Raw genomic sequence first — 43,649 nt, 5'->3', positions numbered from 1 at the left:
GCTTTTTTGTTAATCAACTAATTCAAATAATTTACACAATGAAAACAATGTTACTTGTTTACATAAATATTGTTTCCAATATCTGTGCCAAAATTAAAAAGAAAAAACGCACGTTAGTGCGTTTTTTAAATATTTGACATTTTTTTAACGTTGAAACGTTAAAAAGTTAAGGATTATTTAAAGTAAAAATTAGCTTGCGTGCTTGTGTGCTTTGTATGAAGAACGTACTAAAGCCCCGCTTTCTACGTACATAAAGCCCATTTCTAACCCTAAAGTTTCGTATTTCTTAAATTGTTCTGGTGTTATGAATTCCTTAACAGGTAGGTGTTTTTTACTAGGTTGTAAATATTGACCGATAGTAATAACATCTAACCCAACCCCACGTAAATCTTTCATAGTTTGAATTACTTCTTCTTCCGTTTCGCCTAAACCAAGCATAATTCCAGATTTAGTACGCATACCATTATCTTTTAAGTATTTTAAAACACCTAAACTACGGTCGTATTTTGCTTGAATACGAACTTCACGAGTTAAACGACGTACCGTTTCCATATTATGAGAAACTACTTCAGGAGCTACTTCAATAATACGATCTATTAATTTTTCATTTCCTTGAAAGTCAGGAATCAAAGTTTCTAAAGTAGTATTTGGATTTGCTCTACGGATAGCTTGTACAGTTTCAGCCCAAATAATAGAGCCTCCATCTTTTAAATCATCACGATCAACCGAAGTAATTACAGCATGCTTAATATCCATTAACTTGATAGAGCGCGCAACTTTTTCTGGTTCATCCCATTCAACAGTATCTGGTCTTCCTGTTTTTACACCACAAAATCCGCAAGAACGTGTACAAGTATTTCCTAAAATCATAAAGGTAGCAGTACCTTCTCCCCAGCATTCACCCATGTTAGGGCAGCTTCCGCTAGTACAAATTGTATTCAGTTTATATTTATCAACTAAACCTCTTAGTTCGGTATATTTTTTACCAACAGGTAATTTTACACGTAACCATTTTGGTTTTTTTGTTCTTTCTGGTGCTACTATAGATTCGTTTGCCATTCCATAAAAAATTGAACTGCAAATTTACAAAGAAAAGATTTATAAACTAAGCAAAAACCAAATACTAAACCCAATAAGAAAAGCAATGCCAACTAAGCTTAAAATACGCAAGCCTATTTGTGGTCTGTGCTTTTCAGGTGTATGTTTTCCTGTTATTAAAATGTAGTTTAAAATTGCGTAAAAAGGTGCTGTTAAAAACGATAAAACAGTAGCGATTCTTACAAGAAAAACCATATCACTTAAAAAATAACGAAGGATTATATAGGTACCAATTGTTAAAAGTATGATCCAAAACCAGTAGTTTAATTTTATCTTTTTGGAAAAAAGTAATGAAGAAGATTTTTCCATCGCTCTTGGTGAAGCATCCAAGGTAGTAATAGTGGTGCTAAACATAGTTGTAAATGCAGCAGCAGCTATAAATATTCCTGAGAACTCACCAAGGTTTTCAGTGTATAAATTAATAAGTTGCGAGGCAAAAGTAGCTCCTTTACTAGAAAAAGACTCTCCTGATTGATACATTACTAAAGCTCCTAACATCACAAAGCAAACTCCTAAAAATAAGGCTCCTATATATCCTATATTAAAATCAAAAATAGCTTGTTTAGGTTTAATCTTTTCAAAAGTGATTTTATCTTTTTCAACCGACCATAATGAATGCCAAATTGAAATATCTAACGGAGCAGGCATCCATCCTAAAAAGGCAATTAAAAAAGTTACTTGTGCTGTTCCACTAGGAATAATTTGTTGAAAGCTGAATCCTTTTTCAGTTTTAAATAAAGCGATAGCCACAGCAACAATAGTGCTTACAGTTAAAATGGCTATAATATACTTCATTAAATTGTCTAAAAAAGTATACTTACCAACTCCTAAAAAAAGAATACTAACTAGCATAATTGCTAATGACCATGCAACCAAATCGTGTGAAAAACCAAAGAGATTAGCTGCCAAACTAGCGGTAACAATCGTTACAGCAGCTTGAATGGTAAACATGGTAGCAAAATTTAAAATATAGTAACTTATTAAAACGCCTTTGCCTAGTTTTTTGTAACCATCTAACAGCGTTTCTCCTGTTGCAGCCGCATAGCGTGGTCCGAATTGAAAGAATGGATATTTAAAAATATGAACTAGGAGAAGCGCCCAAAGTAAACCAAAGCCAAAATCGGCACCAGCTCTGGTAGATTGTACTAAGTGCGAAACACCAATAGCTGCTCCAGCAAATAATAATCCAGGGCCTAATAAACTTAAGAGGGATTTTTTCATAAGAAAAGAGAAGGTTTAAAAGTTTAGGTAATCACTATTTCTTAGCTTTTTTAAAATAGCGCTTACATGCTCTTTTCTTTCTCTTTTTAATCGAAGCTCTTTATATAATTCTTTTTTGTATACGTTTTTTGCATTTGCATGAAACTGTAAAATCATAAGTTTTTGATTTTAATGTTCTTGCAATTTATGATTTCTTTATTATTTCAGCTAATAATTTTTTTGCACGCAATAATTTAACTTTAACATTGTTAATAGGTTCGTTAATTTGCTCAGAAATTTCTTTATAACTCAATTCCTGAAAATAACGAAGATTGATAACTTCTTGATATTTTGGTTTTAGTTTTTTGATATCTTTTAGAAGCTTAGCCAAGTTTTGTTCCGTAATAATTTTATCTTCTGGTGAGGGTGCATCATCAACAACAGCATACACCTCTTTTTCTTGTTCTTCAGTAGTTTGAGTATAAATAGAAGATTTTTTCTTACGAAGAAAATCGATATATACGTTTTTAGAAATTGTAATTAACCAAGTTTTGAATTGATAGTTTTCATCAAAAGTTTCAATTCTATCAAAGGCCTTAGAAAAAGTCTGAATAGTAATATCTTCAGCATCATTATCATTCTGAGTTTGTTTTAATTGAAAAGCGTATACGCTTCCCCAAAAAGTGTCTAACAAATAATTAAAAGCTATTTGATTTCCTTTTTTTGCTTGCTGAATATTGTGAAGTACTTTTTCTTGATTTATTTCCAATGTTTTGGTTTCGAAATTTGGTTTGATATAAATATACTAATTTGTACTAATACGAAACAAATATCTAAGAAAGGTAGTAATAGAATTACGTTTTTTTCTTGAAGTTTTGAAGCCGCTTTTCCTAAAGCTACATATTGTAAAATGAAATATCCTATTACAATTGGCAAGGCAATTACCCAATTAATTACCGCGATGTAAATAGCTAAAATGTAGAATACTACTTTAGAAATTTTGAATAAACGGAGTAAAAATTGATGTTTGGTTTTGTATAATGAATTTAGGATGGTTTCTTTTTTCTGAAGAGAAATCCATTCTTTAAAAGTGATTTTTTTTCTAGCGCTAACAAAACTGTTGACATTAGTAGTGTAGGTTGTATTGGTTTTGGTAGCAGCATCTTTTATGAATAAATCGGCTTCACCAATAAAAAGATTTACGTGATTGATGTATCCGTTAACTCTAAAAAACTCACTTTTTGTGTAAGCTAGATTATGGTTTGTAGCTTTGTACGGATTTCCAAATTTGGTAAAAGTAAAAGCTTGAATGCTGTTTAATAAATGATGAAATCGTATAAATAGATTACTGAACGAATTCTTTTTACGTTTTAACTTTCGATACCCAATAACTATTGATTTTTCTTGCGAAAAATTACTCGACATTTCACTAATCCAGTCTTCAGATAAAATTTTACTACTTATTTCGGTAAACAATAGGTGTTCATGTGTAGCAGCTTTCACACCAAGAGTAAGTGCATACTTTTTGTTTCCCCAAAAAGCCTCCGTATTTTTTACGTCTACAATTTTTAAGTTAACGTGTTTTTTTTGTAGTTCTTCTAAGGTATCTAAAGTGTTATCTGTAGAAGCGTTGTTAACAAGAACAATTTCAAAATTGTGGTATTTCTGTTTAACCAAATGTTGAATGTATTCAGTTAAAATATCAGCATTGTTTTTTATGTATACAATTACTGAAATAGGGGTATTTACGTCTTTGTTTTTTTCTTCACTTTTCTCAAAAGCAAAAGAACAGAAGAACAAATAATACACTACTTGTATAGCCGTAGCTACCACAAAAGTGTAGAACAGTATAGTAAATACCATAAAAATAAAAAGGTTAGTTGAGTAAGACTGTTAGTTGTGTTGAGGCTCGCTACAAGTATCGAACTGGTCTGGGGTTTTACCACAAAATCCGCAAGCTTCACCACTTTCGTTTAACATTGGATTTTGACTAGCACAAGTACCAGCAAACTCTCCGTCTTTTTTTGCCCAAATTTTAATGGCAATTCCAGCAAATGCTAACGCTAATAATCCTATGGTAACAAAAATTAATTTCATCTGTTCGTTTTTAATTATTTCTCAATGGTCAGATGTAACCTTAAATGTTTAAAATACTTATTTTAAACCTATAGGTTTCATGATGTATTGTTTTGCAAAGATACGAACTTCATGTTTCTCCTGTATGAATTTAAAAGAGATTTATACAAGTGAAATTAAAACAGAGGAGGAGTATTTCTATTATATGCTTATTGAATAATATTAACTTCTATTTCAAGATCAATATCAAATTTGTCTTTAATGGTATTTTGAATGTTTTGTGCTAACTCGTAAATCTCTTTTCCTGTTGCTCCACCGTAATTAACCAATACTAAAGCTTGTTTTTCGTGAACTCCGTAGTCGCCAAATCGTTTTCCTTTAAATCCGCTTTGTTCAATTAGCCAACCCGCAGGAACCTTAATTTCAGTATCAGAAACTACGTAACTTGGAATATTTGGAAATGCTGTTTGAAGTTTTTCAAAATGTTCTTTTGAAATCACAGGATTTTTAAAGAAACTTCCGCTATTACCAATTTCCTTCGGATCTGGTAATTTTGATTGACGAATAGCTATAACAGCATCAGAAATATCTTTAATAGTTGGATTTGTAATATCTTTTGAAGCTAATTCAGCTTCGATTGCTCCGTAAGAAGTATTGAGTTTGTGGTTGTTTTTTGTCAGTTGAAAACTAACAGAAGTCAATACATACTTTCCTTTCGCTTCGTTTTTAAAGATAGAATTACGATACCCGAACTGGCATTCTTCCGCAGAAAAAGAAACTAGTTTTCCTGTTTCAATTTCAATAGCTTCAACTTTTGATATGGTATCTTTCACTTCAACACCGTAAGCTCCAATATTTTGGATAGGACAGGTACCTACATTACCCGGAATTAATGATAAGTTTTCTAATCCACCATAACCTTGGGAAACACACCATAAGACAAACTCATGCCAGTTTTCGCCAGCATTTACTGTTAGGTGAATATTGTTAGGGTTTTCTCTATCAATAGAAATTCCTTTAATATCAATATGTACAACCAAGGTGTCAATGTCTTTGGTGAGTAGCATATTACTTCCTCCAGAAATTAAAAAGATGTCTTTTTCTTCTTTTAAAAGCTGTTGTAATTCGTATACAGAGGTGATAGAAACAAAACGTTTGGCATTAACATTAATACCAAACGTGTTGTACTCTTTTAAAGATATGTTTTCTTGAATATTCAATTAGCTATTGTATTTTTCTAAAGCAATTTTTAATATTTCAACCGAGCGTTTTAAGTCTGTTTTATTTAAAACGTACGCGATACGAACTTGGTTTTTTCCTTCACCTTCGGTAGAATAGAATCCACTTGCAGGAGCAACCATTACCGTTTCGTTGTTATCGTTGAAGCTTTCTAAAATCCACTGAGCAAAATCGTCGCTATCTTTTACTGGTAATTCAGCAACACAGTAAAATGCTCCTTTAGGATTCGCAACTTTTACACCTTCAATTTTTTGTAATTCTGTAATTAAGGTATTTCTACGATCTTCGTATTCTTCAATTACTTCATCAAAATAACTTTGAGGAGTTTCTAAAGCAGCTTCACTAGCAATTAAAGCGTAAGTTGGTGGACTTAAACGTGCTTGCGCAAATTTAAGAGCAGTATTAATAAATTCTTCGTTTTTAGAAACGATACAACCAATTCTTGCACCACACATACTATAACGCTTCGAAACAGAATCGATCATAATAGCATTTTGCTCTAATCCTTCTAAAGACATTACCGAATTGTGTTTTTCTCCGTCATAAGTAAACTCACGGTACACTTCATCAGCAATTAAAAATAAATCGTGTTTTAATACAATTTGTTTTAATTTTTCAATTTCTTCTTTACTGTATAAATAACCTGTAGGATTACCTGGGTTACAGATTAAGATTGCTTTGGTTTTAGGAGTAATTAATTTCTCAAAATCTTCAATTGCAGGTAACGCAAAGTTATCTTCAATTTTAGAAATTACAGGAACAACTTTTACACCTGAAGCAGTAGAGAATCCGTTGTAATTAGCATAAAAAGGCTCAGGAATAATGATTTCATCTCCTGGATCTGTAATACTACCAATGGTAAATAATAAAGCTTCTGAACCACCTGTAGTCGCAATAATATTATTAGCTGCTACATGAATATCATTTTTAGCATAGTAATTAGCTAATTTTGTTCTGTATTCTTCTGAACCTTCAGATCTAGCGTACGATAATACTTCAATCGTATTGTTTTTTACCGCATCTAAAGCAACTTGTGGAGTTTTGATGTCTGGTTGCCCAATGTTTAAGTGATAAACTTTTGTTCCGTTCTTTTTAGCAGCCTCTGCAAAAGGAACCAATTTACGTATTGGTGATTGAGGCATTGCATTTCCTTTACTAGAAATTGATGGCATTTTTAATTAAATTAGTCGTTTGAGTGGCAAATTTGCGAAATATATTTGATAAAATAAGAGTGTTCTTAAGGAAAAAGTGGGTTAAAAAAATCATAAAAACCAAAAAAAATGAGTAGAAGATTGTATCTTTAAGTACAGAACCCTAAAACAAGTTCTCTTGACTAAACTACTACTACATACGTTAGCACTATTTTTTAGTGTGTCTATTTTTGCACAGCAAAATTTTAATTTTTTTGGAAGTAATACAGATAAACAATCGGTTAATTTTCAATTAATAAACAACCTTATTGTTATTCCCTTAGAAATTAACGGACATCAATTGTCGTTTATTTTAGACACAGGGGTGAGTAAAACAATTTTATTCAATCTCACGTCAAAAGACAGTGTTGGGTTAAATGAAATAGAAAGAGTATTTATTCGTGGTTTAGGTGTTGGTGAACCTGTAGAAGCTTTAAGGTCTAAAAATAATACGTTCAGAATTAAAAATATTAAAAGTTCAAATGAAGAATTATACGTTATTTTAAAAGATGCTTTTGATATTTCTGCCAAAATGGGAACTACAATTCATGGTATAATAGGTTATGATTTATTGAAAGATGTTGTTGTAAAAATAAATTATAACAATAAAAGAATTGAATTTTACAATCCCAAAACTTATAAAAAGTCAATTTGTAGGACTTGTGAAAGTTTCCCTTTACAATTTTACCGAAACAAACCTTATATAGATACCTATGTGCAGTTAAATTCTCATTCAAGAACGATGACACCTGTGAAGTTGTTGATTGATACAGGTGGAAGCGATGCAATTTGGTTGTTTGAAGGAACGAAAGAAGAGTTACAAACTCCTGAAAAGTTTTTTAAAGATATTATAGGTGAAGGTTTTAGCGGAACGATTTATGGAAATAGAAGTAGAATACAAAAAATAAAAATAGGGAAATTTGAAATTGAAGAACCCACAGCGTCTTTTTTAGATTCCTCTTCAACATTTAACGCTCGGCAATTTAAAGAACGAAACGGAAGTATTGGAGGTGCTATTTTAAAACGATTTAAAGTTTGGATTGATTATCCTAACAAAAGGATTGTACTAAAAAAGAATGGTTCTTTAAAAGCAGGTTTTTACTATAATATGAGTGGTTTGCATATTGCTTATGACGGACAAGAATTAATAAAAGAACAAAAACCTATTAAATTCACTGATAGTTATAATCCAACCAATCAAACTCCGAAAAACAATGTAATATCGTTTGTTAGTAGCTATTTTTATCAGTTTAAGCCAAAGTATAAAATAGATAAGATTGTAGAAAATTCTCCTGCAGATAAAGCAGGACTTAAAGTAGATGATGTTATAAAAAAGATTAACGGTAAAGCAGCACACGAATATCAACTGAATGGGATCATTGAAATGTTTCATACCAAACCTGGCAGAAAAATAATAATAGAAGTTGAAAGGGCAGGAATAAAGCTAAAGTTTGAATTTAAATTAGAACAGCGTATATAAAAAAACTCAACTTGTTAAAGTTGAGCTTTTCCATATTTTATAAAGTGTAGTTTTTAGCTATCACTTACAGTGCTTTTTTCTTTCGCTGGTGTTGCATCTTTTGAGATAAATCCTTTAATTTTTACTAATTTTCTACTTTTCTTAGCGTTAGAAATAATGGTAATGGCTTTAGAAAAACCTCCTGGTTTTTTAGTATCGTAAGAAACTTCAATTTCTCCTTTTTCTCCTGGCATGATTGGTTTTTCAGGCTTAGATGGTACTGTACATCCACAAGTAGAAATAATATCTTTTATAATTAAAGGGGCATCTCCTACGTTAGTGAACTCAAATACACGTTTTCCTTCAGATCCAAGAGCTACTTTACCGTAGTCGATTGTTTCAGTTTCAAATTTAAATTCTTGAGCGCTTACTGTTAACGTAATAAAGAAAACAGCGACAAATGATAAAATTGTTTTCATAATGTTAAAAATTAATTTTAAGGTGTAAACCAGTACAAATTTAGTATTATTTATTTAAGTTCTTAAAAAAACAACTTCTAATTTTCTGTACCTCATAGATAGTTGTATTTTTGCTTATCAATTTTCAAAAACAATGCCAAAAGCTAATTTTATTAGCAAATAAGCAAAACAAGATATTTTAATACATATGAATATTCCATCAAAATACAATTCTAAAGAAGTAGAAGGTAAGTGGTACGATTACTGGATGAAACACAATTATTTTCATTCTGAAGTAGATGAAAGAGAACCATACACAATAGTAATACCTCCACCAAACGTCACAGGAGTGTTGCACATGGGACATATGTTAAATAATACCATTCAAGATGTATTAATTCGTAGAGCTCGTTTACAAGGAAAAAATGCATGTTGGGTTCCAGGTACTGATCATGCTTCGATTGCGACTGAGGCTAAAGTAGTAGCGAAGTTAAAAGAGCAAGGAATAGATAAAAACGATTTAACTCGTGAAGAGTTCCTAGAGCATGCTTGGGAATGGAAACATGAGTATGGAGGAATTATCCTTGATCAATTAAAAAAGTTAGGAGCTTCTTGTGATTGGGAACGTACTGCATTTACGATGGATCCTGCATTGTCAGAATCAGTAATTAAAGTATTTGTAGATTTATATAACAAAGGATTAATTTACCGCGGATTCCGTATGGTAAATTGGGATCCAGAAGCCAAAACTACACTTTCTGATGAAGAAGTAATTTACGAAGAGCGTCAAGGAAATTTATACTATTTACAGTATGATATTGTAGGTTCTGATGAAAAAGTAACCATTGCAACTACACGTCCTGAAACTATTTTAGGAGATACAGCTATTTGTATCAATCCGAATGATGAGCGTTTCACACATTTAAAAGGAAAGAAAGCAATTGTACCTTTGTGTAATCGTGAAATACCAATTATTGAAGATGAATATGTAGATGTTGAATTTGGTACAGGTTGTTTAAAGGTAACGCCTGCTCATGATGAAAACGATAAGGTTTTAGGAGATAAGCACAATTTAGAAGTAATTGATATTTTTAACGAAGATGCTAGCTTAAATTCTTTTGGATTACACTACGAAGGAAAAGATCGTTTTGTAGTTCGAAAAGAAATTACAAAAGAACTAGAAGAGAAGGGTTACTTAGTTAAAACAGAAGTTCATATAAATAAAGTAGGAACTTCAGAAAGAACTAAAGCTGTAATAGAACCAAGATTATCAGATCAATGGTTCTTAAAAATGGAAGAGTTGGTAAAGCCAGCTATCGAAGCTGTTTTAGGTGAAGATAGAGAGGTGAAGCTGTTTCCAAGAAAATTTGAAAACACATACCGTCACTGGATGGAAAACATTCGTGATTGGAATATTTCTCGTCAGTTATGGTGGGGACAACAAATTCCTGCTTTCTATTTTGGAGATGGAAAAGAAGACTTTGTAGTAGCCGAAAATATTGAAGATGCAGTAAAACTAGCACAAGAAAGAACAGGAAATACATCATTAACTGCTTCTGACTTAAAACAAGATCCAGATGCGTTAGACACGTGGTTTTCTTCTTGGTTATGGCCAATGTCAGTTTTCGATGGAATACGTAATCCTGAGAACGAAGAAATCAAGTATTACTACCCAACTAATGATTTAGTAACGGGTCCAGATATTTTATTCTTCTGGGTAGCTCGTATGATTATTGCTGGATATGAGTATAAAGATGCACGTCCGTTTGAAAATGTTTACTTAACAGGATTAGTTCGTGATAAGCAACGTAGAAAAATGAGTAAATCCTTAGGGAACTCACCTGATGCTTTAAAGTTAATTGAAGATTTTGGAGCTGATGGGGTACGTGTCGGATTGTTACTAAGTGCTGCAGCAGGAAACGATTTATTATTTGACGAAGATTTATGTCAACAAGGTAAAGGGTTTGCAAATAAAATATGGAACACCTTCCGCTTAATCAAAGGGTGGGAAATTGATGAAAACTTAGCTCAACCAGAAACAGCTAAAATAGGATTAGCTTGGTATGAAGCTAAATTCAATAAAGTAGTATTAGAAATTGAAGATCACTTTAGTAAGTATCGTTTATCAGACGCGTTGATGGCTATTTACAAATTAATTACTGATGATTTTTCGTCTTGGTTATTAGAAATTGTAAAACCAGGGTACCAACAACCGATAGATGCTAAAACATACAAAGCTGTAATAGAGGTGTTAGAAAACAACTTAAAAGTATTACACCCTTTTATGCCTTTCTTAACAGAAGAAATTTGGCAACACATCACAGAAAGAACTCCAGAAGATGCGTTAATTATAGCTAAATACCCTGTAGTTGGAGAAGTGAATGATGAATTGATTACCAATTTTGAATTTATGACCGATGTGGTTTCAGGAATTAGAACGATTAGAAAGGATAAAAATATTTCGTTTAAAGACGCTATTGAATTAGCTGTTGTAAATAACGAAAGCTATACTAAAGATTTTGATGCGGTAATTCAAAAGTTAACCAATGCTTCTCAAATTACTTATGTATCAGAAAAAGTAGAAGGAGCTGCTTCATTCCGTGTGAAGTCAAATGAATATTTTGTTCCAATTTCATTAGATACAATTGATGTAGAAGCTGAAATTGAAAAACTAAATGCAGAATTAAAACGTGCAGAAGGTTTCTTAACAGGAATTCAAAAGAAATTATCTAACGAACGCTTTGTAAGTAATGCACCTGAGCAGGTAATTACGTTAGAACGTAAAAAAGAATCGGATACCTTAGCTAAAATTGAAACGATTAAAGCGAGTTTAGCTTCGTTACAATAGATTAACAATTTAGAATAATAAAAAAATCCGCTGTTTGTAAACAGCGGATTTTTTATTGTAGTTAGTTTATACTGAGTTTAGTTTTTATCAACCACGTCTCCAGAACCTAAAGAGTTACTATCTATTTGGGTTGGATTTCCTTTGTAGTAAATATTTCCAGATCCAACGACAGTTGCTTTAATTTTATTTTTAACTGAAACTTGCACATCACCTGATCCTGCAATACTTGCTTTTAAAGAATTAGTGTCTAATTCGTACGCTTTCACATCTCCTGAACCTCCAATAGAACATTTTAAATAGTCAGTTTTTCCTTTTAATTTAATATTTCCAGAGCCTCCAATTGACGTCTTAACAGTGTTGGCATCTACATTGGCTACAATATTTCCAGAACCTCCAAGGACGAAATCTACTTCATCAGCTTTAATGCGCTTTTTGGTAATTATATTTCCTGAACCACCCAAAGAAACAGACTCAAGGTTTTCAAAAGGAACTGTAATTGTTAACTTCTTAGTCATGCGAATATTGGTGTTGTCTTTAAAACCAAGGTGAAGTTTTCCATTTTTAACTTCAGTTTCAACATGTTTTAAAACATTTTCTTCTCCTTCAATTGTTAATTCACCTTCAACACCATCAACTAAATAAACATCGAATGAACCCCCTAGACTTACTTTGTCAAAAGAACCGACATTTCGTGTTTCTGTAGTAACTTTTCCGTTTCCTCTTACTTTTTTAGTATTCCACCAACTTTGTGCTTGAGATTGTAAGCTGAAAGTAAGGGTAAGTAAGATAATTGCTAATTTTTTCATAATGATATAATTTTAAGTTGGTTAATCATTTAGTTTTAAAGAAACACCACCATAGTTAGATTTAATGGTGATCTTTGAATTCGAATTTCCTTTTCCAAAAGTACCTTCATAGTATTTTTTAGATGTTTTTTTGATGCTTTTGTATAGCTCTACATTGTTATCAGGATAGCCAAAACTAGCATACGACAAGTCGATGTTGAAATTAAAGTTATTATTGCTGTTGGTTCCTAATTTAATACTAGCATAGTTTCCGTCAATAGTAATGTTATCAAATCCTTTAGCAATGTTTTGAACTCTAATTCCGCCATAATCGCTATTAATTTTCAAGTTTTTTTTAAGTGTACCTACTTTAACACTAGCATAATCAGAATTTCCAGTTAAGTTAGAAATTTCTTCTACAGAAATACTTCCATAATCGCTATTAAATGTAACATCTGTAGCTTGGTCAATTTTTATGGTTGAATAGTCTGCACTTACTTTTAAGTTGTTAGATTTTCTAATGTTTAATTTTGAATAATCAACATTAAGGTTTCCTGATTTGATGTAGTTGATTTCAGAAGTACCGCAATAATCTAAGTTAATATTATTGTTGCTGTTTAATAATTGGTCGATTTGAATTTTACCATAATCACAGTTAATATTCGATTTTCCTTCAAGTTCATCTAATAAATAAATGTTTCCATACTTATTGTGTAAGTCAGCATTGTTAGTAATAGGCATTCTTACCGAATAATTAATTTTATAATTGGTGTTATTGCTACCCCACCAAGACCAAGAAGATTTACTTTTTTCTATAATCGTTCTAGCTTCTACTAAATTGGAAGTAGCTTCAAACTGAATGTCAATGTCTTTTAGTTTACGTTCAACACTTGAAAGATCATCACCTTTTACAGTTATTTTAACATTGATTTCAATACGGTTTTCATTCCATGTAGTTACGTTTACATTTCCATATTTGTTGTTAATGTATAGGGTAGCGTTTTTGTTAACGTTAAACGTTTTGCTAATGTTCTTACTTTTTTCGTGTTTTCTATCGTTAGCGATAAGAACGGTAGGAATAAGTAAGAAAAAGAAAAGTAGTTTATATAATTTCATCGTCTAATAATTCTAATTTTGCTGGGTTTTGTAATTGTTCTAATTGTAAAAGAAGCCTTTCTAACACATCTAATCGTTGCTGATAATTTTGTATCATTTCTCGGATGATTTGACGTTTGTTTTCTTTTTTAGAAAGCTCCTTTTCAAGAGAGTTGTATTGGTCTTCTAATTCTTCAATTTCATTTAAAGAGTCTTCAATAACTGTTTCGGTATCTAAATTTCTATATTGTTCAACTTCTCGTAACTCTTGATTTATAGTTGTAACAAAAAAGTTTTGAGCCTCAGCCATTTTGGGTGAAACATCGGCTAGTGTATACGTTTTTTGCTGTTGGTAATTACCAAGATAAAAACCTAGCATTAATACAATTGATGCCGCTATACTCATCCAGAAAATTGAAGGTTTTTTATTTCTCTTCGGATTTTCTAGTTTACGTTGAAAACGTTCTAAATGTCCTTGATGAGGTTCAAAAACATCGAAATCATTTTCTTTAAAAAATTGATGTAGTTTATCCTCCATATCCTTGTGTTTTATTAGTATCGTTAACCAATACTTGTTTTAATTTCTTTTTAGCTCTTGATATTGTTGTGCGCACATTTTCATTAGTATAATTCAATATTTGAGCTATTTCTTCATAATCATAGCCTTCAATTAAGTTCAAAGTCAATACAATTCTGTAATTATCTTTTAAACTTTGTAAGCAACTTAATACTCTTTGTACTTCAAGTGAGCTATAATTTATTTCAACTTCTTCGATTTCATAATTAGGAATCACATCCATTTTAACTTCATCATATCGCGTTACCTTTTTTAGTTGGGTTAAACTTTTATTAATAACGATTCGCTTTAACCAAGCACCAAAAGTAACTTCTCCCTTAAAAGAATTTAATTTTGTAAAAGCAGTTAAAAATGCTTCTTGAATTAAATCTTCAGCCTCGAATTCGTCTTTTAAAATACGATACGATGTGTTATACATAGCTTTATAATAGCTTTGATACACCTGCATTTGTGCAGTGCTATCGTTTTTCTTACAGCGTTCGATTAGTTGGTTGATATGTGTTTTCTGCGACTCCAATGAAATCATTCTATACTAGAGACAATTTAGCTTTTAAATTGTGACAGTTTGTTTCAATAAAAATAACTTTTTTTATAAAAAAGGGTGTTTTTTTATAAAGGTGATGTGTAAGTTACTGGTATTTAAATGCTTGTGAGGTGAGTTTTTTAGCGTGGGTTTGCAGTAGTCTTAACTAGAGAAAATGAACCAAAATTATGTATATTTGACACAATGGTTAACAGTGTTAAAATTATTGAGTGCCCAAGAGATGCAATGCAAGGAATTAAAAGTCATTTTATTCCTACAGAGGCCAAGGCAAAATACATCAACTCACTGTTAAAGGTGGGTTTTGATACGATAGATTTTGGAAGTTTTGTGTCACCAAAAGCAATACCTCAAATGAGAGATACCACAGAGGTTTTGTCAAAATTAGATTTATCATCTACTACAAGTAAACTTTTAGCTATTATAGCGAACGTACGTGGTGCAAATGATGCATCACAGTTTGAAGAAATTGATTATTTAGGATACCCTTTCTCAATTTCTGAAAACTTTCAAATGCGTAATACACATAAAACAATAGAACAATCTATTGATACGTTAAAAGAAGTTTTAACGATAGCTAATAGAACAAATAAAGAAGTAGTAGCGTATTTATCGATGGGGTTTGGGAATCCTTATGGTGACCCTTGGAACGTGGAGATTGTAGGTGAGTGGACAGAGAAACTTTCTAACTTAGGTGTTAAGATATTATCTTTGTCAGATACCATTGGAAGTTCAACACCTGAAGATATAGATTATTTATTTTCAAACTTAATACCTAGTTATCCTCAAATAGAATTTGGAGCGCATCTTCATACAACTCCAACAAAATGGCACGAAAAAGTAGATAGTGCTTTTAAAGCAGGTTGTAGACGTTTTGATGGAGCTATAAAAGGTTATGGAGGTTGCCCAATGGCAAAAGATGAATTGACAGGTAATATGCCTACAGAAAAATTACTGTCGTATTTTACCGCAAATAAAGTTGAAACCAATATAAAACCAATGAGTTTTGAAAGTGCCTACAATAAAGCACTTGAAGTTTTTTAAAAGATTATGAAATTAATACATATTATTTTTCTTTTTTTCTTTTTTTCAGCCTTTTCTCAAGCTACAGATAGTGAAAGAATAGGTACATGGAGTGTGAAAAATGGAGAGATAATACGAAATAGATCTAAAAACGATCAACTTGCAATTTATTATTGGAATGAATTTAATAGAATTTTTCCTCAAGAGTTAACCAAAAAATACATCAAGCGAATTGTTTTAATGACGGATGGACTTGATGAAAAGACAGGAGCGTTGGTGGCTTTGAGTTCAAAAAATGACAAATGGCAACTAGAAATAGATGTCAATGATGTAAATTTTTATTCTAAAGATAAAAAAAGACTTCACGAGTCTGTTTACACTTTAGTACACGAATTCGGACATTTACTTACCTTAAATAGAACACAAATACGCCCTACCGATAAAAAGCTACAAGACGAAGGTGAGTTGTATTTAACTCTAGAAGGAGAGGCGTATAAAAATAGTTACATAAATAGGTTTGTTAATTTGTTTTGGAAAGGTGCATTGTTAAATCGTTGGGATGTAATTCAGCGTAAGTATTGTTATACCGAAGCGAACTGTGTTGAAAAATTATATGACTTGTATTTAAACAATCGCACAGAATTTTTAACAGATTATGCAGCTGAAAGTCCAGAAGAAGATATTGTAGAAAGCTGGACGGCTTTTGTATTAAGACCAAAGATTAAAAAGCCTAGAACGATCGCACATAAGAAAATCAACTTCTTTTACCAATTTCCAGAACTGGTAGAATACAGAAGAATGATTCGACAAAATACGCGTCAATATCTTCATTAGAATTTGTAAATTTGGTTTCTTTTTAAAGTAAAATCAAATGAAACAGATTAGAATTTTTTTAGTACTTTTTATAACCTTATTTATAGTTAGTTGTAACATTAATAAAAAAACAGCTAACACTTCTACAAACAAATATCAGTTTACAAAGGATGCTGATAAAACGTATTTTACGATTCTTCAGTTAAACGATGTATATGAAATAGCTCCAATACAAGGAGGTAAATATGGCGGAATGGCTAGGGTAGAAACTGTACATCAAGATTTACTTAAAGAAAACGAGCAAACAATGCTAGTGTTGGCTGGAGACTTTTTATCGCCTTCTTTAATAGGAACCATGAGTCATAATGGAGAACGTGTTAGAGGTAAGCAAATGGTAGAAGTGATGAATGCAATGAATTTTGATGTGGTTGCTTTTGGTAATCATGAATTCGATTTAAGTTACACTCATTTACAAGCAAGATTGAACGAAAGTAATTTTGAGTGGATTTCTGCAAACGTTTTACATAATATAAATGGTGAACACTCATATTTTCATAAAACTATTGATGGAGAAAAGCAAAGTTTAAAAGATTCTTACACAAAAGAATTTGTAAATCCAGATGGTACAAAGTTAAAAGTAGGTTTTATCAGTGTTTGTATTCCTTCTAACCCTAAGAGTTATGTACACTATGGCGATATGTACGAAGAAATAAAACGTGCATATAATGAAATTAAAGACAATGTAGATATAGTTATCGGTTTAACTCATGCTTCGTTAACGCAAGACAAAGAAATAGCAAGATTATTACCTAATGTACCTTTAATAATGGGAGGACATGAACACACAAACAGCTACGATAAAGTAGGAGAGGTAGTAATTGCGAAAGCAGATGCAAATGCTAAAACGGCTTATATTCATAGGTTTGAATATGACCCAGCAACTAAGAAAACTCAATTTAAGTCAGAGTTAAAAGAGATTAACGATTCGATAGCTTCAAATGAAAAAGTAAAAGCTGTAGTTGATAAATGGCAGGTTGTTTTACAAAATAAAATTCAAGAAGTAGTTTCTAATCCTTATGAAGTTTTATATACCACTAAAGAACCTCTTGATGCAAGAGAAAGTACTATTAGAAGTGTACAAACAAATATGGGGAAGATTATTGCAGAGTCTATGAGTTTAGCTTACACTAATGAAGTTGATTGTGCATTAGTAAATGGAGGTTCTGTTAGAATAGACGATGTGTTGGCAGGAGAGGTCAATGCTGTAGATATTTTTAGAGTTTTGCCTTATGGAGGCGAGGTTTTAAAAGTAGAAATTAAAGGAAGTTTATTGAAAGAAGTATTAGACTTTGGAGAAGCAGCTTCAGGAACAGGAGCTTATTTACAACGATTCAATGCTAAGAAAGAAAATGAGGAATGGATACTTAAAAATGGTAAACTTCAAGAAGATAAAGTCTATACAGTTGCCTTTTCAGACTATTTGTTAAGAGGACTTGACATACCTATACTTTCAGACAAAAGCGAAGGTGTTATAAGTGTTTATACACCTAAAAAAGAAGAAATAGCATACGACATACGTAAAGCTGTTGTTAATCTTTTTAAAGGAGAGTAGGCTTAATTTATTGTATGTTAAGCGAATACTAAAAACTGTTAAGTTTTATTTAAAATAAATCTTAATAAAATTTGTTAGATTGATTATCTCTACTAATTTTGCGGTCGTAAAATAAAATTAGTTTAAAATTAATCTAAATAAAATGAAAAAAGTATTTTTCGGTTTATTAGCAGGAGTTTCATTATTTGCCTCAGCGCAAACAGCTCCAACAGATAGTATTCCAACTAACCCACAAAGTCAGCAAAATGCAGCGCAACGTCTTTTATCTTCAAACTTAAGTCAACAAGGACTTACGGTTGGGGGGTATGCAGAAGCACATTTAAACAGAGCAACTGGTGAAAACGCTAAACTTGATGTTCATAGATTAGTAATGCTTTTCGGATACAAGTTTAATGAAAGAACTCAATTCGTAACAGAAATTGAATTTGAACACGTAAAAGAAGTATATGTAGAGCAGGCTTTCTTACAATATACCATTGCTGATAACGTAAACTTACGCGCAGGTTTAATGTTAGTACCAATGGGTATTGTAAACGAATATCACGAACCAACTACTTTTAACGGAGTAGAAAGACCAAGTATGGATAAATCTATCGTTCCATCTACATGGAGAGAATTAGGTTTAGGGGTTTCTGGTAAGTGGGATGCAGCTTCTTTACGTTACCAAGCGTATATGTTTAACGGATTCAAATCTGAAAATGACGGTAAGTTTTTAGGTGGAAAAGACGGATTCCGTAGTGGACGTCAAAAAGGAGCAGAATCTATGATGAACAACATCAATGTTTCTGGTAAAGTAGATTATTACGGATTACCAGGCTTACGTTTAGGTTTATCAGGATACTTTGGAAGAACACAATCTGAAAACGATGTAGAAGATTTAGAAGGAGCTGATGTTGGAATTGCTATGGTTGGTTTAGATGCTCGTTATGCGTACCAACGTTTTACAGCACGTGGTCAGTTTATCCATGCAAGTATATCAGACGCTAAAGAGTACAACGACTTTTATGAGTACACTAATGGAGATGGAGAAATTGTTCGTCCAGATTTAGGAAGTGCATTACAAGGTTGGTATTTAGAAGCAGCATATAACTTATTACCACAAGATAAAAAGCAACAATTACATGCTTTTGCACGTTACGAAGATTATAACACACACGCTTCTGTAGCTGAAGGAACTGTTAAAAACTTAGCTTACGATCGTGATGAGTGGACGTTTGGTTTAACGTATAAAGTAGCACCAGGAGCTGCATTTAAAGCAGATTACCAGCTTAAAAATGATGCAGTAGCAGGTAGCCAAACAATTAAGCAATTAAACTTAGGTTTCGGAGTTTGGTTCTAATATAACCAGAAACATATCCTATAAAAAAACGAATCAAATTATGTTAATTTGGTTCGTTTTTTGTTTTTTATTTAGACTAATTCTAATATTTTTGTAACATGAGAAAACAACTATTATTTCCTTTTGTATTATTCGTAGCTTCTTTTAGCTTGCTGTCGTTTGTCATTCCTAAAAATGTACAAAAAAAAGTAACTAAAGAAATAACTAAAACCTTTGAGGTAGAGACATTCAATTTAGAGGAAATAAAGATTTCAAAAAATGTAAACGATTTATTAGTTCGAAAAATTGAAGAGGATAAGCTTTTTAAAATTCATGTAAAGAACGAACTAATAGGTTATGCTTATGTAGATAAAGCTCCGAGTAAAACAGATGAGTTTGATTATTTAATTTTATTAGATAAAAACTTAATCATAGTAAAAACTAAAATATTGATTTATCGCGAAGATTATGGCGGAGAAATAGGAAGTAAGCGTTGGTTAAAACAATTTAACGGAAAAACTTCTACAGATGTCTTACAATACGAAAAAGATATAATGGCAATTTCAGGAGCAACAATTTCAGCTTCTTCAATGACTATTGCGGTAAATACATTTCTTCAAAATTTAGCAGTTCTTCATCAAAATAAGGTATTATAAATGCAAGTACACGGAGTTATTCATCAGTTTCCTAGAGAAATAAAATTTTTAATAATTGTTTTTGTAGCCACGTTAAGTATAGGCTATTTTGGTGGACTTTCATTTGTAAATGATACCACCAATGCGAGTTCCAAAGGAATTCAAGAGCGTTATTTAGGAAACGAAGACGATGAAGAAGCTACCAAAATGATGTTTAAAAAATCTGAAGGAGAAATAAAAACATTGGTGCACAACCATATATTATCAATTTCAGTAATTTTCTTTTTATTGGCAATCATTTTATCTACAACAAGTATTGGAATGAAGCTTAAGTTATTTTTAATGATTGAGCCTTTCGTTTCGGTAGTTTGTACTTTCGGTGGTATTTATTTAATGTGGACAGGTATTACGTGGATGAAATACATAGTAATGGTTTCTGGCTTTTTTATGACAGCTACTTACATACTCTCTTCATTCTTTATTGTAAAGTCGATTTTAGTACCAAAAAAAGACTAACGTTAAATTAACCGATATTATATATTTTGTAGTATATTTGCATGCAATTAATTAACAACACACTAAATTGATTGCATATGCAAGCTCATCAAAATAAAATATTAGGTGAAGGATTAACGTACGACGACGTTTTATTAGTTCCTGCCTACTCAGAAGTACTTCCAAGAGAAGTTTCAATCCAAACAAAATTTACAAGAAACATAACAATCAATGTTCCTATAGTGTCTGCAGCAATGGATACTGTAACCGAATCTGCTATGGCAATTGCTATTGCAAGAGAAGGAGGAATAGGCGTGTTGCATAAAAACATGACAATAGAGCAACAAGCTCTTGAGGTTCGCAAAGTTAAACGTGCAGAAAGTGGTATGATTATCGATCCGATAACCTTATCATTAACTTCAATTGTGTTAGATGCAAAACAAGCAATGCGTGAGCATAAAATTGGAGGAATTCCTATTGTTGATGAAGGAGGAAAGTTAGTAGGAATCGTAACTAACCGTGATTTACGTTTTGAAAAAAATAACGAGCGTCCTATCGTAGAAGTAATGACTTCGGAAAATTTAGTAACTGTTGCTGAAGGAACTTCGTTAAAAGACGCAGAAGTAATTTTACAAGAAAATAAAATTGAAAAATTACCTGTTGTTAATGATGATGATAAATTAGTAGGGTTAATTACCTTTAGAGATATTACCAAATTAACACAAAAACCAATTGCTAATAAAGATTCTTACGGACGTTTACGTGTAGCTGCTGCATTAGGAGTAACACACGATGCTGTTGATAGAGCAGAAGCATTGGTAAAAGCAGGAGTTGATGCTGTAATTATTGATACTGCTCACGGACATACCAAAGGAGTGGTTTCTGTATTAAAAGAAGTAAAGGCTAAATTCCCAACATTAGATGTTGTTGTAGGTAACATTGCAACACCAGAAGCGGCTAAATATTTAGTTGAAGCAGGAGCAGATGCAGTAAAAGTAGGAATCGGACCAGGATCTATCTGTACTACTCGTGTAGTAGCAGGTGTTGGTTTTCCTCAGTTTTCAGCAGTGTTAGAAGTTGCAGAAGCTATTAAAGGAAGTGGAGTTCCTGTAATTGCAGATGGAGGTATTCGTTATACAGGTGATATCCCTAAAGCAATCGCAGCAGGTGCGGATAGTGTAATGTTAGGATCGTTATTAGCAGGAACTAAAGAATCTCCAGGAGAAACTATTATTTACGACGGAAGAAAATTCAAATCATATCGTGGAATGGGATCTGTTGAAGCAATGAAGCAAGGTTCAAAAGACCGTTATTTCCAAGATGTAGAAGATGATATCAAAAAATTAGTTCCAGAAGGAATTGTAGGGCGAGTACCTTACAAAGGTGAATTACAAGAAAGTATTCATCAATTCGTTGGAGGTTTACGTGCAGGAATGGGATACTGTGGAGCAAAAGATATTAATACGCTAAAAGAAACAGGAAGATTTGTTCGTATTACTGCAAGCGGTATCAACGAAAGTCACCCACACGACGTAGCAATTACTAAAGAAGCACCTAATTACAGTAGAAGATAATTCTGGCAAAATAATCGCAATAAAACTCAAACTCTGTTAATAATTAAATTAACAGAGTTTTTTGGTTTTTTGTTTTTACGTTGTAAACACTATTTTAGCAGAGACTTCAATTTCCTTTATTTTTATGACTCAAGAAACAAAATATACCGAAGATAATATTCGCTCGCTCGATTGGAAAGAACATATCCGTATGCGTCCTGGGATGTATATTGGTAAATTAGGAGACGGTTCTTCACCCGACGATGGTATTTATATTTTGGTTAAAGAAGTGCTCGATAACTCTATTGATGAGTTTGTTATGGGTACAGGAAAAACGATTGAAGTTTCGGTACAAGGCGATAAAGTAATCGTGCGCGATTACGGTCGGGGTATTCCGTTAGGAAAAGTTGTCGATGTAGTATCGAAAATGAATACTGGAGGTAAGTACGATTCACGTGCCTTTAAAAAATCGGTAGGATTAAACGGAGTAGGTACCAAAGCGGTAAATGCCTTATCTACTTACTTCAGAGTTGAGTCTACTCGTGATGGTAAATCAGCCGCAGCAGAGTTTGAAAAAGGAAATTTAACGAATGAAGAATTTCTTGAAGAAACATCGCGTCGTAGAGGTACCAAAGTAACCTTTATTGCAGACGAAACCATTTTTAAGAACTACAAGTATCGTCCAGAGTATATTATAAAATTACTGAAAAACTATGTATATCTAAATCCAGGACTAACCATCGTTTTTAACGGTGAAAAGTTTTATTCAGAAAACGGATTAAAAGATTTATTGGAAGACAACAACAATCAAGATGACATGTTGTATCCGATAATTCATTTACGCGGTGATGATATTGAAATTGCGATGACACACAGTAAAACGCAATATTCAGAAGAGTATCACTCGTTTGTAAATGGTCAAAACACCACACAAGGTGGTACACACTTAAATGCTTTTAGAGAAGCAGTAGTAAAAACAGTACGTGAGTTCTTCGGAAAGAATTTTGATGCATCTGATGTTCGTAAATCTATCATTGCAGCCATTTCTGTTAAAGTGATGGAGCCTGTTTTTGAAAGTCAGACCAAAACTAAATTAGGTTCTACTGAAATGGGAGGTGATTTACCAACCGTTCGTACCTATATAAACGATTTTGTAAAAACCCAGTTAGATAACTTTTTACATAAGAATACCGAGATAGCTGATAAACTTCAAAGAAAGATATTGCAAGCTGAAAAAGAGCGTAAAGAGCTATCAGGAATTCGAAAATTAGCTCGTGAACGTGCTAAAAAAGCAAGTTTACACAACAAAAAGCTACGTGATTGTCGTATTCATTTTGGAGATACTAAAAAAGATGGATATTTAGATACAACCCTATTTATTACCGAGGGAGATTCGGCAAGTGGATCGATTACCAAATCGCGAAATGTAAACACGCAAGCAGTATTCAGTTTAAAAGGAAAACCCTTAAACTCGTACGGATTGTCTAAAAAAATCGTGTACGAAAATGAAGAGTTTAACCTATTACAAGCAGCCTTAAATATTGAAGACGGACTAGAAGATTTACGATACAATAACATTGTAATTGCTACCGATGCCGATGTAGATGGTATGCACATTCGCTTGTTATTAATAACCTTCTTTTTACAGTTCTTCCCAGAAGTTATCAAAGAAGGACATCTCTATATTTTAGAAACGCCTCTTTTTAGAGTTCGAAATAAAAAGGAAACATTTTATTGTTATTCAGAAGAAGAAAAACAAGCAGCGATTAATAAGTTAAGAGGAAAACCAGAAATAACTCGATTTAAAGGATTAGGGGAGATTTCTCCTAACGAATTTGTTCATTTTATTGGTGATGATATTCGTTTAGACCCAGTAATGTTAGATAAAGAAATGTCGATAGAGCAGATGTTAGAATTCTATATGGGTAAAAACACTCCAGACAGACAAAAGTTCATTATCAACAACCTAAAAGTTGAGTTAGACTTAGTAGAAGAAAATTAATATGAAAAACGTAGGAAAAATATTTGACACTATGTCAATCCTTTTTGGAGTAATCTTAATTTTTTGGGTAACACAAATTAACTATAACGATTTGTCGCTTAATAACAATTTATCTCCATATTTAGGAATCATTTCAGCTGTCTTATTCATTTTTGTGATGCAATTTGCGAAGAGACATCAGGTAAATAAACAGCTTGTAACTAAGAACAAGAAAAAACAATGAAGATTATTAAATTATCTTCCAAAGATATAACTCATTTGAAAAAACAGGTGAAAAATGACTATTTGTTGTTGTTTTTTATGACTGTTATATTGATACTTTTTTGGTATTTATTTAATGATAATGGAATTTTTGGAAAGTTAATTTTAGTATTTGGCGGTATAGGAATTCTTGGGGCATTTTTAAATAGATTGACAATCTATCAAGATTTAATAGAGAAAAAAAAATATTCTGGAGAATTTAAGGTAATAGGAAAAATTGAAAAAGTAAGGCGCAGAGGGCATGATACTGATTCTGGTCATTTTAGTAGTGTTGAGGACATTATATACTTAATTAAGTTCAATGATTGGCGGATAGGAAACATAAGGTTTGAAAAGAAATATTGGGAAATAGTAAATGAAGGAGATATTTTTGAAATAGATCAAGCAGTAAATTCACAATATGTTTTAAGGATTAGTAGAGAGGGTAAAGATTTTAAAAAAGCAGTTAGGTTAGATTATAACGATAAAAAAAGTAATTTCGATAGATAATTTTACTTTATTATATAAAAAAACTAATACTTAAACTCTTAAGCGATTAAACAATAATCAATGAGTGAAGAAAACAACAATTACGAACACGACGAAGAATTAAATCAACCGCTAGAAAGTACTGAAACCATTACCAAGGTAACTGGTATGTACAAAGAATGGTTTTTAGATTATGCTTCGTATGTAATTTTAGAACGTGCAGTACCTTCGATTGAAGACGGATTTAAACCCGTACAACGTCGTATTATGCATTCGATGAAAGATTTAGACGATGGTCGTTACAACAAAGTAGCGAACATTGTTGGGCATACCATGCAGTATCACCCGCATGGAGATGCTTCTATTGCCGATGCGATGGTACAAATGGGACAAAAAGAATTGCTGATTGATATGCAAGGTAACTGGGGTAATATCCTTACAGGAGACCGTGCTGCAGCTTCTCGTTATATCGAAGCACGTTTGTCTAAATTCGCTTTAGATGTTGTTTTCAATGCTAAAACTACCGAATGGCAAGCATCGTACGATGGTCGTAAAAAAGAACCTGTAAACTTACCTGTAAAGTTTCCATTGTTATTAGCACAGGGAGCAGAAGGTATTGCCGTTGGTTTATCAACGAAAATTCTTCCACATAACTTTAACGAGTTGATAGATGCTTCTGTTAAATATTTAAAAGGAAGGAGTTTTACCATTGTTCCTGATTTTTTAACTGGAGGTATCGTTGATGTAACCGATTATAAAGACGGAAAAAGAGGAGGAAAAATCAGAGTACGTGCTAAAATATCAGCGCTAGATAAAAAAACACTGGTAATTACCGAAATTCCATTCGGAACTACTACATCATCTTTAATTGATAGTATTTTAAAAGCGAATGAGAAAGGTAAAATCAAGATTAAAAAGATAGAAGATAATACCGCTGCTGAGGTAGAAATCTTAGTACATCTTCCACCTAATGTATCTCCAGATAAAACTATTGATGCATTATATGCTTTTACCAGTTGTGAAAACTCAATATCACCACTGTGTTGTATTATTGAAGACAACAAACCTATTTTTATAGGAGTAAGTGAGATTTTAAGAAAGTCGACAGACTTTACCGTTGAGTTATTGAAACGTGAGTTAGAAATTCAATTACATGAGTTAGAAGAGCAATGGCACTTTGCTTCGTTAGAGCGTATATTTATTGAAAATAGAATTTATCGTGATATTGAAGAAGTTGAAACTTGGGAAGGTGTAATTGAAGCTATTGATAAAGGGTTGCAGCCACACATCCAACATTTAAAACGTGAAGTAACTGAAGAAGATATCGTGCGTTTAACAGAAATCCGAATTAAAAAGATTTCTAAGTTTGATATTGACAAGGCGAAACAATTTATTGAAAGTTTAGAAGAAAAAATAGCAGAGGTAAAGAATTACTTGGCAAACCTTATCGATTTTGCGATTGATTACTTTAAAGAATTAAAAACTAAATACGGTAAAGGAAAAGAACGTAAAACTGAAATCCGAATTTTTGATGACATCGTAGCTACTAAGGTAGTAATGCGTAACTCAAAGTTATATGTAAACAGAGAGGAAGGATTTATTGGAACATCGTTGAAAAAAGACGAATATGTTACCGACTGTGCTGATATTGATGATGTGATTGTGTTTAGAGAAGACGGTTCGATGATTGTTACTAAGGTTGATTCAAAAACTTTCGTAGGAAAAGGAATTATACACGTTGCAATTTTCAAAAAGAAAGATAAGCGTACTGTTTATAACATGATATACAGAGACGGAGCTAAAGGAGCTTCGTTTATGAAGCGTTTCAATGTAACATCGGTTACACGTGATAAAGAGTACAACTTAGCAAATGACGATTCTAAATCAAAAGTATTGTACTTCTCAGCAAACCCTAATGGAGAAGCGGAAGTAGTAACTATTTTACTGCGTGCTGTTGGAAGTATCAAAAAACTAAAGTGGGATATTGATTTTGCTGATTTAGCGATTAAAGGTCGTAGTGTTCGTGGTAACCAAGTAACTAAATACGCGATTAAAAAGGTAGAATTTAAAGAAGCAGGGGTATCTACTTTAAAACCACGTAAAATTTGGTTTGATGATACAGTTCAACGCTTAAATGTAGATGGAAGAGGTGAGTTGTTAGGAGAATTTAAAGCAGAAGATAAAATTTTAATAGCAACACAATCAGGAAAAATAAAAGCGGTAACTCCAGATTTGGCAATGCATTTCGAAGATGATATGATTGTTTTAGAAAAGTGGAAACCAAACAAACCGATTTCAGCAATTTATTTTGATGGAAATAAAGAACGTTATTTCGTAAAACGTTTTTTAATAGAAGCTCTTGATAAAGAAGAAATTTTTATTTCAGATCATGAAAAATCAAAGTTGCAAATCATTTCAACGGATTACCGTCCAGTAGCTGAGGTAATTTTCTCAAAGCGTAGCTTAGAGAATCTTGAGGTTAATTTTGAAGAGTTTATAGCGGTTAAAGGGATTAAAGCTTTAGGAAATCAGTTAACTGCTGAAAAAATTAAAACTGTCAATTTGTTAGAATCTCTTCCGTATGAAGAACCAGAAGAAGAGAAAGTAGAAGATATTGAGGTAAACGAAGAGGAAGAAGTAGTTGAAGAGTCTTTAGTACTAGATGTAGATGTTCCTGAGATTAAAAAAGAATTTGAAGAGTCGAAAGAAGATAAGGCCAAAAAAGCTTTAGAACGAGCGCTTCAAAAAAAGAAAAAAAGTAAAGACGACGAAAGTCAAACCGCATTATTTTAATGAGTGAATTAATACCATATCGTTTCAATTTAGATACTTTTTTTGGTGTTTTAGGTTACATTATAGTTGTTTTTCTAACCTCATGGCTTATATCCAGATTAGTTAGAGCAATTATTTGGCGATTAATTAAAATCAAAAAAGAAGACCGTTTTGGTAGAACTAGTATTCAGTTTTTACGTAATTCGGTAACCTTTGTAATAGGGCTTTTAACTGTCATATATATTATTATGACAGTGCCTGCTTTTAGAAGCAAGGCAACGTTAATTTTTTCAGGAGCTGGGATTATTGCAGCGATTATAGGTTTTGCTGCACAAGCAGCGCTCTCTAATTTAATTGCAGGAGCGTTTATTGTTATTTTCCGTCCATTTCGAGTAGGCGACTATATTAAGTTAGATGAAACTCGTGTTGGAATTGTTGAAGATATTACGCTACGTCATACAGTAATTAATAATTTTGAGAACAAACGGTTAATTATACCAAACTCTGTAATTAGTACCGATTCTATTTTAAATCACACAATAGAAGATTCTCATATTCTAAGTTTTAATAACTTTAAATTAGGCTTAAAAGCAGATATAGATTTAGCGCGAAAGATTATACAAGAAGAAGCCGTAAAATTGCCTACGGTAATAGATTATCGAACGCCCGAGCAAGTAATGGCAGATGTAAATCAAGTAGATGTTCGTGTTATTGATATACATTCAGACCACATACATGTACGTGCTTACGTATGGTTAAACGAGCCTTTTCAGGAATTTAAAACAAAATGTAACCTAAAAGAAGCAGTACATAAGCGTTTCTTAAAAGAAGGAGTAGATTTGCCTATTCCAATCAATATAAATGAAATAATTAACAAAGTAGACTAAGTTTACTTTGTTAATAGATTTCAAAAGTTATAAAAAGCTTTTTATCAGAAGGTTTAGGGATTTCAGAAATTAAACCATAAATACCTTTGTCTAGTATTCCTTTTTGTAAAGTTTCATACGAAATTAGGTTTTGTTAGTGATTCTATTAAAGAAAAGGGAACTAATAGAGGAGGTATTACAAATCTAATCGACGCACGAAGGTAAGAAATTACAAAAACAAAAATAAAGGTAAAATACTGATTATTAGGTTTTTTTAATTGTGTTTCTTAAAAAGAAAACCTAATCCAAGGCGGCTTAAAAACTTCTTTTCAAAGTCCCAGAAAAAATTAAATTGACCAAAAACCCAACCTACTAAAGGCAAAGTAGTTTGATAAATAGGAAAAATAAGTAAAATTCTTAAAGGATAATACAACCAAGGAGACATGGTTTCTGGTGATAAACCAAGTAAGCCAGTAATAGGTTTAGCTACCCAAGCAGCAAAAGAACCGTTAATAGCAAATACAATAAAAATTGCAGCCAAAGACCAGTTATTGTCTACTCCCCAACGTTGTTTTAATTTTTCCATACAGTAATAATCGTGGCAAAAGTAATTAAAAGAAAAAGGGCAAACAAATGTTTGCCCTTTGATTCATCATTAAAAGAGAAAGTTTATTTTTTTCCAAAAACACCACCTAATAATCCATCTAATAAACCACCTGATTTTTGTTGACTACCGCTAGCATTTCCTAATACCATTCCTGCTACATCATCAACAATGCTACCATCACCATCGGCATCTAAAATTTGTTCTAAGAAGCTTTGTTCTCTTTCGTTAGAGTTTCCTCCAAGCAAACCACCTAACAAACCTCCTAAATCACCAGCGTTATTTACATTGGTTTCGCGTTTTTGCTTTCCTAAGAGACCCAATAAGATCGGAGCCGAAGTTTTTAGGATGTCAGCTACTGCGTTAGCATCAATACCTGCTTTTTGACCAATTACTTGTTCAACACCTTGTTGTTTGTTTCCTAAAACATGTCCTAAAATTTTACTTCCATCTTGCAAAACGTCTGAATTTACACCGCCGTTAAATAAATCACCAAGATTATCTAAAATTCCTCCATCATGCTTGTTTAATGCGCTCATTAATCCTTCTGCACCTTCAGAAGAAGAAGCATTACGTTGCATAGCTTTCATTAAAACAGGCAAAGCCATTGTTAATACACTGTTTGTTTTATCAGTATCTTGACCAGTAGATCCTGCTACACCAGAAACAATTGTTTTACCTAAGTCGCTGTTTAATAAGTCTAAAATTCCTGCCATTTTTAATTTTATAAGGTTAGTACTAAGTTCTTATTTTATGAGACACAAGTTACAAATTTGAGGTCACTTTTTTTTAAATATTTCTTTTTACCTTACAGCCTCAAAAAAAACGAACAGATTACATGAGGAAACTTGCACTACACTGGCAAATTTTAATAGGAATGATTTTAGGAATTTTATTTGGCTTAGCGATGACTTTCGTTGAAGGAGGAGCGTCATTTGTAGCTGACTGGATAAAGCCTTTAGGAACTATTTTTGTGAAATTATTAAAATTAATAGCAGTTCCATTAATTATAGCGTCTTTAGTAAAAGGGATATCAGATTTAAAAGATATTTCTAAATTTAAAAATATAGGTTTACGTACTATACTAATATATATAGGTACTACGGTAATTGCAATTACTGTTGGGCTAGTGTTGGTTAATGTTGTACAACCTGGAAATGGAATTTCTGAAGAAACTATAGCAAAACTAACAGAAACCTATGCGAATAGCGGAGGAGTACAATCAAAAATAGCAGAAGCAAGCAAGCAAAAAGCAAGCGGACCTTTACAGTTTGTGGTAGATATGGTTCCTGATAATGCAATGCAGGCAATGAGTAACAACAAAGCGATGTTACAAGTAATTTTCTTTACCATTTTCTTAGGAATATCAATGTTGTTAATTGGAGAGAAGAAATCTAAACCATTAAAGAAGTTTTTCGATTCTTTAAATGAAGTTGTGTTAAAAATGGTCGATTTAATTATGTTAACTGCTCCGTATGCAGTGTTTGCATTATTGGCTAACGTAGTAGTATCTTCAAATGATCCAGATTTATTATTAGCATTATTAAAATACGCATTAACTGTGGTAGGAGGATTATTATTACTTGTTGTTTTCTATATGATTTTAATAAGTGTATTTGTAAAAAAGAATCCATTTTGGTTTTTACAACAAATTAGTCCAGCGCAATTGTTAGCTTTTTCAACAAGTTCAAGTGCAGCAACGTTACCAGTAACAATGGAGCGTGTTGAAGAACATGTGGGAGTAGATAAAGAAGTGTCGAGTTTTGTATTACCCGTAGGAGCTACTATTAACATGGATGGAACGAGTTTATATCAAGCAGTAGCTGCAGTATTTATTGCTCAAGCACTGAGCTTTGATTTAACTTTTGGGGATCAATTAACCATTATACTAACGGCTTTATTGGCTTCTATAGGTTCTGCAGCAGTACCAGGAGCGGGTATGGTAATGCTAGTTATTGTATTAGAGTCTGTAGGTTTTCCAGCAGATAAATTAGCAATTGGTTTAGCGTTAATTTTTGCTGTAGATAGACCTTTAGATATGTGTAGAACAGTAATTAATGTTACGGGAGATGCTACAGTATCTACTTTGGTGGCAAAATCTGTAGGAAAATTAGGGAAACCACATCCTAAAAATTGGGATGATCATTATGATGAAGTAAAGTAAATGCGAAGCATTGCTTATAGATATATTGAATAATAGTAAATAAAGAAGAAAGAATAAACAAATCAGGCTAAATGAATATTTGTTTTTTAATGTATCCTTGGGAGGAAATAAATCCTGAAAAAGATTCAACGTTAACGTTGATACATGAGTGTGCAAAACGAGGGCATGGAGTAGCAATCTGTACACCATCTAACTTAACAATACGAAATAGTGTAACCAATGCGTTTTGTACCATTGTTGGAAGAATGGACAAAGTACCAGCTAGCATAAAGTCGTACTATAAAAAAGCAACGACTAGAGAGGAAATGCTTCCTTTAGCAGGGTTTGATGCTATTTTTATGAGAGCAAATCCACCGTTAGATCCGCTAATGTTGAATTTTTTAGATTCAGTAAAGGATGATGTTTTTGTTATCAATTCGGTTCAAGGAATGCGTGAAGCAAATAACAAGCTGTATACTGCTGTCTTTGAAGACCCAAATAATGAGATAATTCCTGTAACACATGTTTCTAAAAACAAAGATTATTTAATTAATATCATTGAAGAATCTGAGTCAGATAAAATGATCCTAAAACCGTTGAACGGATACGGAGGTTCTGGTGTAATTTTGATAGAAAAGTCGGCAATGGGGAATGTTAATTCTCTGTTAGATTTTTACATTAATAAAAGTGATGGGTCTTCTGATTATGTTATTCTTCAAGATTATATTGAAGGAGCTGATCAAGGTGATGTGCGTATTTTATTGTTAAACGGATTACCTATTGGAGCAATGAGACGTATTCCTGGAGATAAAGATCATCGTTCAAACATTACTGCTGGAGGTAGAGTAGAAAAGCACAAATTAACCAAAGCTGAGAAGTTGCTTTGCGATAAAATAGGTCCGAAGTTAGTAAAAGACGGATTGTATTTTGTGGGAATTGATGTAATCGGAGGTAAATTGGTAGAGGTTAATGTAATGAGTCCAGGAGGAATTGTGTACATTAATAAAGTATCAAAAGTTAAGATTCAAGAAAAGGTAATTGACTTTTTAGAAAGTAAAATTTTAGAAAAAAATGCAGCATTCAGAAGAATGACTGATTTAAAACGTAAAGTAGATGATGCTTAAAGTAACGACACCTCTTGTTTCAGTTGAATGGTTACAAGAGAATTTAGAGGCAGAAAATCTAATTATTTTAGATGCTACAATTCCTAAAGTAGGAGCAACAAAAGATGTTATAAAAGAAAAACAGCAAATCAAAAATGCTGTTTTCTTTGATTTAAAGAACGTTTTTTTAGATGCTGAAGGAGAGTATCCGAATACAATTCCTTCGGAAAATCACTTTGAAAAAGAAGCTCAAAAAATAGGCATAAACAACGATAGCTGTATTGTAGTTTATGATGATTTAGGTGTGTATTCATCACCTAGAGTTTGGTGGCTGTTTAAAGCTTTCGGATTTACAAATATTACTGTTTTAAATGGAGGATTGCCTGCATGGGAAGCAGCAGGTTATTCTGTAGAACTTCCAGCAAAAAAAGAAGTAGTAGAAGGAGGTTTTACAGCAAAGTTTCAAAAAGAGTTGTTACGAGTAACTGAACAGGTTTTAGAAGCTTCAAACAATAAAGATTTGATTGTTGATGCGCGTTCAGAAGGGCGTTTTTATGCTACTGAACCAGAACCAAGAGCTGATATGCGAGGAGGACATATTCCAAATTCGAAAAGTTTGCCTCACGGGAAATTACAGTCTGATGGAAAAATGAAGTCGACAGAAGAACTTCAACAGTTATTTTCTGAAATAAACCCTAAAAATGAACACATGACCTTTTCTTGTGGTTCAGGAATTACAGCTTGTGTTTTAGCTTTAGGAGCAGAAACGTCAGGATATACAAAGTATAGTGTGTATGATGGTTCTTGGACAGAGTGGGCAAGTAGGTTAGAGTTACCTGTTGAAAAATAGTAGTATGATGGAAAAGCTTTCAATAACAGCAATTATAGAGAAGATTCAAAATGAAGAAATTTTTGAAGCCGTTTCTAGCGATTATTCATTTACCATAAAAATTGATGAGTATGTTCCGTATGTATGCGGAGCTGTTCACGACGGGCATCAATTTAGACAAGAATTGTGGGATAATTGTATACATACCGAATACGAACGTTGGTATGAAGAAGACCCTGAAACCAAAACGATGGTGCAATCGCATCCAATTGTTATTGCTGGGATGGACTCTCGTTTTGAGTATGATTTAAACCGTAATCCAGAAACAGCAATTTATACTGACGCTTGGGGTAAACAGTTGTGGCACGAGCCACTTTCCGAAGAAATGAAAGCTAAAAGTTTAGCTAAACATGCTGATTTTTATAAGGTTGTTCATGCATTGATTTCAAAAATTGAGGAGAAGTTTAGTGCTTGCATCGTATATGATATGCACTCGTATAATTGGCAACGTTGGGAGAGAGAAGTACCAACTTGGAATTTAGGTACAGCAAATGTTGATAACAATCGTTTTGGTAATGAAATTGAAGGTTGGAGAAGTGTTTTAGAAAAAATGCCACTACCAAATAATATCAAATCAACATCTAAAATCAATGATACTTTTCAAGGGAATGGTTATTTCTTAAAGTATATCACGCAAAACTTCAATAATACTTTAGTATTGGCAACAGAAATAGCAAAAGTATATTGTGATGAATTAGCACAAATTACGTATCCAGAAGTAGTTAGTGCAGTAGGAAATTACTTAAAAAAGGAGTTGAAATTGCATGCACAATCATTTTTTGAAACGCATAAAAAGTAAATTTGCAACCGCTTAATAAATTAGAATGAAAGAAATTAATGCTACTGCAGAAGCGATTGCTGATATAGACAAAAGAATAGACAAACTCGTTAAAAAAATAGAGTTATTACGTTACGTAAACCCTGTTAATATAGAGGAAGAAAAGCAACGTTTAAAGAGATTTTGACAAGTTTAAATTGCATCGAGAGTTTTTTACACTTCCGTTGGAGTTGATAGAGGATGAAAAAATTCGTAATCTATATGAAGAGATCATTTATTACTACTCGGGAATTGTACAGTGTATTGAAACTGTAGGCGAAGGGAAAAAATTCTATTATAATAGTTTGCGTTCCTTCGGAAAACCTACGGAACAAGATGTAGAGAATGCCAAATTCATTCTTCATTTTGACGCTGAAGATACTTCCGAAGAAATATTTCAACCAAAATACTCTATAGAAGAAGCAGAAAAATTATTTAGAGAATACGGAAGTAGGTATGATTTTTCGTTCAATATAAAAGAGTCTGATACTATGGGTGCGATTGCTATGGTATTAAATAGTACGCAAACCTTAGTGTTAAACAGTAATCATACGTTTTCAAAAAATGAAATGGGTATTTTAACAAATCATGAAATCGGAGTGCATATGGTAACGACGATGAATGGTGTATTACATCCGTTAAAAATATTTTCTCATGGTTTTCCTAATAATGTTGAGACACAAGAAGGATTAGCTGTTTTTAGTGAATATATGTCTGGTAATTTAACGATTAAGCGTTTAAAAGAATTAGCCTATCGTGTAATTGCTGTGAATAGTTTGGTAAAAGGATCTTCATTCTCTAAAACCTTCAGGTTATTACATAACAATTATGACTTAGAAAGAGAACAAGCGTTTTATATCACGACACGTATTCATAGAGGAGGCGGGTTTACAAAAGATTATCTATACTTAACAGGATTGAAAAAAATCTATGATTATTTTCATTCAGGTAAAGATTTAAGTGTATTGTTAACAGGAAAAGTTTCATTAGAATATGTTAATGATATTGAATACTTGATTAATAGAGGCGATGCAGAGCATGCAAAATATATTACGGATTCTTATGTAGCGAATTCAAATACCAATCCCAAAATTGATTTTATTCTAAATAATTTAAAATAAATATGATGAAGAAAAATATACTACTAATAACCCTATTGTTTTTAACACTAGATATTTTTGCGCATGATTCCGAAGTGAATAAAACGATAGTTAAAAACGGAATTGGTTTAGGAAGTGTAATTGCAGTGGTAATTTCTTGGGATAGAAATAAATCGATATTATTAGCAATTATACATGGAATGTTAAGTTGGCTGTATGTAATATATTATTTTTTTACAAGAGAAGATTCATAAAAAAAGCCTCCGTTAGGAGGCTTTTACTATATCAGTTTTTTTACTTCTTGTTTAAGAAAAGAAACGGCTGTGTTTGCAGGACTTTCTTCTTGTGAGTAATCTATGAGTACATTTTCACGCAAATCTTTTGCAGTACTTACGTTATCTGCTGTAGATCGAAGCTTTGCAATAATCGCCAGTTTTGCAGCTAAAACAGCTTTCCAACTATCTTCAGAAATATATAATTGTTGCACTAAGTTATGCTCAAATTCTTGCTCAATATTTCCTATTAAAAGTTGTAAATAGTTATCAGGATCATCTCCAATAGGGTTTACCCTTAATAATAATTTTGATGGATTAATACGTTCACAAAACAATAACATACGTTCGTATGCTTGTAGTTTTACAGGTAAACTTTCACGCTTTTTTTCAACCAAAGCGTTGAAGGTTTTTTCTTTATTGTCTTGTTCTATAAAACGACCTAAAATAAGATAAGCTACACCTCCAGTTACTAAAGCGGGTAAGGCATAGGCTAATCCTTCTATAATTTTATCTTCCATAATGCGAATATACGAGTCCTGTTAAAATTGCCAATCCAAAACTTAATAAAGTTCCGATAAGCACATACTCTGTTAATTTTCTATCTTTTGATGCGGTTAAATCTCCAAACCTGAATATTGATTTTGCTGCAAGCAAAAATCCGACCCCTGCCCATTGATTAATTGCTATAAATACAAAAACCAATAAACGTTCTAAAAAGCCAATATATTTTCCTGCGTTAGCTAACGATTGTTCTTCTGATTTATTATTTTTCTCAGGATTCCAACGTGAAATTAATGTGTTTATAATGATTGATGAGGTAAACGTAACAAAAATCAAGCAGCAAGTTAAAAGTAAATTGTGTTCATTTACTATTGTTGAAAATGTAATATCAAAAGGTTGAAAAAGATAGGTGGCGATTCCTAAAAAAAGGAGATGGAAAGCTTGGTCTAAAAAGAAAAATAAGCGTTTGTTTTTCTTTTTCTGAAGATAAAGTTTGCCTAAGTCAACTATAAAATGAGAAACAATTACTAGTAAGAAAACACTCCAATATTGTAAATTAAACTGTAATAAGATTAATAGTAAAACTGCATGAACTCCTACGTGAGCATATAGTTTTAGTGATTTAATTTTCTTCTTTTCTTTGTCTTTTACCCAGTTTTTAGGTTGAAAAACAAAATCACCTAATAAATGAGCAACTAAAAGTTTTAAAAACAATATCATAAGTTGGTTAGTTTCTTGTTCATAAGAGTTCTGTAACGTTTTTCTAGCTTCATAATTTCATCAAAACCAGCACGTTTTCTTCGTTCGCTAGCACTACTTTCTGAAATGGCTAATTTTTTAGCAATAACTTTTTGAGTGCTATTAGGATTCTCTAAATACATGTTTACAAATTCAGCTGAATTTACAGTCCAATTGTCCATAATTAGCAAGCTTAAACCTAAAGAAACTTCAAACTCTTCATTAATGTCTTTCCAAGGTGTTTTTAGCGCTAAATTTTGCTTTTTTAATAAATGATCAAAAGCATATCCTGAATTAACAAAAGCTTCGCCATTAGCTTCTGTAATTTTTGAAGCCTCAAAATTTTTAGAGCCAATTCCAATAGCTAAACGAATATCTAAATCTTTTATTTTTTTAATAGCAGCTTTTAATTCAATTGTAAAAAGTAAAGCGTCAGCAATATGTTCAATTTCAATTTGGAAGCTATCACCTCGAAATATTTCCCATGTTTTAGAAGTTTTTCCAATTTTGTTAAAGCTTTGCTTTAAAATTGGAAGCCATGTTTCAGTCAACACATCTCTAGAGTTTATGATATCTCCTGTTATTACACTTGTCATACCGCTAAATTTTAGTAAAAATAGATTTTTATAATCATAAAACAAAATAATTCGGGTTTAAAAACGAATTTGAGTTTATTCGGTTATAAAGACGAATTTTAAAATATTCGGTAAATGTGTCGAATTTTTTGAGAATAAAATTCGTGAATAAAAAATGGTTCAGAATCTTTAATAAACCTAAAAGAATGGTTAATTTTCCATTTTTAAAATCTTTCAATTTATTTTTCATTGAGTACTTATTTAGAGCAACTTAACGAGCCACAGAGAGCTGCCGTTTTACAAAAAGACGGTCCAATGATTATTATTGCCGGAGCAGGATCGGGTAAAACACGTGTATTAACCTACAGAATTGCTTATTTAATGGAGCAAGGAGTAGATGCATTCAACATTTTGTCACTTACCTTTACCAACAAAGCTGCCCGTGAAATGAAAGACCGTATTGGTAAAGTGGTAGGTTATAGTGAAGCTAAAAACTTATGGATGGGAACGTTTCACTCGGTTTTTGCACGTATTTTACGTTCGGAAGCTGACCGATTAGGATATCCATCCAATTTTACAATTTACGATACACAAGATTCAGTTCGATTGATAACAGCGATTATCAAAGAAATGAATTTGGATAAAGATAGATACAAGCCAAAGCAAATTCTAAGTAGAATATCTTCTTTTAAAAACAGTTTAATTACGGTAAGAGCGTATTTTAATAATTCTGATTTACAGCAAGCAGATTTAGAAGCAAGTAGACCTAGAACAGGTGATATCTATAAAGAATATGTAGATAGATGTTTTAAGTCAGGAGCAATGGATTTTGATGATTTGTTACTACGTACTAATGAATTATTAGCACGTTTTCCGGATGTGTTGGCAAAATATCAAGATCGTTTTCGCTATATTTTGGTAGATGAGTACCAAGATACCAACCATTCGCAGTATTTAATTGTACGTGCGTTGGCAGATCGTTTCCAGAACATTTGTGTGGTGGGAGATGATTCGCAAAGTATTTATGGATTCCGTGGAGCTAACATTCAAAACATTTTGAATTTCCAGAAGGATTATCCAGATGTAAAAACTTTTAAGCTTGAACAAAATTACCGCTCTACAAGTAATATCGTTCGTGCAGCAAATAGTGTTATTGATAAGAACAAAACGAAGTTAGACAAAGAAATTTGGACAGCAAATGATGCTGGAGATAGTGTAAAGGTAATGCGTACGATTTCTGATGGAGAGGAAGGACGTTTTGTAGCACAATCTATTTGGGAAAACCAAATGAATCACCAGTTAACAAGTGATCAATTTGCTATTTTATACCGTACCAATGCGCAATCGAGAGCGATAGAAGATGCGTTGCGTAAGAAAGATATCAAGTATAAAATTTACGGAGGAATTTCGTTCTATCAACGTAAAGAGATTAAAGATTTACTGTCGTATTTACGAATTTTAATCAACCCGAATGATGAGGAAGCGTTAAAGCGTATTATTAATTATCCTGCAAGAGGTATTGGTGCTACAACGATAGACAAGTTGACAATCGCAGCCAATCATTATAAAAAATCGATGTTTGATATTTTAAAGAATATCGGTACAATTGATATTAGTATTAATTCGGGAACTAAAACAAAGTTGCAAAACTTTGTCAATATGATTCAGCGTTTTCAAATAGAAGCGCAAACTAAAAATGCATTTGAAATTGCAGATTTGGTGGTAAAACAAACACAATTAGTCAAAGATTTACAGAAAGACGGAACTCCAGAAGGGGTTAATAAAGTTGAAAACGTTCAAGAATTATTAAACGGAATCAAAGATTTCATTACAGATAAAATAGAGACAGGAGAAGATGCTTCGCTAACATCATTTTTAGAAGACGTAGCATTAGCTACAGATTTTGATTCTGATAAACAAGATGAAGAACCACGTGTTTCGTTAATGACAATTCACTTATCAAAAGGTCTAGAATTTCCGTATGTATACATTGTAGGATTAGAAGAAAGTTTATTCCCTTCTGCAATGAGTATGAATACTCGTAGTGAACTTGAAGAAGAACGTCGTTTGTTTTACGTGGCTTTAACAAGAGCTGAAAAAGGAGCCTATTTAACTTATGCACAAACACGTTATCGTTGGGGTAAATTAACGGACGGTGAACCAAGTAGATTCTTAGAAGAAATAGATGAACAATATTTAGAGTATTTAACTCCTAAAGTTCCTGAACCATCAGCAAATAGGTTTATTGATGCAAGTTTGTTTGAAGATGATTCACCAAAGAAAATTCGTTTCCAAAAACCTATTCAGAAGAAAAGAAAAGAGTTTTTAGAGAAGAAAGAAAATAAGGAGTTTTTAGAGAAGAAAGAAAAACCGATGACGATTCCTCCAAAAAGTAAGATGAAAAAGGTTTCAGAAATGAATCCAACAATGAATTTATTTGATGGAGAAATTACTGTTGGGAATTTGGTAGAGCACAACCGCTTTGGAACAGGAAGAGTAATAGCTTTAGAAGGAAAAGGACCCAATAAAAAAGCTGAAATAGAGTTTAGTACTGTAGGTAAAAAGAAATTATTGTTACAATTTGCAAAATTGAAGGTAGTCGGATAGCTAATTCGTAAATTATTACCTATTTTGCATGGATAAAAATATAGAGAAATGACGTTTGATTTAGAATACAATTCAGAAAGATCGAAATTAATTATTCCTGAATACGGAAGGCATATACAAAAACTCGTAAATCATTGTGTTGCTCTAGAAGATAGAGAAGAGCGTAATACAATGGCTAAGGCGATTATAGACGTGATGGGTAATTTACAACCACATTTACGTGATGTTCCTGATTTTAAGCATAAGCTTTGGGATCAGTTACATATCATGTCTAATTTTAAATTAGATGTAGATTCTCCTTATGAAACTCCTTCTAAAGAAGAGTTACAAGAGGCTCCAGAAAGAATGGCATATCCTAAATCAGCTTCAAAATATCGTTTTTATGGAACGAACATTCAAACAATGATTGATGTTGCTTTAACATGGGAAGATGGTGATATGAAAGAAGCGTTGATTTTTACGATTGCGAATCATATGAAAAAATGTTATCTAAACTGGAATAAAGATACGGTTGATGATAATGTAATTTTTGATCATCTATATGAATTATCAGACGGAAAAATAGACATTCGAAGTATTGAAGAAGATTTAACAGATAGTAAAAGCTTGTTAAGAAAACGCAGTACGCAAGGTCAGCACAAATCAAAAGGAAAAGCAAACACTAAATACAGAAAAAAATAAATGGCATCATTTAAAATTGAAGGAGGTCACAAATTAAAAGGAACAATAACACCACAAGGAGCAAAAAACGAAGCATTACAAGTAATTTGTGCGGTGTTATTAACTTCAGAAAAAGTAATAATAAACAACATTCCTGATATTATTGATGTCAATAAGTTGATTTTCATCTTAGGAGAATTAGGAGTTAAGATTGAAAAACTCTCTAAGAATTCGTATAGTTTTCAAGCAGATGATATCAATTTAAAATATCTAGAATCAGCAGACTTTAAAAGAGATGGGAGCTCATTAAGAGGTTCAATTATGATTGTTGGTCCGTTGTTAGCTCGTTTTGGAAAAGGATATATTCCACGCCCAGGGGGAGATAAAATTGGTCGTCGTCGTTTAGATACACACTTTGAAGGATTTATCAATTTAGGAGCAAAATTCCGTTATAACCGTGAAGAATATTTCTACGGAGTTGAAACAGAAACAGGTTTGGTTGGTTCAGAGATGTTGTTAGATGAAGCTTCTGTAACAGGAACTGCAAATATTATTATGGCTGCGGTTTTGGCTAAGGGAACCACAACGATTTATAACGCTGCATGTGAACCTTATATTCAACAATTATCAAAAATGTTGAACTCTATGGGAGCAAAAATCTCAGGGGTAGGTTCTAACTTGTTAACTATTGAAGGAGTTGAGTCTTTAGGAGGTTGTGAGCATACCATTTTACCAGACATGATTGAAATTGGTAGTTGGATAGGTATGGCAGCTATGACACGTTCTGAATTAACTATTAAAGATGTTAGTTGGGATGATTTAGGACAAATCCCTAATGTGTTTAGAAAGTTGGGAATTAAACTAGAAAAAAAAGGAGATGATATTTTTATTCCTGAACAAGAAAGCTATGAAATTCAAAGTTATATTGATGGTTCGGTATTAACTGTTGCTGATGCACCTTGGCCAGGGTTTACACCAGATTTATTAAGTATAGTTTTAGTAGTAGCTACTCAAGCAAAAGGAACGGTATTAATCCATCAAAAAATGTTTGAAAGCCGTTTGTTCTTTGTCGATAAATTAATTGATATGGGAGCAAAAGTAATTTTATGTGATCCACATAGAGCTACGGTAATTGGTCACGATTTCAAGTCGCAATTAAAGGCTACAAAAATGACTTCACCAGATATTCGTGCAGGTATTTCATTATTAATAGCAGCACTTTCTGCTAAAGGAACGAGTATCATCGATAATATTGAACAAATTGATAGAGGCTATGAAGATATTGAAGCTCGTTTAAAGTCTATCGGGGCAAAAATTGAAAGAATAGAAAATTAACACTAATTAGTAAATTAGCGGATTAGGTAAAATTATAGATTAAAAATCGTGTCAAGTTGACACGATTTTTTTATTGGCAACATTCTTGTTAATCAAAAGAGAGAAAATAAAAGAAACTATTTACAATGAGTAAAGATCAATATACAAAAGAAGACGAAATTAATGACGCTGTAAAAAGTGGAGAATTAGGGGGAGAGCAAGAAGAAACTCAAGAAAATAAAGAGGTTGAGTCAAAAGAAGTGCCTACTGCTGAAGAGTTAATTCAAGCAGAAAAAGACAAATACTTACGTTTGTTTGCAGAGTTTGAAAACTATAAAAAACGTACTTCTAAAGAACGTGTCGAGCTTTTTAAAACTGCAAGTCAAGAATTAATGACAGCTTTACTGCCAATTATGGATGATTTTGATAGAGGTTTGGCAGAAATTAAAAAGTCTGAAGATTCTGAGTTATTAAAAGGAATGGAGCTTATCAATAACAAGTTTAAAAGCACTTTAACACAAAAAGGATTAGTAGAGATAGAGGTAAAGCCAGGAGATGATTTCGATGCTGAAATTCATGATGCAATTACACAAATACCTGCTCCAACAGAAGATTTAAAAGGAAAAATTATCGATTGTGTAGAGAAAGGATACAAACTAGGAGATAAAATTATTCGTCACCCTAAAGTAGTAATGGGGCAAGCGTAAACGGTTATCATAAGCAGTTTGATAATAGTTTAATTTAAGTTATTAGTAAAAAAAACTAAAGACTAATAACTAAAGACTAATAACTAATAGAATGGCAAAACAAGATTATTACGAAATATTAGGAATATCAAAATCGGCATCGCAAGCTGAAATAAAAAAAGCCTATCGAAAGATGGCTATTAAGTATCATCCAGATAAAAACCCGGATGACAAAGATGCTGAAGAAAAATTCAAATTAGCTGCTGAGGCGTATGAAATATTAAGTGATGAGAACAAGAAAGCTCGTTACGATCAATATGGTCATGCTGCTTTTGAAGGAGGTCATGGAGGCTTCGGTGGTGGTGGAATGAATATGGATGACATTTTCAGCCAATTTGGAGATATTTTTGGAGGAGCTTTCGGTGGTGGTTTCGGAGGTTTTGGTGGCGGTGGTCACCGTCAAGCACGAGTAAAAGGTAGTAACTTACGTATTCGTGTAAAACTTACTTTAGAAGAAATTGCCAAAGGAGTAGAAAAGAAGGTAAAAGTTCGTAGAAAAGTTCAAGCTGAAGGAGTAACGTATAAAACTTGTTCAACCTGTAATGGTACAGGACAACAAATGCGAGTTACCAATACCATTTTAGGTAGAATGCAAACAGCGACTACTTGTGGTACTTGTCATGGAGCAGGAGAAATGTTAGACAAGAAACCTAGTGGAGCAGATGCTCAAGGTATGATTGTAAAAGAAGAAACCGTTTCTATTAATATTCCTGAAGGAGTTACTGAAGGAGTTCAATTAAAAGTAGGAGGAAAAGGAAACGAAGCTCCTGGTAAGAACTCAATTCCTGGTGATTTATTAGTGTTGATTGAAGAAGTACCACACGATACTTTAAAGAGAGAAGGAAGTAATATACATTATGATTTATACATAAACTTCTCAGAAGCTGTTTTAGGAACTTCTAAAGAAATAGATACAGTTACAGGAAAAGTTAAGATTAAAGTTGATGCAGGAACGCAATCAGGTAAGATTTTACGATTAAAAGGTAAAGGATTACCAAGTATCGAGCGTTACGGACATGGAGATTTCTTAATTCACATAAATGTGTGGACACCACAAGAATTAACAAAGGATCAACGTAAGTTTTTTGAGGAAGTGCAAGAAGAAGAGAACTTTAGCCCAAACCCTCAAAAGTCAGACAAGTCGTTCTTCGAAAAGGTTAAGGACATGTTTTCTTAAAAAAAATATAAAATTT

Annotated in this window: 43 protein-coding genes; 25 read left to right on the top strand and 18 right to left on the bottom strand. The window is 32.5% G+C overall.

The genetic code is table 11. From position 1 onward, the window contains the following. Window positions 1-189 precede the first annotated feature (189 nt). From lipA to OU788_RS05100, 8 genes are all read right to left on the bottom strand, one after another. Window positions 190-1,059: a lipoyl synthase gene (gene lipA / locus OU788_RS05135; RefSeq protein WP_274634163.1), complete on the bottom strand. Its 870-nt coding sequence runs from the start codon at window positions 1,057-1,059 to the stop codon at window positions 190-192. Between the two features lie 39 nt (window positions 1,060-1,098). Continuing rightward, entirely contained in the window at window positions 1,099-2,319 is a 1,221-nt protein-coding gene (locus OU788_RS05130; RefSeq protein WP_274634162.1) for an Nramp family divalent metal transporter, read from the bottom strand. A gap of 15 nt (window positions 2,320-2,334) precedes the next feature. After that, entirely contained in the window at window positions 2,335-2,475 is a 141-nt protein-coding gene (locus OU788_RS05125; protein WP_274634161.1) for a hypothetical protein, read from the bottom strand. A 28-nt stretch (window positions 2,476-2,503) separates the two neighbouring features. Beyond that, complete coding sequence (locus tag OU788_RS05120; protein ID WP_274634160.1) at window positions 2,504-3,067, bottom strand: RNA polymerase sigma factor; 564 nt, start codon at window positions 3,065-3,067, stop codon at window positions 2,504-2,506. After that, the gene (locus OU788_RS05115) at window positions 3,058-4,161 is read right to left on the bottom strand and encodes a glycosyltransferase (RefSeq protein ID WP_274634159.1); all 1,104 of its coding nucleotides are present in this window, start codon (window positions 4,159-4,161) and stop codon (window positions 3,058-3,060) included. Before OU788_RS05115 ends, OU788_RS05120 begins: the two co-directional genes overlap by 10 nt. 30 nt (window positions 4,162-4,191) lie before the next feature. Beyond that, entirely contained in the window at window positions 4,192-4,395 is a 204-nt protein-coding gene (locus OU788_RS05110; protein WP_028892532.1) for a hypothetical protein, read from the bottom strand. Between the two features lie 188 nt (window positions 4,396-4,583). Beyond that, window positions 4,584-5,594: a UDP-N-acetylmuramate dehydrogenase gene (gene murB / locus OU788_RS05105; RefSeq protein ID WP_274634158.1), complete on the bottom strand. Its 1,011-nt coding sequence runs from the start codon at window positions 5,592-5,594 to the stop codon at window positions 4,584-4,586. Then, on the bottom strand, window positions 5,595-6,785 hold the full coding sequence (locus tag OU788_RS05100; RefSeq protein WP_274634157.1) for a pyridoxal phosphate-dependent aminotransferase: 1,191 nt from the start codon (window positions 6,783-6,785) through the stop codon (window positions 5,595-5,597). 157 nt (window positions 6,786-6,942) lie between these two features. Here OU788_RS05100 and OU788_RS05095 point away from each other — a divergent pair, with 157 nt between their 5' ends. After that, a complete protein-coding gene (locus tag OU788_RS05095; RefSeq protein WP_274634156.1) occupies window positions 6,943-8,283 on the top strand; it encodes an aspartyl protease family protein in 1,341 nt (446 codons plus the stop codon). Between the two features lie 53 nt (window positions 8,284-8,336). On the opposite strand, the gene OU788_RS05090 is transcribed toward OU788_RS05095, so the two are convergent. Further along, entirely contained in the window at window positions 8,337-8,741 is a 405-nt protein-coding gene (locus tag OU788_RS05090) for a DUF1573 domain-containing protein (RefSeq protein ID WP_274634155.1), read from the bottom strand. A gap of 187 nt (window positions 8,742-8,928) precedes the next feature. Here OU788_RS05090 and OU788_RS05085 point away from each other — a divergent pair, with 187 nt between their 5' ends. Next, window positions 8,929-11,568: a valine--tRNA ligase gene (locus tag OU788_RS05085; RefSeq protein ID WP_274634154.1), complete on the top strand. Its 2,640-nt coding sequence runs from the start codon at window positions 8,929-8,931 to the stop codon at window positions 11,566-11,568. A 77-nt stretch (window positions 11,569-11,645) separates the two neighbouring features. Here the strand turns inward: OU788_RS05085 and OU788_RS05080 are convergent, their stop codons facing one another. From OU788_RS05080 to OU788_RS05065, 4 genes are read right to left on the bottom strand one after another with little or no spacing between them, the layout of a single operon-like run. After that, window positions 11,646-12,374 carry a head GIN domain-containing protein gene (locus tag OU788_RS05080; protein WP_274634153.1) on the bottom strand — a complete coding sequence of 243 codons (729 nt, stop codon included), beginning with the start codon at window positions 12,372-12,374 and terminating at the stop codon, window positions 11,646-11,648. 21 nt (window positions 12,375-12,395) lie between these two features. Then, window positions 12,396-13,469, bottom strand: coding sequence for a hypothetical protein (locus tag OU788_RS05075; protein ID WP_274634152.1), 1,074 nt, complete (start codon window positions 13,467-13,469; stop codon window positions 12,396-12,398). Further along, window positions 13,456-13,986 carry a hypothetical protein gene (locus OU788_RS05070; RefSeq protein ID WP_274634151.1) on the bottom strand — a complete coding sequence of 177 codons (531 nt, stop codon included), beginning with the start codon at window positions 13,984-13,986 and terminating at the stop codon, window positions 13,456-13,458. Before OU788_RS05070 ends, OU788_RS05075 begins: the two co-directional genes overlap by 14 nt. After that, window positions 13,976-14,551, bottom strand: coding sequence for an RNA polymerase sigma factor (locus tag OU788_RS05065; RefSeq protein ID WP_274634150.1), 576 nt, complete (start codon window positions 14,549-14,551; stop codon window positions 13,976-13,978). Before OU788_RS05065 ends, OU788_RS05070 begins: the two co-directional genes overlap by 11 nt. Window positions 14,552-14,752: 201 nt before the next feature. Between OU788_RS05065 and OU788_RS05060 the strand changes: the two genes are divergently transcribed. The 11 genes from OU788_RS05060 (at window position 14,753) to OU788_RS05010 (ending at window position 28,405) form a co-directional block, all read left to right on the top strand. Next, on the top strand, window positions 14,753-15,610 hold the full coding sequence (locus OU788_RS05060; protein ID WP_274634149.1) for a hydroxymethylglutaryl-CoA lyase: 858 nt from the start codon (window positions 14,753-14,755) through the stop codon (window positions 15,608-15,610). A gap of 6 nt (window positions 15,611-15,616) precedes the next feature. Then, window positions 15,617-16,423 (top strand): hypothetical protein, encoded by an 807-nt coding sequence (locus tag OU788_RS05055; RefSeq protein WP_120186967.1) that lies wholly within the window; start codon window positions 15,617-15,619, stop codon window positions 16,421-16,423. 37 nt (window positions 16,424-16,460) lie between these two features. Then, complete coding sequence (locus OU788_RS05050) at window positions 16,461-18,014, top strand: bifunctional metallophosphatase/5'-nucleotidase (protein WP_274634148.1); 1,554 nt, start codon at window positions 16,461-16,463, stop codon at window positions 18,012-18,014. A gap of 142 nt (window positions 18,015-18,156) precedes the next feature. Beyond that, complete coding sequence (locus OU788_RS05045) at window positions 18,157-19,353, top strand: porin (protein ID WP_274634147.1); 1,197 nt, start codon at window positions 18,157-18,159, stop codon at window positions 19,351-19,353. A gap of 98 nt (window positions 19,354-19,451) precedes the next feature. Next, window positions 19,452-19,988, top strand: coding sequence for an FMN-binding protein (locus OU788_RS05040; protein WP_274634146.1), 537 nt, complete (start codon window positions 19,452-19,454; stop codon window positions 19,986-19,988). Then, the gene (locus OU788_RS05035) at window positions 19,989-20,483 is read left to right on the top strand and encodes a hypothetical protein (RefSeq protein WP_274634145.1); all 495 of its coding nucleotides are present in this window, start codon (window positions 19,989-19,991) and stop codon (window positions 20,481-20,483) included. 77 nt (window positions 20,484-20,560) lie between these two features. After that, window positions 20,561-22,036, top strand: coding sequence for an IMP dehydrogenase (guaB, locus tag OU788_RS05030; protein ID WP_274634144.1), 1,476 nt, complete (start codon window positions 20,561-20,563; stop codon window positions 22,034-22,036). 124 nt (window positions 22,037-22,160) lie between these two features. Further along, window positions 22,161-24,017: a DNA topoisomerase IV subunit B gene (locus OU788_RS05025; RefSeq protein ID WP_274634143.1), complete on the top strand. Its 1,857-nt coding sequence runs from the start codon at window positions 22,161-22,163 to the stop codon at window positions 24,015-24,017. A gap of 219 nt (window positions 24,018-24,236) precedes the next feature. Then, window positions 24,237-24,767 (top strand): hypothetical protein, encoded by a 531-nt coding sequence (locus OU788_RS05020; RefSeq protein WP_274634142.1) that lies wholly within the window; start codon window positions 24,237-24,239, stop codon window positions 24,765-24,767. Between the two features lie 60 nt (window positions 24,768-24,827). Continuing rightward, entirely contained in the window at window positions 24,828-27,539 is a 2,712-nt protein-coding gene (locus tag OU788_RS05015; protein WP_274634141.1) for a DNA gyrase/topoisomerase IV subunit A, read from the top strand. Then, complete coding sequence (locus tag OU788_RS05010) at window positions 27,539-28,405, top strand: mechanosensitive ion channel family protein (RefSeq protein WP_274634140.1); 867 nt, start codon at window positions 27,539-27,541, stop codon at window positions 28,403-28,405. The genes OU788_RS05015 and OU788_RS05010 overlap by 1 nt, the downstream gene beginning before the upstream one ends. A 253-nt stretch (window positions 28,406-28,658) precedes the next feature. Here the strand turns inward: OU788_RS05010 and OU788_RS05005 are convergent, their stop codons facing one another. After that, window positions 28,659-28,970 carry a DUF6787 family protein gene (locus OU788_RS05005; protein ID WP_274634139.1) on the bottom strand — a complete coding sequence of 104 codons (312 nt, stop codon included), beginning with the start codon at window positions 28,968-28,970 and terminating at the stop codon, window positions 28,659-28,661. 83 nt (window positions 28,971-29,053) lie between these two features. After that, on the bottom strand, window positions 29,054-29,704 hold the full coding sequence (locus OU788_RS05000) for a DUF937 domain-containing protein (protein ID WP_274634138.1): 651 nt from the start codon (window positions 29,702-29,704) through the stop codon (window positions 29,054-29,056). Between the two features lie 122 nt (window positions 29,705-29,826). On the opposite strand from OU788_RS05000, the gene OU788_RS04995 reads away from it, so the two are divergent. The 7 genes from OU788_RS04995 (at window position 29,827) to OU788_RS04970 (ending at window position 35,294) form a co-directional block, all read left to right on the top strand. After that, window positions 29,827-31,152, top strand: coding sequence for a dicarboxylate/amino acid:cation symporter (locus tag OU788_RS04995; protein ID WP_274634137.1), 1,326 nt, complete (start codon window positions 29,827-29,829; stop codon window positions 31,150-31,152). Between the two features lie 71 nt (window positions 31,153-31,223). Further along, window positions 31,224-32,255, top strand: coding sequence for a glutathione synthase (gene gshB, locus OU788_RS04990; RefSeq protein ID WP_274634136.1), 1,032 nt, complete (start codon window positions 31,224-31,226; stop codon window positions 32,253-32,255). Further along, window positions 32,245-33,084 (top strand): sulfurtransferase, encoded by an 840-nt coding sequence (locus tag OU788_RS04985; protein ID WP_274634135.1) that lies wholly within the window; start codon window positions 32,245-32,247, stop codon window positions 33,082-33,084. Before gshB ends, OU788_RS04985 begins: the two co-directional genes overlap by 11 nt. Before the next feature lie 7 nt (window positions 33,085-33,091). Beyond that, entirely contained in the window at window positions 33,092-33,922 is an 831-nt protein-coding gene (locus OU788_RS04980; RefSeq protein ID WP_274634164.1) for an N-formylglutamate amidohydrolase, read from the top strand. Between the two features lie 25 nt (window positions 33,923-33,947). Beyond that, on the top strand, window positions 33,948-34,088 hold the full coding sequence (locus OU788_RS12910) for a hypothetical protein (RefSeq protein WP_342454910.1): 141 nt from the start codon (window positions 33,948-33,950) through the stop codon (window positions 34,086-34,088). 10 nt (window positions 34,089-34,098) lie between these two features. Then, on the top strand, window positions 34,099-35,061 hold the full coding sequence (locus tag OU788_RS04975) for a flavohemoglobin expression-modulating QEGLA motif protein (protein ID WP_342454909.1): 963 nt from the start codon (window positions 34,099-34,101) through the stop codon (window positions 35,059-35,061). 5 nt (window positions 35,062-35,066) lie between these two features. Further along, entirely contained in the window at window positions 35,067-35,294 is a 228-nt protein-coding gene (locus tag OU788_RS04970) for a hypothetical protein (protein WP_274634134.1), read from the top strand. A 26-nt stretch (window positions 35,295-35,320) separates the two neighbouring features. Here OU788_RS04970 and OU788_RS04965 read toward each other — a convergent pair whose 3' ends face one another. Genes OU788_RS04965 through OU788_RS04955 form a run of 3 tightly spaced genes read right to left on the bottom strand, consistent with a single transcriptional unit; the run spans window position 35,321 to window position 37,150 of the window. Beyond that, the gene (locus OU788_RS04965; protein WP_274634133.1) at window positions 35,321-35,833 is read right to left on the bottom strand and encodes a DUF7935 family protein; all 513 of its coding nucleotides are present in this window, start codon (window positions 35,831-35,833) and stop codon (window positions 35,321-35,323) included. Further along, window positions 35,823-36,536: a DUF3307 domain-containing protein gene (locus OU788_RS04960; RefSeq protein WP_274634132.1), complete on the bottom strand. Its 714-nt coding sequence runs from the start codon at window positions 36,534-36,536 to the stop codon at window positions 35,823-35,825. The genes OU788_RS04965 and OU788_RS04960 overlap by 11 nt, the downstream gene beginning before the upstream one ends. Then, window positions 36,533-37,150: a SatD family protein gene (locus OU788_RS04955; RefSeq protein WP_274634131.1), complete on the bottom strand. Its 618-nt coding sequence runs from the start codon at window positions 37,148-37,150 to the stop codon at window positions 36,533-36,535. The genes OU788_RS04960 and OU788_RS04955 overlap by 4 nt, the downstream gene beginning before the upstream one ends. 228 nt (window positions 37,151-37,378) lie before the next feature. Here OU788_RS04955 and OU788_RS04950 point away from each other — a divergent pair, with 228 nt between their 5' ends. From OU788_RS04950 to dnaJ, 5 genes are all read left to right on the top strand, one after another. After that, window positions 37,379-39,736: an ATP-dependent helicase gene (locus tag OU788_RS04950; protein ID WP_274634130.1), complete on the top strand. Its 2,358-nt coding sequence runs from the start codon at window positions 37,379-37,381 to the stop codon at window positions 39,734-39,736. Window positions 39,737-39,784: 48 nt separating this feature from the next. Beyond that, a complete protein-coding gene (locus tag OU788_RS04945) occupies window positions 39,785-40,417 on the top strand; it encodes a DUF4290 domain-containing protein (protein WP_274634129.1) in 633 nt (210 codons plus the stop codon). Continuing rightward, entirely contained in the window at window positions 40,418-41,731 is a 1,314-nt protein-coding gene (gene murA, locus OU788_RS04940) for a UDP-N-acetylglucosamine 1-carboxyvinyltransferase (RefSeq protein WP_274634128.1), read from the top strand. Between the two features lie 125 nt (window positions 41,732-41,856). Continuing rightward, complete coding sequence (locus OU788_RS04935) at window positions 41,857-42,417, top strand: nucleotide exchange factor GrpE (protein ID WP_274634127.1); 561 nt, start codon at window positions 41,857-41,859, stop codon at window positions 42,415-42,417. Between the two features lie 91 nt (window positions 42,418-42,508). Continuing rightward, complete coding sequence (dnaJ, locus tag OU788_RS04930; RefSeq protein ID WP_274634126.1) at window positions 42,509-43,633, top strand: molecular chaperone DnaJ; 1,125 nt, start codon at window positions 42,509-42,511, stop codon at window positions 43,631-43,633. Window positions 43,634-43,649: the final 16 nt, after the last annotated feature.

It is taken from the genome of Tenacibaculum sp. L6, from assembly GCF_028823685.1.
In the GTDB taxonomy this organism is placed as follows: domain Bacteria; phylum Bacteroidota; class Bacteroidia; order Flavobacteriales; family Flavobacteriaceae; genus Polaribacter.
This window is presented reverse-complemented; position numbering and strand designations above follow the sequence as displayed.

Bases quoted from the DNA above. Each gene is read 5' to 3' on its own strand.
- OU788_RS05100 (WP_274634157.1), bottom strand. From the start codon at position 6,785: ATGCCATCAATTTCTAGTAAAGGAAATGCAATGCCTCAATCACCAATA.
- OU788_RS04965 (WP_274634133.1), bottom strand. From the start codon at position 35,833: ATGGAAGATAAAATTATAGAAGGATTAGCCTATGCCTTACCCGCTTTA.
- guaB (WP_274634144.1), top strand. From the start codon at position 20,561: ATGCAAGCTCATCAAAATAAAATATTAGGTGAAGGATTAACGTACGAC.
- dnaJ (WP_274634126.1), top strand. From the start codon at position 42,509: ATGGCAAAACAAGATTATTACGAAATATTAGGAATATCAAAATCGGCA.
- OU788_RS05020 (WP_274634142.1), top strand. From the start codon at position 24,237: ATGAAGATTATTAAATTATCTTCCAAAGATATAACTCATTTGAAAAAA.
- OU788_RS05015 (WP_274634141.1), top strand. From the start codon at position 24,828: ATGAGTGAAGAAAACAACAATTACGAACACGACGAAGAATTAAATCAA.
- OU788_RS04935 (WP_274634127.1), top strand. From the start codon at position 41,857: ATGAGTAAAGATCAATATACAAAAGAAGACGAAATTAATGACGCTGTA.
- OU788_RS04985 (WP_274634135.1), top strand. From the start codon at position 32,245: ATGATGCTTAAAGTAACGACACCTCTTGTTTCAGTTGAATGGTTACAA.
- OU788_RS05005 (WP_274634139.1), bottom strand. From the start codon at position 28,970: ATGGAAAAATTAAAACAACGTTGGGGAGTAGACAATAACTGGTCTTTG.
- OU788_RS05060 (WP_274634149.1), top strand. From the start codon at position 14,753: ATGGTTAACAGTGTTAAAATTATTGAGTGCCCAAGAGATGCAATGCAA.
- OU788_RS04980 (WP_274634164.1), top strand. From the start codon at position 33,092: ATGGAAAAGCTTTCAATAACAGCAATTATAGAGAAGATTCAAAATGAA.
- OU788_RS05130 (WP_274634162.1), bottom strand. From the start codon at position 2,319: ATGAAAAAATCCCTCTTAAGTTTATTAGGCCCTGGATTATTATTTGCT.
- OU788_RS12910 (WP_342454910.1), top strand. From the start codon at position 33,948: ATGAAAGAAATTAATGCTACTGCAGAAGCGATTGCTGATATAGACAAA.
- OU788_RS05070 (WP_274634151.1), bottom strand. From the start codon at position 13,986: ATGGAGGATAAACTACATCAATTTTTTAAAGAAAATGATTTCGATGTT.
- OU788_RS05000 (WP_274634138.1), bottom strand. From the start codon at position 29,704: ATGGCAGGAATTTTAGACTTATTAAACAGCGACTTAGGTAAAACAATT.
- OU788_RS04970 (WP_274634134.1), top strand. From the start codon at position 35,067: ATGAAGAAAAATATACTACTAATAACCCTATTGTTTTTAACACTAGAT.
- OU788_RS05045 (WP_274634147.1), top strand. From the start codon at position 18,157: ATGAAAAAAGTATTTTTCGGTTTATTAGCAGGAGTTTCATTATTTGCC.
- OU788_RS05085 (WP_274634154.1), top strand. From the start codon at position 8,929: ATGAATATTCCATCAAAATACAATTCTAAAGAAGTAGAAGGTAAGTGG.
- OU788_RS05010 (WP_274634140.1), top strand. From the start codon at position 27,539: ATGAGTGAATTAATACCATATCGTTTCAATTTAGATACTTTTTTTGGT.
- OU788_RS05115 (WP_274634159.1), bottom strand. From the start codon at position 4,161: ATGGTATTTACTATACTGTTCTACACTTTTGTGGTAGCTACGGCTATA.
- OU788_RS05025 (WP_274634143.1), top strand. From the start codon at position 22,161: ATGACTCAAGAAACAAAATATACCGAAGATAATATTCGCTCGCTCGAT.
- lipA (WP_274634163.1), bottom strand. From the start codon at position 1,059: ATGGCAAACGAATCTATAGTAGCACCAGAAAGAACAAAAAAACCAAAA.
- OU788_RS05125 (WP_274634161.1), bottom strand. From the start codon at position 2,475: ATGATTTTACAGTTTCATGCAAATGCAAAAAACGTATACAAAAAAGAA.
- OU788_RS05035 (WP_274634145.1), top strand. From the start codon at position 19,989: ATGCAAGTACACGGAGTTATTCATCAGTTTCCTAGAGAAATAAAATTT.
- OU788_RS04995 (WP_274634137.1), top strand. From the start codon at position 29,827: ATGAGGAAACTTGCACTACACTGGCAAATTTTAATAGGAATGATTTTA.
- OU788_RS04955 (WP_274634131.1), bottom strand. From the start codon at position 37,150: ATGACAAGTGTAATAACAGGAGATATCATAAACTCTAGAGATGTGTTG.
- OU788_RS04945 (WP_274634129.1), top strand. From the start codon at position 39,785: ATGACGTTTGATTTAGAATACAATTCAGAAAGATCGAAATTAATTATT.
- OU788_RS05080 (WP_274634153.1), bottom strand. From the start codon at position 12,374: ATGAAAAAATTAGCAATTATCTTACTTACCCTTACTTTCAGCTTACAA.
- OU788_RS05065 (WP_274634150.1), bottom strand. From the start codon at position 14,551: ATGATTTCATTGGAGTCGCAGAAAACACATATCAACCAACTAATCGAA.
- murA (WP_274634128.1), top strand. From the start codon at position 40,418: ATGGCATCATTTAAAATTGAAGGAGGTCACAAATTAAAAGGAACAATA.
- OU788_RS04960 (WP_274634132.1), bottom strand. From the start codon at position 36,536: ATGATATTGTTTTTAAAACTTTTAGTTGCTCATTTATTAGGTGATTTT.
- OU788_RS05055 (WP_120186967.1), top strand. From the start codon at position 15,617: ATGAAATTAATACATATTATTTTTCTTTTTTTCTTTTTTTCAGCCTTT.
- gshB (WP_274634136.1), top strand. From the start codon at position 31,224: ATGAATATTTGTTTTTTAATGTATCCTTGGGAGGAAATAAATCCTGAA.
- OU788_RS05050 (WP_274634148.1), top strand. From the start codon at position 16,461: ATGAAACAGATTAGAATTTTTTTAGTACTTTTTATAACCTTATTTATA.
- OU788_RS05090 (WP_274634155.1), bottom strand. From the start codon at position 8,741: ATGAAAACAATTTTATCATTTGTCGCTGTTTTCTTTATTACGTTAACA.
- OU788_RS05110 (WP_028892532.1), bottom strand. From the start codon at position 4,395: ATGAAATTAATTTTTGTTACCATAGGATTATTAGCGTTAGCATTTGCT.
- OU788_RS05040 (WP_274634146.1), top strand. From the start codon at position 19,452: ATGAGAAAACAACTATTATTTCCTTTTGTATTATTCGTAGCTTCTTTT.
- OU788_RS05075 (WP_274634152.1), bottom strand. From the start codon at position 13,469: ATGAAATTATATAAACTACTTTTCTTTTTCTTACTTATTCCTACCGTT.